A 49,669-nucleotide genomic window follows, 5' to 3' on the forward strand; every position below is an offset into this window, starting at 1 on the left:
GGTCGTGTGGGCTGTGTTCGCTGCCGCATCGGCTGTGGGACTCGGCGTTGTGCTCCGGTCGTCGCTCGGCGCGGGGCTGGCGGCGTTCGCGTTGTTGTTGGTGCCGGCTCTCGAACCGGTGTGGCGGACTCTCGCGTTCGGTCAGATCAACATCGTCCTCATGGCGTTGGTCGTGGTGGACGTGCTGCTGTTGCGCGGTCACAAGGCGTCCGGCGTTCTGGTGGGAGTCGCCGCCGCGATCAAGCTGACACCCCTGATCTTCATCGCGCACCTCTTCCTCACCGGGCGGCGGCAGGACGCCGTGCGGGCTCTGGTGACGTTCGCCTGCCTCAACTCGGCCGGTTTTCTGCTGCTGCCGCGGGACTCGATCACCTATGTTGCATCAGCGCTGGTCAAGGGCAACAACGCAACGGGAAACGGATGGATAACCAACCAATCCGTCGCGGGGGTCGTGCAACGGTTGTCCGGCGAGGCGGAGTGGGCGTTCTGGTTGTCGGCCTCGTTGTGCCTGCTGGTGACGGCTCTCGCCGTCGTGCTGGTCAGGTCGGCGCTTCGGCGTGATGACCAACTGGTCGCACTGCTCGTCACCGCTTTCGCGGGATTGCTGATCAGCCCGATCTCCTGGTCCCACCACTGGGTCTGGGTGGTCCCGCTCGTGGGCTGCCTGGTGGCGCGCCGGCGGATGATCGCCGCCGCCGGGGCGGCTGTGATCTTCGTCGTGGGGCACGGTCAGACCGGAATCCTGTGGCTCGACAACGCATACGTGCTCACCGCGTTGCTGCTGGCCGGTGGTGTTGTTGCCCGCCACCTCACGTTCTCGCCCAGGAGCCCGCTCCTTTGGTACGTTCCGTTCGCGGCTGGTGACAGGCCGTGGTCGGACCGGGGGGTTCGGCTTGCGCCGCACAGGCGCAACTGGTTGCTGGGGGTGACCGGAAATCGAGAAGCACAGCGTTCCTGTTCCGGAAGTCGCGCGGACTCCACATGAGTTCGTCGGTCTGTTCAGGGAGCTCAAGAAATGGTCAGGGCTGACCTATCGGCAGCTGGAGAGCCGCGCTGCCGCGCAGGGCTGCGAACTGCCGCGAAGCACGCTGGCGAGTGCGTTCAGCCGGAACGCGCTCCCGGCGGAACGCATCGTCGAGGCCATGCTCCGCGCGTGCGGGTGTGATCCAGCACCGTGGATCGCGGTGCGCCGACGGTTGACGACGGCATTGGACGGAGGCGTGAACCACGCGGCACGGCCGGTTCTGGACCGCCTGCTGCCCGCTGTTCCACTGAGCACTCCGCGGCTCGTCGGGAGATCAACCGAGATGCGCAGACTGCGTCAGTTGCTCGCGGCCGATCGACCGGCACCGGTGATCGTCCTCGAAGGCCCGGCTGGAAGCGGGAAGTCGGCGTTGGCGGCCCGTGTCGCCCACGACATCGCCGCGCACTACCCGGACGGGCAGTTCTACCTGGATCTCGACCACGAGGTGACAGAGCAGGTGCTCGCCATGGCGACGAGCGCGCTCGCGGAGCGCAGGGTGCTGGCGGTGCTGGACAACGCCTCTTCCGCCGGCTTGATCGAGCGGATGTGCCCGCCGTCAGGTCGTGGCGCGGCGCTGGTGACCTCGGCGGCACCGTTGGGACTCCGGCGCTCTGTCCGCAGTGTCTACGTAGGACCGCTGTCGGTGGAGCAGTCGGTCGCCCTGCTGGAGGACATCGTCGATCCGGAACGGCTGCGAGCCGAACCGGAAGCCGTGCGGCAACTCCTCGAACTGTGCGACCGTCTCCCGCTCGCGTTGCACATCGTCGCGCTGCGACTGGCTTCGAGACCCGCGTGGTCGATCGAGGCGTTGACGGTGATGCTGGCCGACGAACGACGTTGTCTGGACGAACTCAACTCCGCCGGGCTCGACATGCGGGCGAGCCTCGCCGCCAGTTACGAGGCATTGGTCGCTTTGCCGGACGTTCGTGCAAGGCACGCGGTGGGAGCGTTGCACGTCCTCACCCGTTCAACCTCGTCGGACGTGGACGTGCGCGCAGCGGAGGCGTTGCTCGGGCCCGATGCGGAGCGCATGATGGAGTCGCTTGTGGACAGTCGTCTCGTCGAGGGTCCGGCGCCGGGTCTCTACCGGGTGCCGAGGCTCGTGCGGCTGTTCGTCGCGGAGAAGACGGGCGAGATGGTGAGACGGTGCTGACGAGACTGCGGGAGGCGCTCGCCGGTGCAGGATTCGCGCTCTTGCACGGGGAGAGCCCGCGAGTCCCGCAGAAGCTGCGCCTGCTGACCATGGGGTCGGCTCTCCTGGGACTGGTTCTCAACGCCTTCCCGTCGAGGATGACGGCCGCGCACCCCGCGGCGATGGTCTGGTCGCTGGGCATCCTCTCCGTGCTTCCGGTCCTCCTGTGCTTCCACCGTCCGTTGCTGGCTTGGCGGTCGAGCACGATCCTGCTCGCGGTACTGCCGTTCCTCCAGCCGGGACTGGCGGCCAAATGGGGCTGGCCGTGGATGCCGGGACTCGTGCTCGCCGCCGCGGTCGTGCTGTACGTGGTGGCGGAGAGCAACGCACAACCCGTGTTGGTCTGGGTCTACCTGGTGACGCTCGGCGTGGTCGCGTTGCACGTGCGGGACTGGCGTGACTTCTCGCTGGCCGGCGCGATCGCGCTCGGCGTCCTGGTCCTGGGCAGCACCCGCAGGTCCCGCTACATCGCCGAGGCCGAGCGCGGCGAACAGGAACGCAGGCGGGTCCAGGAGGAGATCAGGGCGGCCACACTGGAGGAGCGGGCGCTCATCGCACGCGAGTTGCACGACGTCGTTGCTCACCACATGTCGGTGCTCGCGTTACGCGCCGATTCGGCCCGCTATCGATTCCCGGGTCTGTCCGAGCAACTGCGCGCGGAGTTCGTGGCGATGCAGGAGACCGCGCGTGAGGGGATGACCGAGATGCGCAGGCTGCTCGGCGTGCTCCGGGCCACGGACGGCTCGACGGAACGCGCCCCGCAACCCGGTGTCGGGCAGATCGAGGAACTGGCCGGGCGGCTGCGGGACGCGGGAGTGGACGTGGTGCTCGACGTCCGCCTCGGCGACACCCAGGTGCCCGCGGGCGTGGCGTTGTCGGCTTACCGCATCACGCAGGAGGCGCTCAGCAACGCGGTTCGCCATGCGGCAGGAGCCGCGGTGGACGTGTCGGTGCGAGCGTCGGCCGCCGAACTGCGCGTCCGGGTGCACAACACCCGAGGGGAAGAAACTCTCGCCGGGAACGACGACCGGGCGAGGCACGGTCTGCTCGGGATGCGAGAGCGGGTCACCGCGCTGGGGGGCATGATGATCGCCGCGCCGCAGGCCGACGGCGGGTTCCTCGTCGAAGTTTCCGTGCCGCTCAACAGTTCAGGAGTAGCCGAGTGAGCACCCGTGTGCTGATCGTCGACGACCAGACCATGGTCAGGCAGAGCTTCCGCGCGGTCCTCGACGCGCAACCCGACATCGACGTGGTCGGCGAGGCCTGCACCGGAACCGACGCCGTCGAACTGTGCGGCCGGCTGGGGCCCGACGTCGTGCTCATGGACGTCCGCATGCCGCAGATGGACGGGCTGGAGGCGACCAGGCGCATCATGGGGGATGCCGCAGCCGGGGACGAGCTCATCGCGACCACCAAGGTGCTGATGTTGACCACGTTCGACGCGGACGAGTACGTCTACGGCGCGTTGCAGGCGGGAGCCAGTGGGTTCCTCTTGAAGGACGGTCCGCTCGACGACCTGGTCAACGCCGTGCGGGTGATCGCGGCGGGGAACGCGCTGTTCGCCCCCGCCGTCACCAAGCGGCTGATCGCCGAGTTCGCCGTCAGGCGTCCCGTGCAGCACCACGGAGGGCGGTACGACCTCGACCGGCTCACCGAGCAGGAGACGAAGGTGCTGCGACTGGTGGCGCGCGGGATGTCGAACGCCGAGATCGCAGCCGTGCTCGTCATCGTGGAGCAGACCGCCAAGACGCATGTGAGCCGGATGTTCGCCAAACTCGGCGTCCGCGATCGTGCTCAGGCGGTGGTGGCCGCGTACGAGATGGGGCTAGTCGTTCCCGGAGAGTGACCGCGTGTCCGGAACAGGCCGGTTGTCCCGGACAGTTCGAGACTGATCATTTTGTTGTCGGACATCTCGATGTCGAATAGCTTTCGAGTGCGGGCAGATCAATGCTCGCGACATCGAGAAAGGTCTGGGAAATGACTGGAACCGCGGTCGCTGCGCGGCTGGCCACCGGCCACCTGCAGCAGCACCTGAACAACGAACCGACCGCCGTGGCGGAGAACTGCGTCCAGGTCGGCCTTCCGTGCCACTACGACGACGACTGCTGCCCCGGCCTGGTCTGCACCTGGTGGAGCTGCGTCTACGCGACCTGATCAGGTGATGAACCCCGCCGGGCACGCCCGGCGGGGTTCGTCGTGCGGGGGGAATGATGTTCGCATTGCTGAAATCCGCGCGTGCGGCCGAACAATTCCTGGTAACGGTGCGCCGGCCGGGAAGTAGTTTTGAGCTCGTAAAATGGCCTGCAAAGCGCAGAAGGCATCGGTTCGCTGTGCGTGTCGTCAGTAGTTCCGTGGTGAAGCTGCGAATTTTCCAGCGACTGAGGATGGGCTTTCTCGATCCTGTCGAAGATGCCTTGTTCCTCGCTGCCGCGTTGCACGGGCTCGGCTTCGCGTCCTCGTTCCACCTGGGACGCGAGTCGGTGCCCCGCAACGGCGTGGCCGGCTACTTCGCCTGGGTGGAGTGCGGTGGGCGGGTGGTCAGCACGACCATGCCCGTCACCGACGAGTACGTCGAGGTCTACCGGACGAGTGGGGGATGAGTGTCGTGTTGGGTGTCGTGGACACGAGCGAGGGCAGGGTGCGCTGCGGTCCGCTGGACGCGGTGGACCCCTATGGCGCGGTGATCACCTCGTCCCCGTCGTCGTTCGAGCTCAGCTGGGTGCGACCGAGTCCGCTTCCGCTGTACTACCGGGCCGGCCACGGGCGGTTGGAGGTCGGTGGCGACCTGCCAGCGTTCCTGGACGGGCGATCGCGTCCGGCGCCGGATCCGGGGATGCTCCTGACCTTCGTACAAGGGCACGTTCCACCACCGGACGCGAGCGCGCTGTCCGGCGTGCGCAGGCTGAGCCCCGGCACCGTGGTCCGTGTGGATCGCGCGGGTGTCACGGTCGGTCGGAGTGCACCTGCGCTGGTCGATCGGCGAAACGGCCTCCGCAACGCCGTTGCCGAGGTCCTCGCCGACGATCCGGAACCCGTCGTCGCCTACAGCGGTGGGCTTGCCTCGGCGTTCGTCGCGCTGAGTCTGCGCGCGCCGCGACTGGTGCACGCCGATCTCGGTCTGCCGCGCGCGCGTCCGCTTGCCGTGCTGCCCGGTCTGGAGGTGCGGCACGTGAAGATCGGTGTGGACGAGCTGCTCGACGTCACCGCGCACGTCTCCGGAGACGAACTGCACCCGCCGATGCCGGACATCGCGGTGCCCGCCCGGCTCGCGGCGGTGCTCGCCGCTGACGCGGGCAGGCCGCTCATCGGCGGCAGTCTGCTCAAGGACCTGGTGTCGGCCAAGCTGCCCGAGGTCGATCCGGGAACCAGGGGATGGCGACTGCTCACCTGCGAACCGTTCCACGTCGTGGGCACGCTCACGAACTTGACGCGGGCACGGGAGCTGCTGGGTGTGCGGACCGTGCACGCTCTACAAGGCAGGCCAGACCGGCAGGAGTTCGAGGGACCGCCTCCGGTCAAGCGCACCGGCGCCGACCCGTTGCCGTGGCTCACCGATCTGGGCAGAGCCGAGCTCGACACGACCAGTGGCGGCGTCCTCGCGGTGTGGCGGGAGCACGTCGACTTCCTGCCTCCCGTGCTCGGCAGGCTCGTGGCGGGGCTGGAAGAGCGCGGCACGTCGGGATTCCGCACGCCGGCCGTGGAGGCCGGTGTCCTGGGGGCGGCTGCCGGGGAGACCACCGGACGCATTCGCCGGGGCGGGTTCCAGAACCACCTGCCTATGTGGCGGGTGGTCGAGAAGGCCGGCGTGACGGGCGTGTGCACCTCTTCTCCCGGTCACTGGCTCCGGGTAGCGGCCGCGACCTACCTGCGGGCTCACCGCAGGACGCTCATGACCGGGATCGCGAGGCAGTGCGCGTTGGCCGACATGGGGCTGATCGATCCGGAGGTCGTGCTGCGGATGCTCGCGGACGGCCCGAACACGGCCGCGCACGCCATGCCGCTGCTGCGGTTGGTCTGGCTGGAGCGATGGCTGGGAGGTATCAGGTGAAAGCGGCTGGGAACGTCACGGTGACCATGCTTCCGTTCGGCGGCGCTGTGCTGGTCAACGGCACCACGCTGGCCGTCGCGGAGTGCACTGACGCGGAGGCTGAGGTGATCGCGCTGGTGCTCGGCGGTGAACCGGTGCCGGACCGCGCGGCGCCGTTCGTCGCGCAACTCGTCGAAGCCGGATGGTTCGTGGCGTCCGATCGGGAGGTCTGATGATGTCGGTCTGGTCCGACCTGGTGATCGCGCTGCTGGCGGGACCACTCGTGCTGGCGGGGATCGCGAAGCTGGCCACGGAATCCGGAAAGCTGCCGTGGCCTGTGCGGTCAGGGCCGCTGCGGGCGCCGTACGGGCCGAAAGCGGTCGGTGGCGCGGAAGTCGTCACCGCGATCCTCGTCGTGTTGCTGCAGGGCGCGCTCGCCGCGATCGTCGCAGCGGTGGCGTTCGGCGTGCTCACGGTCGTGGCGGCGGCACTGAGCGGCCAGAAGTGCGCGTGCTTCGGTCTCGCTCGGCTGGCTTCCGTCGGCAAGGCGCACATCGCCGGCAACGCGATCGCGGCCCTCGTCGCCGTTGCGATCGCCATCAGCGCACCACCCGGAGACGCACCCGTTCTCCGGGTGTGGACGTGTGTTCTCTCGGCGGGAGCATTGGGGGCGTTGTTGTTCCTGAGCGACCGCCGGCGGAAGGCCGCCGAGGAGATCCCCTCGGAGTGCGGCGAGATGCTCAGCGGAGTGCTCCTGTTCGTCTCCGACGACTGCCCGTCGTGCCGTTCGCTCAAGCAGTTGCTGGACGCTGCCGAGCCTGCCCGTCGTGCCGCCATCACGACCGTTGTGATCAAGCACGCTGACGACATCCCTGAGGACATGCGGAAGCTGGGCGTGCCCAGTGCCGTGGGCATCGACCGATTGGGAAGGCCCGTCTGCCTGCCGGTGGGCGGAACCGGCCCGGTGAAGGCACTCGTGGACACCATCACCATCGGGACTTCAGAGGTGGTCGGTGGACGCTGACCTCGGACGTCGAACAGAACACGGGCCGGACGGCGACGTCCGGGTGCGCTACACCGCACCCGCGTTGCCGTCCATCACCAGCCGCAACCCGCGAACGATCGCGTGGCGTGGCTTGCTGATCGATCCCGACCTCGCCGGGGCGCCTCCGCGTCGACCCGGCCCGGACGTGGTCGAGTTCGAACTCGGGGACGCGTGGTGGCGGCTGCCGATCACCGCGGTCGTGCCGGGTGGTCTCGCGTGGCACCCGGAGCTTTCCCTCGTCGCTGGACTGGCGGTGCTCGACAGGAAGGCGCATCCCTGGGTGGCCGACCTCCGTGAGAGGACCGTCCGGTTCTGGAGCGACGTCCGTGTGGCGGTCGGGCTCACCGAGTTGGGCGCACCGGGACGTCCGCCACTGGCCTGGAGCCAGGACGGACGGCTTGCCGTGCTCATACCGATCGAGGCACCCGCCCCTGATCGGGGATGGCGTCCGGTCGTGCATGAGGCCACCGGCCCCGGCTACGTCACGTTCGACAGCGAGCCGTCCGAGCTGGCACGGCTCGCGGCGACCACCATCGGCCTGCTCGACACGGCGTCCGGCGAGGTCACAGCAGTGGGGCCGCCGCTGCTGGTGCGCGACCTGCGGCCGGCCGCAGGCGGACGCGGCCTGCGCGTCGACCACGTCTCCGACTGCTCCGGTGACCGCGCCAGGTTCCACGGTCTGCGCTGGACGACGTCCGAAGTCGGGCTCGCAGGCGGTGTTCGACGCGTCGACGCGACGGACCCGCAGACCGCTCGCGCGCAGCCACCGCCCGCGCCCGCACCAGGAGTGCCTTCGACGATCATCGCTGGACCGGCGAACACCAGAGTCGCCTTCAGACCTGGGACCGGACCGTTGTTCTTGTGGCTGAGGGGATTCCTGATCGAGGAGGAGCTGCCCGCCGATCCTTTCGTCGACCTCGCGGTGGACGGGGTTCCGAGCGCCGTGCTGGACATCTCGTTTCGATGGCCGTCCGACGTGGACGCCGCCGAGGTGGACGCGCAGCTCGTGTCGGCGGTGTGCGGAGCGCTGGACGCGTTGCGGGGAAAGCACAACGGCCGAGTGGTCGTCGGTGGCCACAGCTTCGGGGCCACGCTCGCGCTGCGGTCACTGGCGAAGGTACCGGGGCTCTGCGCCGCGGTCGTGCACAGCGGTTGCTACAACCGCACCCTCACACCGACAGGGTTCCAGTTCGAGCGGCGATCGTTCTGGGAGGCACCATCGCTCTACGACTCCCTGAGCGCGTTGAGGTTCGCGGATCGGCTGAACCGTCCCGTGCTGATCGTTCACGGCGTCGCCGACCTCAACCCCGCGACGCCGCCCGATCAGGCCGTCGAGCTGTACCGGGGGATCGTAGCCACGGGAGGAACGGCGCGCCTCGTGTTGCTGCCGGACGAAGGACACAACTTGCGTCATCACGAGACCCGGAAGACTCTCGTCGCCGAACACCGGGAGTGGCTGTGCCGTTGGGGAGAGGACGAGCCTCATGGGACGGCGTGAGCTTCTCGAGTCGTTCGGCTTCGCCTTTCGGCTGGCATGGCGAGCGAACCGGTCGAGGCTGACGCAGGTGCTGGTGATCCAGTTCGTGATGGCGCTCGGCGCGAGTGGCGCACTGGTGGCGGGAAAGCACCTGCTGACGGCGACGATGCCCCCCACCGGATCATCGGCGTCGTTGGTCCCGGCGATCGCGGCGCTGATCTTGCTCGGCACAGTGGGAGGCGTGCTGCGTGCGGCAGGTGAGGCCAGGCAGCGGGTGCTGGTCGTCGAGGTCGACCGGTACGTGATCGCCAGAGTGCTCGCGTCCGCCGCACAGGCGGAGCTCGTCGCCTTCGAGGACGCCGAGTTCCACGATCGCTTGCACCGGGCGGTGTTCGCGTCGCGCAACCAGCCGGTTGCCGTGGTCACGATGATGATGACGACGATCCAGACGGTGCTCACGGTCGGCGCGGTCGCCGGCGCGTTCGCCGTGATGGCCTGGTGGCTGCTGCCGTTCGCTCTGCTCAGCGCACTTCCCGCCCTCCGCGCCGCGGCGGGGGAGCGCGAGTCGGGCTACCGCATGCACCACGACCTCGCGGAGGACCGGCGACACCGCTCCTACCTGGAGCGACTGCTCACGGGCAGGGATGAGGCCAAGGAGGTGCGCGCGCTCGGGCTCGGACCGGTGCTGCGGGATCGGTGGGAGTCCGGTTACGACCGCGAGATCCGCCAGACCGCGACGTTGTGCCACAAGTACATGTGGCGCAAGGTGGTTGCGCGCTGTACCGGTGATCTGGTGCTGCTCGGTGTCGTCGCGGTGGCCTGGTTCGGGTTGCGCGGCGATCCGGCGGACCTCCCGGCGTTGCTGACGGCGTTGCCGGCGCTGTGGTTGCTGTCGATCAGGATGCAGACGGTCGGTGCGATGGTGGGTGGTGTCAGCGAATCGTTGATGTACCTGCGCGATCTGCGAACTTTCGTCGACTGCCTGGTGGACGAGCACGACTCACCTCGATCGCCGCGTTTCAGCACCCTGTCAGCACGCGGAATCACGTTCGTCTACCCCGGTGCGGGAACACCGGCCCTGGACGGCATCGACATCACGCTGAAGGAGGGGGAGATCGTCGCGCTCGTGGGTGCGAACGGGTCGGGCAAGACAACGCTGGCGAAGGTCCTCGCCGGGCTGTACGAGCCCGACGCGGGCGTCCTGCAGGTCGACGGCTCGCCTGTCCGTGATCGCGGCGCTCTGCGCGATCAGACCGCGGTCGTGTTCCAGGACTACGTGCGGTACAAGCTGTCGGCTGAGGACAACATCGCATTCGGCCGGGCGGGTGCGCCGATCGATCACCAGCGGGTCGTCAGCGCCGCGGAGCAAGCTGACGCCCGCGTATTCGTCGAGAGGCTCTCGGACGGGTTCGGCACCGTCCTCAGCAAGGAGTTCACCGGTGGCGCGGACCTGTCGCTGGGGCAGTGGCAACGACTCGCGCTCGCGCGAGCGTTCTACCGGGACTCGCCGTTCGTGGTGCTCGACGAACCGACGGCATCGCTGGACCCGCAGGCGGAGGCGGACCTCTTCGCCCGGATCAGGGTGCTCTTCGCCGGTCGCACCGTCCTGCTGATCTCGCACCGGTTCGCCACGGTTCGCGATGCGGACAGGATCTACGTACTGGACAAGGGCAAGATCGTGGAACACGGCTCGCACGACACGTTGATGGCAGACGGCGGCGAGTACTCGCGGTTGTACGAGCTGCAGGCTCGGGCGTTCCGCGAGCCGAGCACGCGGTGAGCTGGGTGGGACGATGCTGCCACCGCGAACCGTTGCCCGTGCGCGAGGTCGAGGTCGAGGTGTTGCGATCGCACGCAGGCGGCGCTTTATGCCCAGTCGCACGGACTTGTGTAACGACGCGTCACGAAGGTCGCGATGTGGCGGCCATGACCGTTTTCAAGCAGCTGTCGAAGGCTGCCGCGATCGCGGCCGGTCTCCTGGTGGTGGTGTCCGCGTGCGGCACGCAGGAGCCCCCGGAGCTCGCGGCCGACGCCTCCACCTTGAGGACCACGGCCACCACGGCCGCCACCACCACGACGACCACGACGACCGCACCTCCGCCGGTGACCGTCGAGTCCATCGTGGATGGTCGGACCGTCGTGTTGTCGAACGGCACCAGGCTCCAGGTGGCCGGGCTCGCCCAGCCCGGTGAGTGCTGGGCCGCGTCGTCTGTCGAGTTCGCGACGAAGACGCTGGTTGGAAAGCCCGTTCAGGCCCTGGCGTCGAAACTGACGTTGGTCGGTGGCAAGGACTACGCGGTGCTCGCGGCTAGCCAGGGAGCTGCTCGCTCTGTCGATGGGGCAGACGCCGCGATCCAGACCGCGGAAGCGGCCGCCAAGCAGGCCGCGCTGGGCTTCTGGGGGCCGTCGTGCGGCGGACTCGACGTTAAGCCCGCACCGCAACCCGTTGTGCCGCAGCCGCAACCCAAGCCTCAGCCGGCGCCCGCGCCGCCTGCTCCGGCGCCCGCGTACTACTCGAACTGCGCCGCGGCGAAGGCGGCCGGGGCGGCACCGCTGTACCGGGGACAGGCCGGGTACCGCGCGGCCCTCGACCGGGACGGGGACGGCGTGGCCTGCGAGTGACGGCGGCTCCGCTGACAGATCGGTGGCCGCCGGTGTCAGCGGAATGTCAGCGGCTCTCGGGATTCTTCGGTCGTACCGAAGCTTCCCCTGCACAGGCCGGGGAGCCTGTGAGCGAAGAGGGTCAACAGTGCTGAAGAAGTTCACGTTTGTGGCATTGATGGGAGCGCTGGTCAGCGCTTCCTTCGGTGCGGGCGTCGCGAACGCGGCGGACCGCAACGGCTCGTGCGAGTCGGGTGAGTTCTGCCTCTACTACAACAGCGACAACGCCGGTTCGGTGTCGGACTTCGCCGGTTCGATCGCGGACTACGGTGACTCGCAGCCGAGTTGCTACGAGTTCAAGAGCGCGGGCAACGGGCAGGGCGTGTGCGTGAAGAACAACGCCGCGTCGGTCTGGAACCGCACCACGAAGGCCGTCACTGTCTTCTACAACAGCAACTACGGTGGCGCGAAGCAGACGTTCGCGGCCGGCGCCAAGGGCAACCTGAAGGCCGAGCTCAAGAACGAGAACGCCTCGCACCGCATCGGTGACGCCGGTGGCGACCCGGATCCGGCTCCGGGCACCTACCCCGCGCCGGAGACGAACCCGCACCCGGAGGCGACGGCGAAGGCGCCGAACGCGACCAAGCGCACGCAGTTCATCGACGACCAGATCGCCTCGAAGACCGGCGAGAAGCAGTGCTGGGTGGGCGACTACCGCAGCTACGAGTCGGCGACGAGCAACCACAACACGGGCAACGCGCTCGACTGCACGATCTCGAACGCGATCGGCACCTACCCGACCGAGTCGCAGAAGGCCCAGGGCTGGAAGCTGGCCTACTGGCTGCAGAAGCACGCGTCGAAGCTCGACGTCCGCTACGTGATCTGGCAGGGCAAGATCTGGAGCGTCGCGCGCGCGTCCGAGGGCTGGCGCAACTACACCGCGGGCAGCGGTGTCACCGGTGGTCACTACGACCACGTGCACGTCTCCGTGCAGAACCCGCACGGCGACTGATCTGAGCGAACCGACGATGGCGGGCGCACCTGGTGCGCTCGCCATCTTGGCGTGTCAGGACCTGAGGTCGTGCACGATCAACGACGCCGAGAGCAGCCGGATGTCGGTGGGGTCGGCGGGGTTGTAGCCGGTGAGCTCGGAGACGCGGCGCAGGCGGTAGTTCAGCGTGTTGCGGTGCAGGTGGAGCTCGTCGGCCGTGCGGTGGCGGTTGTGGTCGCTGTTGATGAACGTCCGCAGCGTGTGCAGCAGGTCGGGGTGCTCGGCCAGCCGGTCCATCACGCGGGCCAAGCGCTTGCGGCCGGGGCCTGGGCGGCAGAGCTGGTACTCCAGCAGCACGTCGTCGAGGACGTACGCGCCGGGCTGCCGGCCCAGGCGCTGGGCGAGTTCGGCGATGTCGGCGGCCTGGCGGGCGGCGGCAGGGATGTCCTCGCGGCTCTCCGCCGCCGCGATGCCGCCGGTCAGGCTCGTGCCGGCGGCGGTGAGGAGGTTGCGGACCAGTTCGGCGGCGCTCTCCAGCTCCTCGTCGACGCCTTCCGCGGTGGTCGGCAACAGCACTGTTCCGCCGTCGTGGTCCAACGCGGAGAGGGCGTGTTTCGGCAGTTCGGCTCGTAGGCGGCGCACGAGGCCATGAACGGCAAGGCGTGCGTCGGTGCCGTCGGCCACTGACGGTGCCTCGACGCGCACGGCGACCACGACGTGGTGGCCGGACAGCTCCAGCCCGATCCGTTCCGCGAGCGGTTCGGCCTCCCTGCCGGTGAGCAGGGCGGCGACCAGGGCGCGGCCGGCCTCGCGGCGTTCGGCGTGCAGGGCCTGCTGCTCGCCGAGGTACGACCCGGCCACCGCGGGCACGGCGACGCTCAGGTAGCGCAGCAGCGCCGGCACCGTCGCGAGCAGGTCGGGGATCTCCTCCGGTTCGGCGACCGCGGCCATCGCCTCCCAGCCGACGGTCGCGGCGACGTGGTAGGTGCTGAGCACGATGTCGAGCGGAACGCCCTGCTGTGCGCGGCGCACGGCCGTGGCGATCTGCATGTCGAGCTCCTCGGCCGCCGGTGGCCGTTGTTCCCGCAGCGCGCGCAGGAAGACCTGCAGGTGGCGGGTCACCGCCTCGGTGATCTCGCGGTCGACCAGCTGGTGGGGCAGCTGCCGGTACGTCGCGGATCTGGCGAAGAACGCCTCCAGCACCTTCTCGGCGATGCGGGGGATCTGGGTCGCGGCACGGTCGTAGAGCGGTGCTGCGGGGTCCGGGGCGGGGATGTCGACCACCGCCAGAGGCTTGCGCATCCGGGCGCTCGGGGCGATAGCCCGTTCCGGTGTGGTTGATTGCACGAAAGAGGGACACCTCCGTTGTGCACGTGCCTGAAACGTTTGACCCTATCGAGTGACGGCAGGTGGGCTGGGCACTTGCGTGCGGCGAGAATCGGATGTTGTGAGCAGCGTCGAAGAATGCATGAAATTGTTGCTGCGTCGCGGTTTCAGGCGAAGCGTCGTGCACGATCGATTCACCTGCGCCAACGCCGTGATGTTCCGGCGGGTCTGGCGCGGAACCAACGAGACCGTGCTCGCGCTCTCGGAGACCGAGGCGCTGGCGTACCGCGTGCGCGAGGGCGACGCGGATCCCGCGGACCCGTTCGTCGTCGATCCCGACCTGACGCTGTGGCAGTGCGGTGGCGAGTTCCTGGACGTCACGACCCAGCTGCTGGAGTTACCGGCCGCGCCTGGTCACTCGGTGTTCTAGAGGAAGTAGTAATCTCAGCTGGTGGGTGAGACCGTCCGGATCGGAGTGTTCTACGACGGCACGTGGTTCGCCTATCTGAGCGACTTCTACGCCACCGCACACCCCAGAAGCGCCCGCATCGCCTTGGACGGCCTGCACGACGCGGTGCGGTGGTACGTCCACACGGAGACGGGCCGCCCGCTCGACGAGTGCGTGGTCGCGGAGGCGCACTACGTCCGCGGTCGCATCGACACCCCCGCCGAGTCCTTCGACCGGGCACTGGCCGCCGCCGGCATCACGCGCCACGACCTGCCGCTGCACAACGGCAAGGAGAAGGGCGTCGACGTCCAGCTCGCCCTCGAGGCGTGGGACAGGGCGACGACCGTGCCGTTGCAGTGGGTCGTGCTGCTGACCGGCGACTCGGACTTCGCCCCACTGGCCTCCAGGCTGACCGCACGTGGTGTGCACGTGATCGTGCCGGTCGTCGACATCAAGACCGTGCAGGCACCTCCCGCCTGGACCCCGCGCACGGCCGCGCCACTGCGGGCCGCGACGCCGTTCACGCCCGGTTTCGACGCGCTGTTCGCACCCGGTGACCAGGCCGACTACCCGCTGCGGCGCGCGTTCGTGCGGTCGTCGCAGGCGGTGGCGTCGCCGGTGGGAGCGCCGCGCGGGCGTCGCAAGGGCACGGTGGCCAGCTGGAAGACCGGGCAGGCGCACGGGTTCATCACGGACACGCGCGGCGGTTCGTGGTTCGTCTCCCGCGACGAGCTGCCGTCGGGACTGACGTTGCTGCTGGCGGGCACACCCGTGTCGTTCACCGGGTCGCCCGCGCCGATCCCCGGCCGCAAGTACCCGAGGGCGCAGGCCGTCCGGCCCGAGTGACATTTGTAATCCGAACCTCGTGACTCCGGCTCACTACTGGTGAGAGCCCGTTCCGACCAGGCTTTCCCGCATGGAGACGGTGCTGGAAGTGCGAGGGGCGCGGCACGACTACGGTGCCACGCGGGCGTTGGACGGCGTCGATCTCGTCGTCGGCGCGGGGGAGTGCCTGGCCCTGCTCGGGCCGAACGGCGCGGGCAAGACGACGCTGGTGAACCAGGTGATCGGCCTGCTGCCCGCCAAGGACGGTTCGGTGCGCGTGTGCGGCGGGGACCCGCGCGTCGCGTCGACCCGCCGGCAGCTCGGCGTGGTGCAGCAGGCGCTCGGGTTCCCGAACACGCTGAAGGTGTCCGAGCTGGTCACGGGGGCCGCGGTGCGGGCGGGCAAGCCCCGTGCGGCGGCAGGGCCGGTGATGGCCGAGCTCGACCTGACCGACCTCGCCGGACGGCGTGCGTCGAAGCTCTCGGGCGGGCAGAAGCAACGACTGCAGCTCGCGATGGCGCTGGTCGGCGACCCGCGGCTGCTCGTCCTGGACGAACCGACCGCCGGTCTCGACGTGCCCGCCCGCAGGCGGTTCTGGCAGATCCTGGCCGAACGGCGCGAGCGCGGGACGGGCGTCCTGCTCACCACCCACATCATCGAGGAGTCCTCGGCCGTCGCCGACCGCGTCGTCGTGCTCGACCGCGGCCGGATCCTCGCCGAGGGCACGCCGGACGAACTGGTGGCGCGGCTGCCCGACCGCACGGTGATCGCCCGGACGGGGCTGGGCTTGGAGCGCCTCCAAGCACTGCCCGGTGTCGTGTCGCTGCGCAACGACGGCGAGCACGTCCACCTGGGAACGCGTGCTCCGGAGGCGTTGCTGCGGGTGCTGCTCGCGGAGGACCCCGGCCTGTCCGACCTGCGGGTCGAGGGTGCCGGGCTGGAAGAGGCAGTCGCCGGTCTGATCGAGAGGGGTGCGGCGTGAACACAAGGGTTTTCGGTGTCGAGGTCACGGACGAGCTGAGGGGTATCGTCCGCGAACCGGCCGCGTTGTTCTTCTCCATCGTCATGCCGGTGGCGTTCTTCGCGCTCTTCGTGTCGCTGTTCGGGAAGTTCAGCAGCGGCGGGTTGTCCGCGGGCACCACGATGATCGCCACCTTCGGAGCGTTCGGCGTGATCTCGGTCGTGCTGATGAACCCCGGCATCGGGGTGGCGTCCGACCGGGAACGGGGTTGGTTGCGCTCCAAGCAGGTGTCCGCCGTGCCGATCGGCGTCACGCTGGCGGCGAAGGTCGTGGCGGCGCTGCCGTACGCGGCGGGGGTGCTGATCGCGATGACGGCGACGGCGGCGCTGACCGGAGCGTTGAACGCGCCCCTGCCCGCGTTGCTGCGGGTGCTGGGAGTGCTGGTCGTCGGCGCGTTGCCGTTCGCGTTGCTGAGCCTCGCGGTCGGGTTCCAGGTCGGGGCGGGCGCGGGTGCCGCTCTGCTCAACGCGATCCTCATCCCGACGTCCGTCGTGTCCGGACTGTGGATGCCGCTCGACATCATGCCGGCGTTCTTCCGCGACATCGCGCCGTTCCTGCCGAACTACCACCTGTCCGAACTGGCCCGTGCGCAGCTGACCGGTGGGCCCGTGCTCACCCATGTGCTCGTGCTGCTGGGCTTCGCGATCGTGGCTGCGGTGCTCGCGGCCGTGTCGTATCGTCATGCGCGGTCATGAGAGAAAACGTGGGGGTCTCCCGCTGGTTCCACCTGATCTACCTGGGGAACCTGCTGTGGGCGCCGGTGTTCGACCCGGCGGCGGGCTGGGCGGACTGGGCGCTCGTCGCCGCCGTGGTCGTCGCCTTCGTCCCGATGTACGTGCTGTCGTGGCGGCGGCCGGAGATGGTCCGCCGCTGGTCCCTGGTCCCGGCGGTCGTGCTCGGCGCGCTCGCCACCCCGTTCAACGCCGGCGCCGCCGTGCTCTTCGTCTACGCGGCGGTGTTCGCGGGCCTGTCGGAGTCGCGGCGGGTGGCGATGCGGTGGTTCGTCGGACTGTCCGGGCTGATCTGCGTGTTCGGCGTGGTGTCGGTGGTCGAGATGCCGTACCGGGTGTGGGCCCTGCTGCCGTCGCTGGTCTTCCTGTGGGTCGTCGGTCTCGTGCAGGTCGAGTGGGCCGAACGCGAACGTGAGGGGTCCGACCTGCGCATCCGCACCGCGCGGGTCGAGCACCTCGCCACCCTCGCCGAACGGGAGCGCATCGCCCGCGACCTGCACGACCTGCTCGGCCACACGCTGACCGCGATCATCCTGCGCGCCCAGCTGGTCGCCGCGGATCCCGCGCGGGCGCAGGAGGAGGCGGCGGAGATCGAACGCACCGCCCGTGCGGCGCTGGGGGAGGTCCGCGACGCCGTCACCGGGTGGCGCAGCGCGTCGCTCGAGACCGAGCTGGAGGCGGCGCGGGCCGCCCTGTCGAGTCTCGGCGTGGAGGTGGTCGTGCGGCGTGACCCGGAACTGGTGATCGTCGGCTCGACCGAGCACGAACTGGCCCTGGCGTTGCGGGAGGCCGTGACCAACGTGGCCCGGCACGCGCGGGCGAAGACGTGCCACATCGGGATCGAGGCGCACGGCGGCGAACTGCGGCTGGTGATCGCCGACGACGGCGTGGGCGGGCACGCGCGGGAGGGCAACGGGTTGACGGGCATGAGGGAACGGATCGCCGCACTGGGCGGTGTGGTCGCGCGGACGGTCGCGGCGGGCACCACCGTCACGATCGCGGTTCCGCTGAAGGTGGCCACGTGATCAGGGTCGTGCTGGCGGAGGACCAGGCGATGGTGCGCGGCGCGTTCGCCCAGCTGCTCGACCTGCAGCCCGACGTCACGGTCGTCGCGACCGCCGGGGACGGCGACGAAGCCCTTGCGGCCGTGGCGGAACACCGGCCGGACGTGCTGCTGACCGACATCGAGATGCCGGGCCGCACGGGACTGGACGTCGCTCAGGAGCTCGCCCGCCGCGGCGACACCACCCGAGTCCTGATCTTCACGACGTTCGCCCGCAGCGGGTACCTGCGGCGCGCGATGGACTCCGGGGTGACGGGGTACGTGCTCAAGGACGCGCCGATCGCGGACCTGGTCTCGGCGCTGCGCCGCGTCCACGCGGGCGAACGCGTGGTGGCACCGGAACTCGCGATGGCCGCGTGGGACAGCGCCGACCCGCTGACACCGCGCGAACGCGAGCTGCTGCAGGAGGTCCTGACGGGCGCGAGCAACGCCGACATCGCGGCGCGGCTCAACCTCGCCGAGGGCACGGTGCGCAACTACCTGTCGACGGCGATGGCGAAACTGGGCGCGCGCAACCGTTCCGAGGCGGCGAACACCGCGAAGGAACGAGGGTGGCTCTAAGCCTTGCGCTTCACCATCTCGTTGATCCAGATCGGTGCGAACGGTGACGTGCAGCCCGGCGGTGTCGGGTAGTCCTTGAGGACCTCCAGGCGTTCGCCGATCTCCAGCGCACGGGCGCGCAACGAGGGGTGCTCGATCCCGATCTGCGCCAGGCAGTGGTTCTGCGCCCACTGCAGGCGTTGCGGGGCGTCCTTCATGTCCTTCTCGACGATGTCGAGCAGACCGTCGAGGTCCAGGCCCTCGGGCTTCTTCGCCACCCGGTCGACGGTCAGCGCCCAGCCCGCGCTCGCGACCACCGGGTCCGCGTCGCCGAACCACAGCACGCGCAGCGCTTCGACGTGCGGGCTCTTCTTCACTACGTAGTTCACGAGCCAGTCCTGCACCTTGGGGCGATCGGCCTGGCGCAGCATGGCGTCCAGCTCGTCGTGCGTGAACGCCTTGGGGCGGCAGATCAGCAGCGCCAGCAACCTGGCCGCGGTGTCCCCCGTCGCCCAGAGCTGCACGGCCAGGTCCTGCTGGGTCTTGAGGCGCTTCGCGATCGCGCGGAGCTTGCCGAGGTTCACGCCGTGGTCGTCGCCGTGCTTCTCGTTCACGGCACGTGCTTTCGGGTCCTCCAGGGCCGCCAGTTCGGCCATCAGCCCGGTCACCGTCTCCGCCACCGCTCGACCTCCCGTTCGCCACCGGTGCCCGACAGCCTACGAGCCGGAACGCGGGCCGTGCGCTGGGCACGGCCCGCGAGAGGGGGCGGTCAGCCGATGGTGAACTCCTGGGCGCGGTGGGTGATGCAGGTGTTCTGGTGCAGCTTCGACTTGTTGCTGGTGTTCTTGCCCTCGATCTCGAGGCAGAGGCCGCTGTGACGCGCCCGGAACTTCAGCGTGCCGGTCGCCGTGGTCTCGACCAGGAACTGCTGGTTCCACTTGGTGGCGCTGCAGGTGTACTGCGTGGCGTCCGCGGTCGGGTCCTGGCTCGAGTCCCAGATGTCGACGCACTTGGTGCTGTGCGCGACCTTCAGGCGCACGGCGCCACTGCCGTCGCCGACCTGCTCCAGCGTCCACTGCTGGTGGGACTTGGTCGCGTCGCAGGTGTACTGGACGATCGCCGTCTTGTTCTCACGGCTGCCGTCGGCGACGTCGAGGCACTTCGCGCTGTGCGCGTTCTGGATCAGGTCGTAGGTGACGGCCGCGGACGAGGTCCCCGCGCCGGTGAGCGCCATCGCGGCGGCGGCCAGCGCGATCACGGCGCTGGAGCGGCGAAGAGAAGTCCTGGACATTGGTGCCCTCCGAAGGTCTGCTGTCGATCTGTCATCGCAGACGGTGGACCCCGGGTGTTCGGCGGGGATTCGGTGATCGTGTGATCAGCAGGTCAGGCGTGGAGTTCCGACTGCTCGGCGACGTCGAGGTCCGCGTGGGCGGCGAGGTCGTGGACATCGGTCACGCGCGGCAGAGGTGCGTGCTGGCGGTGTTGCTGGTGGAGGTGAACAGGCTGGTGCCCGTCGACGTGCTCGTGGACCGGGTGTGGGGCGAGCACGTCCCGCAACGGGCGCGCAACGCCGTCGCCGGGTACGTGTCGCGGTTGCGGCAGGTGCTCCCGGACGAGGTGCGGATCGTCGGGCGGCAGGGCGGGTACGTGGTGTGCGCCGATCCGATGTCGGTGGACCTGCACCGGTTCCACGCCCTCGTGGAACGGGCGCGGGTGGAGCCGGGCGAGACCGTGCTGGGCGAGGCGCTCGGGTTGTGGCGCGGTGAGCCGTTCTCCACTGTGGACACACCGTGGCTGGCCGAGGTGCGGACGGCGTTGGAGTCGCGCCGGTTCGCGGCCCTGCTGGACCGCAACGACCTGCTGCTGGAACGGGGACGGCACGCGGAGCTGCTGGCGGAGCTGGAGGTGACGGCGGCGGCGTTCCCGCTCGACGAACGGCTGGCGGGGCAGCTGGTGCTGGCGTTGTACCGCAGCGGGCGGCAGGCGGACGCGTTGCTGCGCTACGAACAGGTCCGGGTGCGGCTGGCCCAGGAGCTCGGTGCCGATCCCGGGCCTGCTCTGCGGTCGCTGCACCAGAGAATCCTCAGGGCGGACGTGGCCGTGCCGCGGCAGTTGCCCGTGCCGCCGCGGTCGTTCGTGGGACGGGAACGCGAACTGGCCGCACTCGACGCCGCGCTGGCCGCCGGGCACCGGATCGTGGCGGTGACCGGTCCCGCGGGGGTGGGGAAGACGGCGCTCGCGCTGCACTGGGCACATCGCGCCGCCGACCGGTTCCCGGACGGGCAGGTGTACGTCGACCTGCGCCGCACGGCCGAGCCGGTGGTGGCCGGCAGGCGCTCGGTGGTCCTGCTGGACAACGCCCGTGACGCGGACCAGGTGCGGTCGCTGCTGCGCGCGGCCCCCGGATGCCTGGTCGTGGTCACCAGCCGGGATCGGCTCACCGGCCTGGTCGCGGTGGACGGCGCGCAGCCCGTTCCGGTCGACCTGATGTCCGCGGAGGACTCACGTGCCCTGCTCGCCGATCGGCTCGGGACCCGTGCCGACCCCGCGGCCGTGGCCGAGGTCGTCTCGCGCTGCGCGGGCCTGCCGCTCGCGCTGACCGTCGTGGCCGCGCGGGTCGCCTGCACCGGCTTCGGGCTGGAGGAGATCGCCGCCGAACTGCGCGACGGGCTCGACGCGTTCGACGGCGGTGACCCGGCCACGGACCTCCGCACGGTGTTCTCCTGGTCGTACCGCGCGCTGGGACCGGAGGCCGCCCGGCTGTTCCGGTTGCTCGGCCTGCACCCCGGCCAGGAGATCTCCGTGGAGAACGCCGCCGCGCTGCTCGGAACGCGGCACGTCCGGCCGGTGCTGGCGGAGCTGACCCGCGCGAACCTGCTCGCCGAACGCCGCCCCGGCCGGTACTTCCTGCACGGCCTCCTGCACGCCTACGCCGCCGAACTCAGTCGCTCAGCGCCGCGACCACCGGGCACTGCTCCCGCACGCCGTTCTCCGCGACGTCGAGCAACGCGAGGCGCACCCGGTCCAGGTCGCGCATCCGCTGCTCGATCTCGGCGACCTTGCCGGTGACGACCTCGCCCACGTCGGGCTTGGCGGAAGCGGTGAGGAGCTGCTCTACCTCGGTGAGCGTGAAGCCGAGCCGTGCGGCGCGGCGGATGAACTTCAACCGCCGCAACGCCTCGTGGTCGTAGTGGCGGTAGCCGCCGCGGGTGCGGGCCGTGGGCACGACGAGGCCGCGGCGCTCGTAGAACCGCACGGTGCTGATGCCCACCCCGGCGGCCCGGGCCAGTTCGGATATGCGCACCACCGGAAGCTACCTCCGCAGCAACGCGCGCAGCTGTGCCGCGCCCCAGAACAGCTCCAGGGCGAGGAACCCGGCGAGCGCGGGGGTGTGGCCCTGCCACAGCGCCCACGTGAACCAGCCGCAGAAGAGGGCCCGCCCGATGGTGTCGGCGGTGATCAGCAGTCGTTCGGGGCGCAGCCAGCGCACGATCGACCACATCACCACGACCGTGCCGAACAGGGTGGAGAACAGGAGGGTGTGCGAGGTGTGGGGCGTGCCGAGCACGTCCAGGGCCAGTGCGCCGGTCCAGGGCGTGACGAACACGATGCTCGCCACCAGGTCGTACAGCGCTCCGGCGCGGCCCCAGCGGGCCACGTGATCTTGGGTCATGGCGACCACGATGGGCTCTGCACCACGGTGCAGGGTCAAGTCCCCGCTACCGTTGCCGGGAACTTCGCCGAGCCGAGGGAGACGAGTGACCGGCCAGATCGTGCGCCACGCCGGCCAGGTCGAGGCCGTGCGCGTGCGGTTCGCGGCCGTGCACGAGGCCAGCGCTGTCGTCGTCGGCGACGAGACGGTCTACGGGCGGCTGTGCCGGTGGATCATCGACACCGTTCTCGAGAAGCACGCCCGGCAGGACGAGCTCGTGTCCTACGTCGAGGAGAACCTGCGCCTGATCGTGGCAGGCCTGCACGACCTCTACGGGGTGCGGCGGCCCGCGCCGGATCCCGTGCGGGAGGCGGCGCTGCCGTCGCTGGTCGCGCCGGTCGAGCACTCGGCGCGGGCGGCGATGGAGCGGATCGGGCCGCTGCGGGACGTGCTCGACGACCTCACCGGACTGCCGGACGTCATCGCCGCGCACGCCAGGACCTGGTACACCATCGCGGCCGAGCAGCAGGCCATGGCCGACGAGCTGGAAGCGTTCCTGGAGCAGGACCCGCCCGAGTGGACCGGCGCCGCCGAGCACGTGCGGTTGATGGGGCACAACGTCGAGGCGATCCGGGGACTCGGGTCGGTGTCGGCGGCGTTCGGGGAGATCACCGAGAGCGTCGGGGTGCTCGTCGCGCAGACCCGGAGGCTCGTGCGGGAGCTGGTGATCAGCCTGGCCGTGGCGCCGACGGACGCGACGCTGTGGCGGCTGGCGTGCCGGATCGCGGTGTACGGGGTGGCGCTGAACGCCACCCTCACGCACCTGGAGGACCGGCTCGCCTAGGCGGCGGCGCGGCGGGCCGCCTTGCGGCGGGCGATCTGCGGCAGGAACCACATGTAGACGCCCGTTCCCATCAGGACGAACAACGGCAGCAGCGGCACGTACGACACCCACACCATTTCCGCGTTGACCGTGAGCGCGACGGCCGTGAACACCACGGTGGCCATGAAGACCATGCTCACCACGCGGTGGAACTGGCGGATTCCCTTGCTGCCGGTCATGTTCGTCCTCCTGGGGTCGGTGGTGGGGACAACGGTAGGAGCAGGTGCTCAGCCGTGCTTCTCGATTCCTGACCGGCTAGTACCCTCGGGCGCCATGCGGTCCCCGGTGCTGGTCGGTCGTGACGAGGAGACCTCGGCGCTGCGGGCCGCGGTCACCCAGGCCGAGCATGGTCGCGGTGGCGCGGTGTTCCTGGTCGGGGAACCGGGAATCGGCAAGTCCCGGCTGGCGTCCGAGGTGACCGGCCATGCCGCGCAACGCGGATTCCGGGTGCTCAAAGGACGAGCGAGTCGCGCGGTTCCGATGAGGGCGTTGTGCGAAGCGGTCCTGTCCGCGTTCCGCAAGGCCGGCGCACCGGACGAGAAGCAGCTCGGCGCGTACCTGCCCGTGCTGCTGCGGATGACACCGGACGCGCCGGCGAGCGTGCCGGACCCGGCCGTGGTCAGGGCCGAGGCCGTGCTGCGGTTGCTCACGGCCGAGAAAACCGTTCTGCTGCTGGAAGATCTCCATGAAGCGGACGGCGAGACGCTGGCCGTCGTCGACTACCTGCTCGACAACCTCGCGGACGAGCCCGTCCTGGTGCTGGCCACGGCGCGGCCGCATCCCGATGGCGCGCAACGACTCGCGGACGAGGCCACCGCCCGCCGCACGGCGACGACGCTGCGGTTGGGCGGACTGGACGCCGGCGAGGTCGCCGAGCTCGCCCGCCACTGCCTGGGCGAGCCCGCGCCGGACGACGTGCTCCGGCACCTCGCAGAGGTGTCCGACGGTGTGCCGTTCGTCGTGGAGGAGCTGGTCAACGGAGACCTGCGGGCCGTGCCGCCCACGGTCGCGGCGGCCACGGTGCGGCGGGTCGACGCGCTCGGGGCCGAGTGCGCGGAGGTGCTCGAAGCCGCCGCGATCTTCGGCCGGACGTTCCCGCTCGACGTCGTCACTGCCCTCGCCAACAGCGCGGACGTGCCGATGTTGTTGCAGGAGGCCGAATGCGCGCAGCTCGTGCACGGCCACCAGTTCCGGCACGCGCTGACCGCCGACGCGATCACCGGCCGGATGACGCCGGCGGCGCGTGCGGCGCTCGCTCGCAGGGCCGCCGGTGCCGCGGAGGCGTTGCGGCCCGGCGAACTGGAGTTGATCGCCGAGCTGTGGGAGGCGGGCGGCGAGACGGCGAAGGCCGTGGGGTGCCTGGTGCGGGCCGGAAGGCACGCCGCCGCGCTCGGCCGGTTCGGCACCGCCGTCGAGCTGCTCGAACGCGGCCAGGCGCTGACGGCCGATCCGGACCTCACCGCGGACCTGCTCGGCGCGCTCGCCGCCGTCCTGCCGCTGGCCGCGGTCGTCGTCCCCGCCGACAACGGGGCGAGGGCCTTCGCGCTGGGAGAACGGCTCCAGCAGGCGCTGACGGCATCGCACGCCGCGCCGGAACGCCGGGCGGCCGTGCGGCTCGCGCAGGCCAGGGTCGCCGCCGTCGCGGGGCAGTGGGAGCGCGGCCTCGACCTGCTCGCGACGGCCAAGGAGACGTGCGCGGAGGCCGACGTCGTCAAAGCGGCTCTGCTGCTGGGCCTCAACCAGCTCGACCTGTTGCCCAAGGCCCGTGCGCTCGCCGAACGCGCTGCCGCCACGGGCACCCCGGAGATCGTCTGCGAAGCCCTCGAAGTGCTCACCCGCTGCACGCGAGGGCAGGACCTCGCCGAGGCGCGCCAGCACATCCAGCGCTGGTTGCACACGGCCGAACAGCACGGGCTCGCGGCGTGGCGGCTGCGGGCGTTGCTGGAACTGGGCATCACCGACAAGTACCTGACCGCCGGCGTCGACACGCTGCTGGCCGCCCGCCAGGCCGCGCTCGACAGCGGCGCGATCGTCATCCTGATCGCCGCCGACCTGCACCTGGGCGGGACGTACCTGGTGCGCGGCGAGTACGAGGAGTCCGCGCGGTACGGCGCGAGCGCGGGGGAGGCCGCCGAGAAGCTGGGCCTGCACGCGCTGAAGTCGCTGGCCGTCGCGATCGAGGCGGGCATCGCGGCCATGCACGGTGACCGGAAGGCGACCGACAAGGCCTTGGCGCGGCTGCGCGACCACGGCGGGTCCGAGGAGATCTGGTCGTACAGCTCGGCGGTCTGCGCGGTGATGGAGGAGCGGTACGACCGCGCGCTGGCCGAGTTCGACGAGGTGGAGAAGGCCGTCGCGGAACCGCGCATCCTGCGCGGCACCTTCTACCAGGGCCCGCGGCTGCTGGTGCGGGTCGCGCTCGGCCTCGCGGGCAGGCCGGAGTTCGACCGGCTCGCCGAGTCGCACCTCTCGCAGGTCCGGCTGCACCGCACGTACTTCGCGTGGAGCCGCGCGATCCTGCTGGGCCGCGAGGGCCAGGTGGCCCTGGCGAACGCGGCGGCGGCCGAGGCGCTGGAGCTGAGCACCGGTCTCGGCCTGCCCCGCCACCTCGGCCTGAGGCTCGCCGGACCGAGAGCGCTGGCGGACGGCTGGGGCGAGCCGCTGGAGTGGCTGCGCGAGGCGGAGGAGCACTACCACCAGGCAGGCGTGCCCGCCGTGGCCGCCGCCTGCCGGGCCGTGCTGCGCGAGGCCGGCGCCCCGAGGCAACGACGCCGCCGCGACCACGAGACCGTGCCGCCCGCACTGCGCAGGGCGGGCGTCACCGTCCGCGAGTACGAGGTGCTGCGCCTGGTCGTGGAGCGGTTCGGCAACGCCGAGATCGCCGAACGGCTGTTCCTGTCCCCGCGCACGGTCGAACGCCACGTCGCGAGCCTCAAGGCCCGCACCGGCCGCCAGAGCCGTGCCGACCTGATCACGCACGCCCGCCCGTTAATTGGGGGCTCCGCCCCCATGTGAGCGGCCTGACCACGAGGAAGACTCACCGAGCAGCCGGCGGCGCTGAACTCGGAGGGGTGTTCAGCGCCGCCGGGACTCATGACGGAAACTTCCTCAGCGCGAGATGTCGATTCCCGTCATCTCCGTTCGACGCACTGATGACAGCAAGCGCGAACACCGAGGAGAACCAGATGCGCACCCTGATCGCCACCGCCTTCGTCTCTCTCGACGGCGTCGTCGAGGCCCCCGGCGGCGAGCCCGGTCACCGCAGCGCCGGCTGGACCTTCCAGGACATCGAGTTCGACGAGGCCGCCTACGAGATCAAGGGTCGTGAGCAGGAAGAAGCCGCGGCGATGATGATGGGCCGCGTCAGCTACGAGGCCTTCGCCCCGGTGTGGCCGACGCTCGACTACTTCCCGCAGTACAACGCGATGCCGAAGTTCGTCGTCTCCAGCACGTTGAAGGAGGACCAGCTCGTCGACAACTGGGGCGACATCACGATCCTCCGGTCGCTCGACGACGTGGCCGCGCTGAAGGAGACCGAGGGCGGCCCGATCTCCATCCACGGCAGCGCGACGCTCAACCGCAACCTGTCCGACGCGGGCCTGATCGACCGCTACCACCTGCTGGTGTTCCCGGTGCTGCTCGGCGCGGGCAAGCGCCTGTTCAGCCAGACCGACAAGGACAAGCAGCAGCTGAAGGTCGTCGAGAGCGAGTCGTACTCCAACGGCATTCAGAAGCTGGTCTACGACGTCGTGCGCTGAACCGCGGCCACGGCGCCGGCGAACGAGTCGACGAGCCAGGTGGGCCCGGCGCTGAGCAACTGGTCGGCGCCGTGCACTCCGTAGGTCACGCCGACGGACGCCATCCCGGCCGCGTTCGCCATGTCGACGTCGTACGTGGTGTCGCCGACCATCACGGCGTTGCGCGGCGCCACACCGAGCCTGCGCAGCACGAGGAGCCCGGATCCGGGGTCGGGCTTGGGTTTCGGCACCTGGTCCGCGCCGACCACGACGGGGAACTCCTCGCGCAGGCCGGCCGCGACCAGCACCTCCTCGGCGTTCGCGATGAACCTGTTCGTCGCGACGGCGAGCAGAAAACCGTTCTCCCGCAACACCTGCAGCCCGTCGTACACGCCGGGGAACACGAGCTGTGGGGCCACCGGCAGCACGATCTTGCGAAACGTCGGCCGGTAGAGCTCGACGCACCTCGTGACCACCGGGTCGTCCTCGGGCACCCCGAGGACCTTCGCGAACGCGGCGGACAGGCCCAGCCCGATCGTGCCGCGGATCGTCGGTGAGTCCGCGGTCGGCAGGTCGAGCTGGGCCAGCACGGCGGCGAACGTCGTGACGATCCCGCGCGGGGTGTCGACGAGGGTGCCGTCGAGGTCGAAGATCGCGCAGCGTCTCATCGGGACATCTCCTCCGCCGTCGGCGACCTCAGTAGTTGGGGATCTTGCGCAGGAGTTCCTTGCGCTCCACGATCTCCGGCGCGTAGACCTGCTCCTGCCACGCCTGCGGGTCGACCGGTTCCAGGGCGATCGACACGACACCCTCGTCGCAGCCGAACGCCCGCGTGACGGCCTCGGTGATGGACGCGACCAGCTCGGACGCCTGCTCCTCGGTGAGCGGCGCGGGGAAGTGCTTGACGTTCACGTGCGGCATGCCGGGCTCCTCATGACTGGGCTCCTCATGACTGGCCTCCCGTGATGGCGAGGGTGACGGCCTTGGTGACGGCCGCGATCAGCTCGGCCATCTGTGCGTCGGACAACAGCACCGGCACCTGGGCGATCTCCCGCCGCACGGTGTCGCGCCGCCGCATCGACGCCAGCAACTCGTCGACGTCGGGCTCGCGAAGAAGGCTGTAGTGGTCGGCCTCCAGCTCGACGACGACCGGGTCGGTGACCGAGAAGCCCTCGCTGCCCTCGATGAACGAGTAGTCGTCGCCCTGCGCCTTGAAGATCGTGAGCGGTGCCGAGATGGTGCGCTCGGCCAGTTCGCTGAAGGTGTACTTGAAGGAGAACGTCTCGGTGACGATCTGGATGATCCGCCGCACCAGCTCCCGGTCGAGGTCGCGGAACTCCTCGCTGACGAACGCCGAGAAGCTGTACTCGTCCTTCGCGACCTCCAGGCACCGGGCCAGGCGCGGGTCGGTGATGCTGCCCGCGAACACCGAGAACAGGATCGTCACGAACGCGCTGTTGTCGAACGAGGCCTCGTCGCCGGCCCGCTCCGAGCGCACCTTCGGTGATCCCGGCGCGATCAGGTACAGGTTCGCGATCTCCTCGCCCGCCTGCTCCAGCTGGTAGGCCGTCTCGAACGCGACCCGCGCGCCGAAGGAGTAGCCCCACAACGTGTACGGGCCCTCGGGCTGGATCTTCTTGATCGCCTCGATGTCGGCGGCGGCCATCTCGCGGATCGTGCTGTACGGCGTCTCGCCCTCGTTGATGCCGTACGCCTGCACGCCGTAGAACGGGCGCTCCGAACGACTTGCGAGCGTGCGCAGGTTCATCGGGTAGCCACCGAGACCGGGCCAGCAGAACACCGGTGCCCCGTCGCCGTTGGGCTGCAACGGGACCAGCCGGGAGATCGGGCCCTCGTGCAGGCCGTCGACCCGGCGGGAGAGCTGCTCGATCGTCGGCGACTCGAAGAGGACCTGCAGCGGCAGGGTGGTGCCGAACTCCTTGTTGATGCGGTTGACCAGGCCGACCGCGATCAGCGAGTTGCCGCCGGTCTCGAAGAAGTCGTCGTGCGTCGAGACTGTCTCGCGCTTCATCAGCTTCTTCCACATCTCGCTGACGCGGCGCTCGGTCGTGGTGCGCGGCGCGACGAACGGCCGGTCCTGGTCGTCGACGTCGGTCCGGTCCGACGCCTCCAGGGCCTTGACGTCGATCTTGCCGTTCGCGGTGACGGGCAGCCGGTCCAGCACCACGACCTTGTTCGGGATCATGTAGTCCGGCAGGAAGTTGACCAGGTCGTCGCGGATGAGCTCGGCCGGGCCCTTCATGTGGACGACGTCCTCCTTCATGCCGGGGCTGCGGCGCTGGGCGTAGGAGACCTTGCCGCCCAGGAAGAAGTACGACGGTCCGGGCTCCTCGCCGATGTCGGCCAGGATCGCGTTGATCCGCCTGGCCGACGGCAGGTCGTTGTCCGACTTCGAGCTGTAGCCCGACGACATGAAGCCGAGGTCGACGTCGTTGGCGGACAACCGGTGCATCGCCCGGCCGAGGTCGACGTACCGTCTCCAGTCCTCTGTGGACCTGCTGATCGCGGTGACGCCGAAGCTCGCGCGCTCGTACACCGCCTGGTTGATGGCGATGACGTGCTTGCGCAGCACCAGTTCGTCGGACACGCGCTCGAACTCGCCACCGGTGTACCGGTACTGGCCGCCGGGCAGATTCGCGACGCGGCCGGGGTGAGTCTGGACGTAGAGGTCGACGTCGTCCTCGCGGACACCGGTGTAGGCGCACAGCTCGAACGTGCCGAGGTAGTAGTCCTCGTCGGAGACCTCCAGCAGGTCCTTGGTCTCCGGCGTGTGCGCGGACGCCACGACGTCGAGGCCGTACCCCGGCAGGACCTCCTCGAAGAGCCCGACCATGTGACCGGTCTCGATCTCGAGCACTTCCTGGATGTTGTTGAGGTACACCGACTCGATCGCGGCCTTGCGCCCGATGAAGTGCAGCTTCGCCTGCGCCTCCGCGTTCTCGGGCACGGACGAGATCAGCACGAGCTGGTGGCGCAGCGGGTGGTAGTAGTACAACCCGGCCGGCAGGTTCGCGATGTGGTGCAGCTCCAGGTAGAGCTGGGTCGCGTAGAGCGAACCCGGTGAGGCGTACCCGTACTTCGGCAGCAGGCGCTGGTCGCTGAAGTGCGCGCCGAAGTAGCGCAGGATCTCGCCCAGCTCGACGACGTGGACGCCGCGCGGGGACTTGGAGCCAGCCCCGGAGGGCTTGCGCTCCAGCAACCGCAGCAGGTCGGCGTCGGTGACCTGGCCGCCTTCGTAGAAGCGGTAGGACTTGCGCGAGAAGACGACCTTGCGCTGCAGGCAGGACGCTTCCTCGCCGGGCAGGTCGACGGTGTGCCGCCCGCCGAGGTCGTCGCGCACACCGGGGTTCGAGAGCTGCGCGCGGACCTGCAGGCGGCTGGCCTTCGACTGGTGGTGCGAGCCGGAGTTGCCCTGGTCCATCAGGGCTGCTTCCTTGGGGTTCAGCTCGACGCACGCGATCAGGTTCTGGAACCCGGTGCGGTCGTCCTCCTTCACGATGACCGCGGCGTTGCGGACCCAGTCGTGCGTCTCGATCGCCAGCCGGATCTCGTCCAGCTCCACGCGGTATCCGCGCAGCTTGACCTGGCTGTCCGCGCGTCCGGCGAACTGCACGGTGCCGTCGAGGTTCTGCGTCACCAGGTCGCCGGTGCGGAACATGCCGTCCACGAACCGTTCCCGCGTCAGTTCGGGCTGGTGCAGGTAACCGCGGGCGACCTGGACGCCGCCGATGTAGAGCTCACCGATCTCGCCGGGGGTGACCATGTCCCGGTTCTCGTCGAGCACCAGGTAGGTCGTGTTCGCGGCGGGAACGCCGATGGAGATGGACTTCGGCGCCTCCGCGAGTTCGGCCGGGTCGACCACGTGCGACGACGAGTTGATCGTCGTCTCCGTCGGGCCGTAGAGGTTGACGAGCGCGACGCCCGGCATGTCCGCGACGAACGCCTGGGCCAGCGTGCGCGACAACGCCTCGCCTCCGCTGAAGACCTGCTCCAGCGAGCTGACGGTGGCGAACTCCTCCGTGTCGATCAGCGCCTGGAGCAGCGTCGGCACGCACTGCAGCGTCGTGACGCCGTGCTCGCGCATGGTCTCGATCAGCATCTCCGGGTCGCGGTAGATGCCGGGACGGCCCATGACCACGGTCGCGCCGATGGCGGGGGCGAGGATCTCCCACTGCGCGGCGTCGAAGCTCATGGGAGTCTTCTGCACCACGCGCTTCGTGTCGTCGATGGCGTGGAAGTCGTGCAACCACTGCATCTGGTTGACGACGCTGCGGTGCTCGATCATCACGCCCTTGGGCCGGCCGGTGCTGCCCGAGGTGTAGATGATGTACGCGAGGCTCTCGTGCGAGGGGGAGAAGCCGTCGTCGAACGCCTCGTCGCAGTCGGCGAGCGTGACGATCCTCGTGGTGCTGGGCGCGAGTTCGGTCAGGCGTTGCTTCAGGGCGGGCTGCGTGACGACGACCTTGGTGCGCGAGTCCTCGATCATGTACCGGAGGCGCTCCTCGGGGTACTCCGGGCTCAGCGGCAGGTAGGCGCCGCCGCCGCAGAGGATCCCCCACGCGCCGACCACGAGGTCGAGCGACGGTTCGACGAAGATGCCGACGCAGTCGTCCTCGCTGATGCCGAGCCGTCTCAGGTGTGTGGCCAGCGCGGAGCTCTGCTCGAAGAGTTCGCCGTAGGTGATGGTCTCTTCGCCGAAGACGACGGCTGTGCGATCAGGGTGTTCCTCCACCTGCTTGCGCAGCAGGTCGGGAAGGCAGCCGCCGTCCACTTCAGCTTCGTGCGACATCTCAGAAATCCCCCAAGCGGTCAGCATGAGCGGGGTGCGAGCGCGTTCTTGGATATTTGCGGAACGTATGGGCTCCGACTCGAAACCGGCTGGAGTGATCAGCCCTTGTGCGCAGCCGCAGAGGTCTACCGGAACGGGCTCGAGCACCGCCGGACTCCCACCCGCTGGGACGGTGGTTCGGTGGCGAATGGTTGCCCCACTGTCCACAATGGTGTTGGGTTGACGCCAACTTCGAGGGCGGGGCCACGAGGATGAATGTGCTCGAGTACGTAGCCGATCGCTGGGATCGGCTGTCTTTGCAAGCGTTCCTGCACGTCAGCGCCGTTGTGCAGTGCACGGTCCTGGCCGCGCTGCTGGGGGTGGCGATCGGGGTCGCGGTCTACCGCAGTCCGGCCGGATCCGCGCTGGCCACGGCGTTGGCGAGCACGATCCTCACCATTCCGTCGTTCGCTCTGCTGGCGTTGCTGATCCCGGTGTTCGGCCTGGGCGCGGACACGACGGTGATCGCCCTGGTGCTGTACGCGCTGCTGCCGATCGTGCGCAACACGATCGTCGGACTGGGCGGGGTGGATCCGGCGGTGAGCGATGCCGCGAGAGGGATCGGGATGAGCCGGTTCGGGGTGCTCACGAGAGTGGAGCTGAGACTGGCGTGGCCCGCGATCCTGGCGGGGATGCGCGTCGCGACGCAGATGCTCATGGGGATCGCGGTGATCGCGGCCTACGCGAAGGGACCGGGGCTGGGATCAGAGGTGTTCTCCGGCCTCGCGAACGCGGGCAGTGCGAACTCCATGAACCAGGCCCTCACCGGGACGATCGGCGTGGTGGTTCTCGCCCTGCTGCTCGACGGCGTCTACGTGCTGGTCAACCGTTTCACCGTGTCGAGGGGCGTCCGTGGCTGAAAAAGGCATTGAGATCAGGCTCGACCACGTGACCAAGCGGTACGCGGGGCAGAAGGCCGCGGCGGTCGACGACTTCTCGATGGTCGTGCCCGCCGGGCAGGTCGTCGTGTTCGTCGGGCCGTCCGGGTGCGGCAAGACCACGACCATGCGGATGATCAACCGGTTGATCGAACCGACGTCGGGCACGATCACGATCGGCGGCGAGGACGCGCTCAAGATCGACCCGGACGACCTGCGGCGGCGCGTCGGCTACGCGATCCAGCAGGCGGGGTTGTTCCCGCACTTCACGGTGGCGCAGAACATCGGGATCGTGCCGGGGCTGCTGGGCTGGGACAAGAAGAGGACCGCTGATCGCGTCGACGAGATGATGGACCTCGTCGGGCTCGACCCCGGCGAGTTCGCCGGCCGCTTCCCCCGCCAGCTCTCGGGCGGCCAGCAGCAACGGGTCGGTGTCGCGAGGGCTCTGGCCGCCGATCCGCCGGTGCTGCTGATGGACGAGCCGTTCGGCGCGGTCGACCCGATCACCCGCGGGCACCTGCAGGACGAGTTGCTGAGACTGCAGAACGAGCTCCGCAAGACGATCGTGTTCGTCACGCACGACTTCGACGAGGCCGTGAAGCTCGGCGACAAGATCGCGGTGCTCGGCGACCGTTCCACGATCCTGCAGTACGCCACGCCCGACGCGATCCTCGCGAACCCGGCGGACGACACGGTGGCCGGGTTCGTCGGCGCCGGCGCGTCGCTGAAGGCGTTGACGCTGACGAGGGTTCGTGACGTCGAACTCGGCCACGCGGTCACGGCCCGCGCCGACGCCGATCCGTCCACTGTGGACCTCGGTGCCGAGAAGTGGCTGCTGGTGCTCGACCGCCGCGACAGGCCGGTGCGCTGGGCGACTCAGAACGAGCTGCGGCGCGCTTCCTCGCTGGCCTCGATCGGACGTCCGGTGCAGGACTCCGTGACGCTGCAGTCGACGTTGCGGGACGCGCTGGAGGCGATGGTCAACGAGGGCGGCCGGGCGGTCGTCACGGGCAGCCGCGGCGAGTACGTCGGCACCCTCGACCTCACGACCGTGACCGATGTCGTACAACAGCTGCGAGCGAACTCGTGACGGCCGGGCGGATCCAGTTCTGGGCGCAACCCGCCGCGGTGCTGCTGATCGTCGGCGGCGTGCTGGTGTGGGTGTTCAGCGGCGAGCTCACGGCGACCGAGAGGAGCACGCTGAACGCGACGTCGCTGCTCACGGCGTTGAAGGACCACCTGCTGATGACGGTCGTGGTGACCGCGATCGTCGTGGCCGTCGCGGTGCCGGCGGGCATCGTCGCGACCAGGCCGTGGGCGCGCTTCCTCGCGCCGGTGTTCCTGGCGGTCGCGAACGTCGGCCAGGCGGCGCCCGCGCTGGGCGTGCTGGTGCTGTGGTTCCTGATCACCGGCGCGTCCGGCGGGCTGTGGGTGGCCGCGCTGCCGCTCGCGTTCTACTCGCTGCTCCCGGTGCTGCGCAACACGATCGTCGGCATCCATCAGGTCGATCCGTCCCTTGTGGACGCCGGGCGCGGCATCGGCATGTCGGCGTCGGGCGTGCTGTGGCGCGTCGAGCTCCCGCTGGCGGTACCGCTGATCCTCGCCGGTCTGCGCACGTCACTGGTGCTCGCGGTGGGCACGGCGACGTTCGGCCTGTTCGTCAACGCGGGCGGGTTCGGGTTGCTGATCGACACCGGCTACAAGCTGAACCTGATGAAGGTCCTGGTGACCGGCTCGGCGCTGGCGGCGGGACTCGCGCTGCTGGTCGACTGGGCGGGCGCCGTGATGGAACACCGGTTCGGCCCCAAGGGGGTCAGGTGAGGAAGCTCGCGCTCGTCCTCGTGCTGTGCCTGGCCGGGTGCGGCCTGGACGTCAACAGTGCGCTGCCCTACAAGGTCCTCCCGGGCTCGATCCAGCCGGAGCAGTCGCTGCGGGGCGTCGAGATCACCGTGGGGTCCAAGGACTTCACCGAGAACATCCTGCTCGGCTACCTGGCCGAGATGGCGCTGTCCGCGGCCGGTGCCGACGTCGTCGACCTGACCGACCTGAAGGGCTCGCAGACCGCACGGCAGGCGCTGCTCAACGGCGAGGTCGACGTCACCTGGGAGTACACCGGCACCGGCTGGATCAACTACCAGGGCAACGAGCTCCCGGTCACCGGCGGGGAACAGGCCCAGTACGACGCCACGAAGAAGGCCGACCTGGAGAGGTTCGGCGTCGAGTGGCTCGCCTACTCGCCGCTCAACGACCAGTACGCGTTCGCCGTCACCGAGGCCTACGGCGAGCAGCACGGGCTCAGGACGACGTCCGACCTGGCGGCGTTCTTGACGCAGAACCCGGACGAGGCGGTGTTCTGCCTCGAGACCGAGTTCACCAGCCGCCAGGACGGTTTCCCGGCGGCGCAACGGACCTACGGCTTCCCGACGACCGAGGTGAAGAACTTCGGCATCGGCACGATCTACTCGGCCGTCGCGGGCGGCACGTGCCCGATCGGTGAGGTGTTCACGACCGACGGCCGCATCGCCGCGCAGAAGCTCCGCGTGCTGGAGGACGACAAGAAGGCCTTCCCGCAGTACAACGTGGCGCCGACCGTGCGCGCCGAGTTCCTGGCGCGGTACCCGCAGGTCCGCGGCCCGCTGGAGAAGATCAGCGCCGCGCTCACCAACGACCAGATGATCGAGCTGTGCCGTCAGGTCGACGTGGAGGGCAGGGACGCGGGCGAGGTCGCGAGGGACTGGATGGTGTCGAAGGGGTTCATCAGGACGGACTGATCAGCGCATCGCCCGTCCGACCGGCGGCAGCACCGACACCATCGACGCGGCCAGCCACAGCATCAACGCCACGCCCGGCACGATGATGAACGTGCCGGCGTGGTCGACGGTGAGCCGGACGATGGCGAACACGTAGTAGGTGACCACGAGGAACCCGAGCCCCGCGAGCACCCACCGCGCGAACCCGAGCCGCGCGATCACCAGCGCGGCGAGCAGGAGCACCACGCCACCCGCGACGTAGGTGGCGACGATCGCCGGGTCGCCGTTGGCGATGACACCGCGCCCGAAAGCCAGTCCCAGCAACGCGACGGCGGCCTCCGGGGTCTGCCGCACGCCCAGGCCGTCGGCGGAGTTCAGCCCGGCCAGCACGAAGCACAGCACGGCGACCGCGAGCCACAGCCCGCCCGCGACGAACGCGGGCGCGGTGCTCGGCCGCAACGGCTGGCCCCAGCCGGGCGCCGGGCCGTAACCCGGACCGTGCGCCTGCGGTTGCTGCAGCTGCCAGCCCTGGTTCGGATGCACGGCGCCACGATACGAGCCGTCAGTCCGCGCCGCAGCGAATTCGCTGGTCTGCGGTACAACGAACATGTGCACAACGAGGTGAGCGGAGACGTCCACGGAACCGTGGTGCAGGCACGCGACGTCTACCTGCAATCACCTGCCCCGACCGCGCTCGACGGGCTGCCGCCGGTCGCCGCCGAGTTCACCGGCAGATCCGCCGACCTGACCGCCGTCGCCGAGGCGCTGGGCGGCTCGCAACCGGTCGTGGTGTCGACAGGCCTCGCGGGCGTCGGCAAGACGACCCTCGCGGTCAAGGCGGCCCACGACGCCGCCGACCGATTTCCCGGCGGCGTGCTGTTCGTCGACCTGCAGGGGTACTCGGCGCCCGTCGAACCGCTGACCGCGCTCGGAGCGTTCCTCGGCGCCCTCGGTGTCGTGCGGGTGCCCGAGTCGCAGGCCGAACGCGAGTCGCTCTACCGCTCCCGGCTCGCGAAGCGGCAGCCGACGCTGGTGGTGCTGGACAACGCCTCCTCGTCCGGCCAGGTCCGCCCGCTGCTGCCGCCGGGGGACCAGCACCGCGTCCTGGTGACCAGCCGGCACACGTTGGCCGATCTCCAGGGCGCCCGGCGTCTGTCGCTGGACGTGCTGCCGGCCGGGGAGTCGGTGGCGATGCTGGAGAACCTGGTCGGGGCCGCCGATCCCGCGGACGAACGGATCACGTCCGCGCCGGGGACCGCGCACGAGATCGCCGGCCTGTGCGGAGGGCTGCCGCTCGCGCTCGGCATCGTCGCGGCCCTGCTGTCCGACGACCCCGGCCTGCCGCTCGCCGACCTCGCGGAGTTGTTGCGGGAAGCCAGGCTCACCGAACTGAGCTACGACGACGACGTGGCCGTGCGCGCGGCCTTCGACCTCTCCCACGAACGGCTCGACCCGGCCGAGCGGCGGCTGTTCCGGTTGCTGTCGCTCAACCCCGGCCGCCAGGTCAGCTCTGCGGCCGCCGCAGCTCTTGCCGGGCAACCGTTGCGGGACACGCAGAAGCTGCTGACGGGCCTCCGCCGTGCGCACATGATCGAGAGCGGTGAGCCGCACGGCTGGTTCCGGTTCCACGACCTCCTGCGCCTGTACGCGGCGGAACGCGCGGAGGACGACGTCGAGGAAGCCGCGCTCCGCCGCCTGATCGACTACTACGCCGAGGCGGCGGAGCGGCTGGAACGGACCGAGCGGTCCAACATCGTCGCCGCGGTCGAACTCGCGCACGGGCTGGGTCGTCACGAGCAGGTGCTGCGCATGGCCTTCGCACTGGGCACCTTCCGGTTCTACGGCCATCGCAACAGCGCGGACGGCTTTCGCACCTACGAGCTGGCGCTCGATGCCGCGTTGCGTCTCGGTGACCGGGACGGCGAGGCCAAGGCGCTGCGCGGGCTCGGGTGGATCCACCGCGAGACGGGCCACAACCCGGCTGCCTACGAGCGGTTCCGCCAGGCAGCCGCGTTGAGCGGGGAACTGGGGGACCTCGGTGGTCTGGCCAGGGCACTGCACAGCCTGGGCTCACTCGCCCGGCGCCAGGAGGACTTCCCGCTGGCGTGGCAGCACTACCGCGAGGCGCTGACCGCCTACCACGATGCCGGGGAACCGGGCGGCGAGGCGCACATCCGGTACAACATGGGCATTCTCGCCGACGACGAGTTCCAGCCGGACCTCGCCGTCTCCCACTTCAAGGCCTGCACCGAGATGGCCGAGGTCGCCGGCCGTCTTGCTCTGGTCGGACGTGCGCACAAGAGGCTCGCGCTGATCGCGTCGGACTCCGGTCACCAGGAAAAGACGCAGCAACACCTGCAAGCCGCGCACGCCGCCTACCTCGCGGGAGGCCACGAGAAGTGGGCGAAACTGCTCTGGCAGCAGTTCAGGAAGGCCCGGCGCAGCAGGCGTTCGCGCGACTGACCTCAGCCCTCAGTTCTTGCGATCGGTGTGGCCCAGCGACCGTTCCGGCGCCACCCTGTCGCGCACCAGCTGCTTGAGCACGGCGAGGTCCGGAAACCCCTCCTGCTCCTTGCGCGACCACAGCGTCTCGCCGTCGAGCCGCACGTCGAACACGCCACCCGTGCCGGGGATCAGCGCGACCTCGCCCAGCTCCGCGGTGAACGTGGTCAGCAGCTCCTGCGCGGTCCACCCGGCGCGCAGCAGCCACCGGCACTGGGTGCAGTACTCGATCTCCAGACGCGGTGTTCTCACGCCTTAGTAGTAACAGAGTGCGAGGCGTCCGCGCCCCAGCTGGCCAGCAGCTGCAGGCCCTCGGCGGACGGGGTGCCGGGCTCGGCGTGGTAGGTGGTGAGGAACAGGCCGGGCTCGCTGGGCATCCGCAGCGTCTCGTACGACAGCGTCAGCTCGCCCACGAGCGGGTGGCGCAGCACCTTGGTGCCGAAGCTCTTCTCCTTGACCTCGTGCGCGGCCCAGAGCTGCCGGAACAACTCGCTCTTGAGCGAGAGCTCGCCGATCAGCGCGGCCAGTTCGGGGTCGTCGGAGCAGCAGCCCGCGTCGAGCCGCAGGAACGCCACGATGTCCGCGGCCTTGTTCTCCCAGTTGACGAACAGGTTCTGGTACTCGGGCCGCAGGAAGATCATGCGCGCCCAGTTGCGGTCGCGCGGGTCGAGCCTGCTCCAGTCGCCGAACAACGCCGCGGCCATCGGGTTCCACGCGAGGACGTCCGCGCGCCGCCCGCCGATGTACGCGGGCACGGCGATGCCGTCGAGCAGGTGCCGCAACGCCGGTCGCAGCGGCGAGCGCGGCTCTTTCTTCTTCTTGTGCGGCTTGCTGCGCGTCAGGTTGCCGAGGTGTTCGCGTTCGGCGTCGTTGAGCCGCAACGCGCGGGCGATCGAGTCGAGCACCTCGGCCGAGACGTTGCGTCCGTTGCCCTGTTCGAGACGCGTGTAGTACGCGACGGAGACGCCCGCGAGCTGCGCCAGCTCCTCGCGGCGCAGGCCGGGCACGCGACGGGCACGGCCGTACTGGGGCAGGCCGACGTCGTCGGGGGACAGCCGGGCACGACGGCTGCGCAGGAAGTCGCTCAGCTCGGCACGCGGGTCGACGGTCATGGGCCCGAGTATCCCCGCCACCGCGGGAACGTGCCTGCTACTGCTGGTGGTAGGCACGGCAGTCGTACGAAAACCAGGTGCCTGGGCAGGTCCGTCGAAGAGGCGCAGTGTCGTCACCGACACGACGAACCGAGGAGAGACCCTGATGAGCACCGTCGCTGCCTACGCCGCTCCCGCACCCAAGGCACCGCTGGAGCGCACCACCATCGAGCGTCGCGCGGTCGGCGCGCACGACGTCCTGATCGACATCAAGTTCGCGGGCATCTGCCACTCCGACATCCACCAGGTCAACGAGGGCTGGGGCGAGTCGATCTTCCCGATGGTCCCCGGTCACGAGATCGCGGGCGTCGTCGCCGAGGTCGGTTCCGAGGTGACGCGGTACGCCGTCGGTGACCGCGTCGGCGTCGGCTGCTTCGTGGACTCGTGCCGCGAGTGCGACCACTGCCTGCGCGGCCTGGAGCAGTACTGCGCCAAGGGCCAGGTCGGGACCTACAACGCGGTCGGCTACGACGGCGAGGTCACCTACGGCGGTTACTCGAAGCAGCTCGTGGTCGACGAGAACTACGCCGTGCGCATCCCGGACGCGCTTCCGCTGGACGTGGCCGCGCCGCTGCTGTGCGCCGGCATCACGCTGTACTCGCCGTTGAGGCACTGGAACGTCGGCCCCGGCACCAAGGTCGCGATCGTCGGCCTGGGCGGTCTCGGCCACATGGGCGTCAAGATCGCCGTCGCGCTCGGCGCCGAGGTCACCGTGCTGTCGCAGTCGTTGCGCAAGAAGGACGACGGGCTCAAGCTCGGCGCCCACGACTACCGCGCGACCAACGACCCGGCGACGTTCGCGGAGCTCGCCGGCAAGTTCGACGTGATCGTCTCGACGGTGTCCGCGCCACTGGACTTCGGCGCCTACCTGAGCCTGCTCAGGACCGACGGCGCCCTTGTCAACGTGGGTGCGCCCGAGGAGCCGATCTCGCTGAACCTGTTCAGCCTGATCGGCCGGCGCAAGACGCTCGCCGGTTCGATGATCGGCGGCATCGCGGAGACCCAGGAGATGCTGGACTTCTGCGCCGAGCACGGCCTGGGCGCGGAGATCGAGCTGATCAGCGCGGACGAGATCAACACCGCTTACGAGCGCGTGCTCTCGAGCGACGTGCGGTACCGGTTCGTGATCGACACGGCCACGATCTGAGGGTTCCTCATTGGGGCGGGCACGGCTTTCCGGTCGCGTAGGCCTCGGTCGCGCCTGCGATCACCCTGTCGAGCTGCAGGAGGGTCTCCTGCAGCTCTTCGATCTGCTTCACCACCGACGAGCGGTGCCCGATCAGCTTGGTCATGACCTGCGGCGCCGCCACCCCCGTCACCACGCACGGCAGCATCTCGAGGATCGACGCACTGGAGATCCCGGCAGCGTAGAGCTGCTGGATCAGCCGCACCCTGCCGATGGCGTTCTCCTCGTACCGCCGTTGCCCGCTCTCACTGCGTTGCGAGGCAAGAAGGCCCTGCTCTTCGTAGTAGCGCAACGCGCGCACGCTCACGCCTGTGCGTTCCGCCAACTCGCCGATGCGCATGAGACCTCCGCCACAAAACCTACCTCTGACGTTAATGTCAGGTTCCTAGCCTAGCTCTCATGCTGCTCACTAGCTACCGACTCGGAAACCTGACCCTGCCGAACCGCCTCGTCATGGCGCCGATGACCCGCGCACGGGCTGTTGACGGCGCACCGACGGCGGAGACGGCCACCTACTACGCCCAGCGCGCCACGGCCGGGCTCATCGTCACCGAAGGCGTGCACCCGAACGCCGTCGGCCAGGCCGGTCCGGCCATGCCCGGCATCCACACCGACGAGCAGGTCGAGGCCTGGCGCGCGGTCACCGACGCCGTGCACGCCAACGGCGGCCGCATCTTCGCCCAGCTCATGCACGGTGGCCGGATCGGCCACGCCGAGGTCGCCGGGCACCACCCCGTCGGACCGTCGGCGATCGCGGCCGGCACCGAGATCTTCACCCCGACCGGGCCGGCGCCCGCGCCCGTGCCGCGCGCACTGGAGACCGCCGAGGTGGCCGAGCAGGCCCAGGCGTTCGGCGACGCGGCACGGCGGGCCGTCGAGGCCGGGTTCGACGGCGTGGAACTGCACGGCGCGAACGGGTACCTGATCCAGCAGTTCCTGTCCTCCAGCGCCAACGAGCGCACCGACGGCTACGGCGGCTCGATCGCCGGACGCGTCCGGTTCGCCGTCGAGGCGGTCGAAGCGGCCGTGGACGCCATCGGAGCCGACCGCGTCGGCATCCGGCTCTCACCCGGCGGCGAGATCCAGGGCATCGTCGAACAGGACGTGCCCGCGCTCTACGGCGAGCTGCTGAAGGCGTTGCCGGACATGGCCTACATCCACGTCCTGACCACTGTGGACGACGAGCTGCTGATGGGGTTGCGCAAGGCGTGGCCGAGCGCGTTCATCCTCAACCCCGGCGGCCAGATCGGCCCGGTCGAGGGCACCCAGGAGCAGGGGGAGCGCTGGCTCGCCAACGGCGCCGACCTGATCAGCTACGGCCGCGCCTACATCGGCAACCCCGACCTGGTCGAACGCTTCCGGCTCGGTCTGCCGCTCGCGAGCACCGAGCGCGAGACCTGGTTCGGCACGCCGAACGGGTACGTCGACTACCCGAGCTATCAGCACTGAAGCGCGCGCAGCAGGTGGTCGGTGAGTCGTTCGAGGTAGTCGGGCTCGACCTCTGCCCGGCGGACGGACAGCCGCCAGTAGACCGGTGCCGCCACCAGGTCCAGGGCGATCTCGAGGTCGAAGCCGGCGGGTAGCTCGCCCCGGTCGACCGCTCGTTGCAGCGTCACGGCGCCGAGTGCCCGCCGGGGTTCGCCGATCGTCGCCGCGATCGCCTCGGACAGCGCCGGGGTGCGGACGGCCTCGGCGGTGAGGTCGGGCAGGATCGTGGCGAACCGGGGGTGCGTGAGCCAGTCGTGCACGGCCGTGACGGTGGCCAGCAGATCACCGCGCAACGACCCGGTGTCCGGAACCTCGGCCAGTGGCACGGAGAACTCCGACAGAGCCGCGACCACCATGTCCTGCTTGGACGGCCACCGCCGGTACAGCGCGCTCTTGCCGACCTCCGCGCGCTTGGCGACGGCCTCCATCGACAGCCGGCCGTAGCCGTGCAGGGCGAGCTCGTCGAGCACGGCGTCGGTGATCGCCTGCGTCACCTGGGGCTGCAGCACGGCGGCGCCGGTCGGGGTGCGCTTGGTCATGACGCACATCATAGGACTGGACGAGACGGTCCCGTTCCGCCTAACGTGGTGGACGGGACGATACCGTCTCGTCCATTTCTGTGAGGAGCTTCCGTGGACCTCATCCCGAGGGCGCTGCAACTGCTGCTGGACAAGGACATGATGGGTTTCGCCGGCCTGTGGGCCGAGGACGGCGTGGCGGAGTTCCCGTTCGCCCCGCCCGGCTGGCCCGCGAGGCTGGAAGGCCGTGCGGCGGTCGAGGACTACCTGCGCGACTACCCGAAGATGCTCGACATCCGGAGCTTCCCGAAGCAGGTCGTGCACCAGACGACCGATCCGGACGTGCTCATCGCCGAGTTCGACGCCGAGGGCGTCGTGGTCGCGACCGGCAAGCCGTACCGGGCCTCCTACATCGCCGTCGTCACGACCCGCGAGGGCGAGATCGTGAGCTACCGCGACTACTGGAACCCGTTGCTGGTGCAGGAGATGGCATGACCACGCTGATCATCGGCGGCACCGGCACGACCGGCAGCCGGCTGGCCGCACTGCTGCCCGGCGCCCGTGTCGGCACCAGGAAACCCCTGCGGGACGACCACGTCCGGTTCGACTGGGACGTGCCCGCGACGTTCGGCAACGCGCTGGAAGGGGTGAGCAGCGTCTACCTGATGCCCCCGATCGGAGTCGTCGACCCCGTTCCGGTGGTCGAGTCGCTGCTCGCCCGAGCGCGGCTCGTGCGGCGAGTCGTCCTGCTCAGCTCGTCCGCGGTGCCGGAGAGCGCCACGGGGATGGGCGCGCTCCCGGCACTCGTGCGCGCCCTTCCGGAGTGGGCGGTGCTGCGGCCGTCGTGGTTCATGCAGAACTTCACCGGCGACCACCTCGTCGCGGCCGGTGTCCGCGACGGCGAGATCGTCACGGCGACCGGGGACGGCCGGGTCGGGTTCGTCGACGCCGCCGACATCGCCGCGGTGGCCGCCCGTGCGCTGACGGATCCGTTGCCGCACAACACCGATCACCTGATCACCGGGCCGGAGGCGCTCAGCTACGCGGACGCCGCCGCGATCATCACCGAGGTCACCGGGAAGCCTGTCCGGCACCGTTCGGTCGGCACGGCGGAGATGACCGAGCGCATCGCCACCGCGGTGCCCCGCGAGTTCGCCGCCCTCCTGGCCGGGCTCGACGAGGACATCCGGGGTGGTGCGGAGGACCGGGTCACCACGACCGTTCAGGAGGTGACGGGCAGGCCACCGGTTTCGTTCCGCGACTTCGTCAGGCGCACGTTCACCGCGTCTTAGCGCACCAGTTCGCACGGGACGAGGAAGAACCAGTCCTGAGGCTCGTGCTCCAGCCGTGCGAACTCGTGCGTCGTCGCGCACTCCGCACGGGCGTTGGCCAGGCTCTCGTCCCACGGGACGCCGGTCAGCACCGCGCCGGGTTCGCGGAAGTGGGCGAAGACGCTGACCACCACGAGGATCCCGATCAGGTAGCGGCTTCCCGCCCGCACCACGCGTTCCCCGGTGCTGCGCGGGGCCGCGTCGAGGCCGACGAAGATCGCGGTGAACAGGAACAGACACGGTGCGATGCTGTAGCGCTGGGCGGCCATCACGACGCCCGGCGCCTGCACCTGCAGGACCTGCGCCCAGTTCAGGACCAGACACGCGACGATGAGGACCACGCCGTAGGCCCCGGCGACCAGCGCGAGCGTTCGTCCCGGCCGGTCGGCGAACCGCAGCCCCATCACGATCGGCACCGCGGCGACCAGCACCGCCGCGAGGATCACCAGGTTGCCGTTCGCCGGGTAGAACGCGCTGACCCGCTCGGAGCCCGTGAACGCCACCACGGGCACCCGCAGGAGGCTCGCCAGCAGCACCTGCACCGGGTCGACCTCGTCGTGCGAGTACGCCGTGCGCGAGGCGAAGACCATCGTCAGGCCCTGCACTACCAGCGCGGCGAGGAACGCGACCGGCACCTCCTTGCGCGGCTGGAAGAGCCGCACGAGCGCGATGGGCGCCAGGATGAAGATCAGCGGGCTGGTCAGGGCGGAGAGGACCACGAACAACGCGACCGGCACGCGCGGAGCGTTGCGCCACAACAACGCCCAGAAGGTCCCGTAGAGCAGGAACCAGTGCAGGTTCGTCATGTTGTTCAACGTCTCGGAGTTGCCGGCGGGCAACACGACGACCAGCGACGCCAGCGCGAACCGCATCGGCGTCGACTTCAGGTACGCCTTCGAACCCGCGAACGTGATCAGCGCGACGAGCGCGCGCAGCACCGCAGCGAAGACCGCGAACCCCGCGGCGGCCCACTCGATCGGCAGCAACGCCACCAGTTCGGCGACCAGGCGCGGCAGCGCGTGCAGGTAGCCGCCGTAGGGATCGGTCAGGTTCGACAGCGCGGGGGAGAGCATCGCGTCGACCAGGAACCGGGCGCCGTCCTCGGCCCACAGGTGGTCGAGCCTCGACCAGCCCGCCGGGACGAGCAGCAGGAACGCCACCGAGGCGACGAACGCGCCCGCGTTGCCCAGCCACGCCAGCTCGTGCCGCGGCTCGTCGGGCACAGGTAAGACGCTGCCCGCGAGTTTTTCTGGCCGTTTCGCCGTTGATGTAACCATTCGTGCCCCCATGTCCGATTCCGAACCTGGGAGAACGTAGCCGGTCAGCGCCTGGTGAGATCCGGCAGGCGCTCGTACCTGGCCCACTGCTCCGCGGTCACCTGGGTGATCGGCGACGAGTTCAGTGTCGCGACCTCGGCCGATTCGACAACCCACAGCTTCTCGCCGAGCAGCAGTGCGACCTGACCCGCCGGGTTGCTCACGGCAGGCGCGCCCGCCGGGACGCTGACCGCGAGCTTGAGCGCGTCGACGCCCTGCGGACGGGTGCCGAGCACGGCGCGTGAGAACTTCTCGGCCACCGAACGGCGCTCGAAGCGCATCACGCTGTCGCCCACGACGACGTCGAGCGTGCGTTCCGGCGACGGCACCGCGAAGCCGTTGAGCACCTTCGTCTCCGTCTCGGTGGCGCACCCCTTGAGGCCGACCGCGTCGATGCCGAAGTGGGCGATGTTCGTCGGTCCGGCAGGGCCTTCGATGGTGCCCCTCAGCACGTCGATCGCCACGCGACCGCACGGGTCCTTGGCGTCGACCAGCGCGTGGCCCTCCGGCGTGCGCAGCAGGCCGGGGCCTTCCTTCCAGGGACCGGGGATCACCACGGGCTCGAACGGGTGGCGGGTGAAGTCCCTGTTCCAGAACGTGATGGTGGTACCGGCGTCGGTCTCGTGGGCGATGGCGAACGAGGCCACCGCCTCGATCCACATCCAGTCGGCGCTGAACGCCTCGACCACCGACCGCGTGCGCGGGGTGTTGTTCGACGCCACCGGCTTGAAGCCCTGCGTGCCGAGCGCCTCGACGCCCTTGACGAACGTCGGGTCCTGCGAGCGCAGCACGTACTGGCCCGCGCCGTTCTGGTGCGAGGCGAGGCCGGTGGTGTCGGTGAACATCAGGTACACCCAGCCGTCGAGGTGCACGGCCGACTGCTGACCGGCGCCGTAGGTGTTCTCGCGGATGTTGTCACCGGCGGGTCCGGCGAGCGACTGGCCGCCGTTCTCCCGCGTCCAGGTGATGCCGTCCTTGCTGGAGGCGACGCCGATCGAGCTTCCGTTCGCGTGGTTGTCCCTGGCCGCGCCCGTGTAATACATGTAGTAGGTGTCGCCGATCTTGATCAGCGACGGGTCGCACGTGTGCATCGCGTCGAAGCTGCCGCCGCTGCCGGAGAACACCGGTACCGCCGTCGAGAACGGTCCGCCGACGCCGGGACCCTCGCTGTAGAGGATGTCGTCGCCACCGGGCGGTGCCGCGCTCAGCTGGCTGCACCACCACGCGCGCACGCGGCCGTTGTCGACCATCACCGCGGGCGCGTAGTTGTACGGCGCGTCCCCGGCCCCCGCGAGCACCGTTCCACCGCTCTGCCGGCCGTTCTCCACGCCGAGGGTGATCTTGTTCCTGGGCGGTGCCGCCGGGGGTGCCTTCTTCGTTGACGTGGGCTTCTGCGACTCGACCGCCACACCGATCGGGTCGCCGACCGCCGCGTTGGTGCACGCCGTGACCGCACTGAGCAGCGTGAGCGCAGCGAGTAACGCGACAGGTGGGCGACTCAGGGGCACTCACCCATCATAGTGATCAGGTCCTCCGGACGGGTGAAGTGCGCCGTCGCAGCCCGTTCGGAGGCGTTGAGCAGGAGGAACGCGGCAGGTCTGCGAACCGTTGCGGGACTGGGGAAGCCTGATCGCGTCCGCCGGTGGCCTGAGCAGTTCGCCCGTCAGCTGCCCAGGTAGCGGACGACGGCCATCACGCGGCGGCTCAGGCCGGTCGAGCCGGAGAGGCCGAGCTTGTCGAAGATCGCGTTGATGTGCTTTTCGGCGGCGCTCTGCGAGATGTGCAGCTGAGCGGAGATGCGGGCGTTCGTGAGGCCCTGGGCCATCAGTTCCAGCACGGCCTTCTCGCGCGCGGTCAGCGTTTCGAGCGGGTCGACGTGGGTCGTCCTGGTCAGCAGCCTGCGCACGACCTCCGGGTCGAACGCCGCGCCGCCCGCCGCGACCCTGTCGAGGGCCTCGAGGAACTCGTCGACCTGCGCCACCCTGTCCTTGAGCAGGTAACCGACCTTGCCGCCGGTGCTGGTGATCAGCTCGGTGGCGTAGCGGTTCTCGACGTACTGGGAGAGCACGAGAACGCTGACCTCCGGCCACCGCTCGCGGATCTCGAGGGCGGCGCGCATGCCGTCGTCCTTGTGGTCCGGTGGCATCCGGACGTCGGTGACGACCACGTCCGGCCGGTGCTCCTCGGTCGCCTTGATCAGCTCCGGTGCGGTGCCGACGGCGGCCACCACGTCGTGGCCCTCCTCGGCGAGCAGCCGGATCAGCCCCTCGCGCAGCAGCGTCGAGTCCTCGGCCAGGATCACTCGCACGGCACCCTCGCGTAGATCGTGGTGGGACCGCCTCGCGGACTGGTCACCTCGAACTCCCCGTCCACCGCCTTGACCCTCCTGGCCAGCCCGGACAGGCCGGTGCCGGTGGGATCCGCGCCACCGTCGCCGTCGTCCCACACCATGACCGTGATGCCCGTCGGGTCCGGCCACACGGAGATCTCGACGACCGACGGATCCGCGTGCTTGGCCGCGTTGTTGACCGCCTCGGACACCACGAAGTAGATCACCGTCTCCAGCGCGGTGCCCGGCGACGCCTTGAGCTCGTTGCTGATCTCGACGCGCACGCTCGACCGCTCGGCCAGCACCTCCAGCGCCGCGTCCAGCCCCGAGTCGTCGAGCACGGCGGGGTAGACCCTGGTCGCGACCTCGCGCAGCTCGTCGAGCGTCTCGCCCGCCGTGAAGTGCGCCTGCTGCAACAAGTCCTGCAACTGCTCCTCTCCCTTCACCCGCCGGGCCCTGCCGATCAGCATGCCGAGCGCCACGAGCCGCTGCTGGACACCGTCGTGCAGGTCGCGCTCGATGCGCCGCCGCTCGTCGTCGATCGCCTCGATCACCTCGGCCCGCGTGCTGGTGAGCTCGGCGACCCGCTGGCGCAGCAACGCCTGCTGACTGGTCCCGAGCATCCCGGTGGCGAGCCACCTGTCCAGCGCCGCCACCCCCACCACGCCCGCCGTGGTCACGAAGATGACCAGCGCGCCCGGCACCGCCACCATCGCGAGCAACTTCACCGTCACGCCGTCGCCGTCCTGCACGAGCCCCCAGCCGCCGTCGAACAGCCACGCCGTCACCATCGACAGCGCGACGACGTACCAGAACGCCAGCATGCAGATCACGCCGGCACCGAGCCCGCCGACCAGCCACCGCGCCGCCAGATACCGGCGGCATCCCTTGCGCGTCAACGGATTCGTGTGCACGGCCCGGTCGAACCGCGCGATCCGGCCCAACTCGTACCCGGTCTGCCGCACCACACCCACACCGCTGATCGCGGCGACGAGCCCCAGCAGCCCCGTCACCGACCCGATCGTGAGCCCGACGAGCATCCGGAACCAGCCCCGCACCAGCGAACCCGCACTGAGCTGCCCTTCCTGATGCACGTTCGCCACCGTACCGACCGGCCCAGCCCCCGGCATTGCGGTTTACCGCAATATCGACCTGCGGTTTCCCCCACGATTCCCAACGGACAACCTCATGGCCCATCCCCCACCCCATTCCTAACGTTGACCCCGACCGACCAACCCATTCCCGAGGGGAAATCCAATGCTGGCTGACTGGGCCGTCTCACTGATGGAGTCACTGGGAGGCGTGGGCGCCGCCGTGGTCGTGGGCCTCGACAACCTGTTCCCGCCGATCCCGAGCGAACTGGTGCTGCCCCTCGCCGGCTTCTCCGCGAGCAAAGGCGTGTTCAGCCTGCCCGCGGCCCTGTTCTGGACCACCCTCGGCTCGGTGGCCGGAGCCGTCGTCGTCTACTACGCGGGCCTGCTCCTGGGCCGCACCAGAACCCGCAACCTGGTGGCCCGGATCCCACTCGTCCGCGTCACCGACTTCGACAGAACAGAAGCGTGGTTCACCCGCCACGGCACCAAAGCCGTGTTCTTCGGCCGAATGGTGCCGCTGTTCCGCAGCTTCATCTCCTTACCCGCGGGCGTGGAACGAATGAACCTCCCGAAATTCCTGATCCTCACCACGCTGGGCAGCCTGATCTGGAACACCCTCTTCGTGGGCGCGGGCTACCTGCTGGGCGAGAACTGGCACCGGGTCGAGTCCTACGCCGGCGTCTTCCAGAAGCTCGTGATCGTCACCGTCTGCGCCGCCGTCCTGCTCTTCGTCGCGACCCGCCTGCGCCAGCGCTCGAAGGGCGACCCGGAGGCGACCGCGGTCTTACCGCGCGTCAAGCGCTGACGCCGCCGCCCGCCGTGGCCGGCCGGGCCTGAGCCGGCACGGGAACGAGACAGCGGGTACGTCAGCCGACTTCGTTGTCACGCAACAGGATCCGGAGGGGGCGTGCCGCGTGCGACGAGTGTTCGTCCCGGCCTCCGTGCCGTTGGTGCTCGGTGCCGCCGCCCTTGTTCGCACGTCCGTGCACTCCAGCTGTCTGTGTCGTTCGCGCACAACCCGACGCACCCCTGACACGTGTCCCAGAGCAGCCCAAACCACGCGTCAGGCAACAACCTTGCCGCGCAACACGATCCGGGCAGGCCGCGTCAACACCGACGGGTCCTCGACGGGATCCGCGTCGTAGGCCACGACGTCCGCGTACCCGCCGTCCACCAGGCCGGGCAGCCCCAGCCACTCCCGCGCGGTCCACGACCCGGCCCCGATCGCCGCCTCCACCGGCATCCCGGCCTCGATCAGCCACGCGATCTCGCCCGCCACCGCACCGCAGGGCTTGTGATCGGTGCCGGCCAGCACGGTCACACCGGCCTCGTGCGCGGCCCGGACGGTGGAGAACGCGTGGTCCCAACCGCCGAGCAGCCAGTCCCGCAGCCGCGGGTCACGGGCGTCCGGCAGACCTGAAGCCGCAGCTTCGGCGAACGCCGAGAAGGTCGGCACCAGGGCCGTCCCCCGAGCAGCCATCCGAGGAAGGAGGGAGTGGTCGAGATGCAGGCCGTGTTCGAGACTGTCCACGCCGGCGAGCACGGCGTTGCGGCTGCCCTCCGCTGTCTGGCAGTGCACGGCCACGCGGCCGCCGACGGAGTGCACCGCGGAGACCACCTCGCTCAGGAGGTCTAGCTTGAGTTTTAACCTCTGAGCGGCTGGGTGAGACCCTGGTTGATCATGAGTGAAGCCC

51 protein-coding genes and 1 pseudogene (1 of these 52 cut by a window edge) are annotated in these 49,669 nt (G+C 69.9%); 33 read left to right on the top strand and 19 right to left on the bottom strand.

Annotation, left to right across the window (positions count from 1 at the left end; genetic code table 11):
• The 13 genes from IE307_RS43110 to IE307_RS43170 form a co-directional block, all read left to right on the top strand.
• Positions 1-985: the 3' portion of a glycosyltransferase 87 family protein gene (locus IE307_RS43110; protein ID WP_191305282.1), read on the top strand. Its footprint begins 278 nt before the window's first position; the window shows 985 of its 1,263 coding nt (coding positions 279-1,263); its start codon lies off the left edge, out of view; it ends in the stop codon at positions 983-985.
• 157 nt (positions 986-1,142) lie between these two features.
• Complete coding sequence (locus IE307_RS43115) at positions 1,143-2,177, top strand: AAA family ATPase (protein ID WP_268250478.1); 1,035 nt, start codon at positions 1,143-1,145, stop codon at positions 2,175-2,177.
• Entirely contained in the window at positions 2,171-3,382 is a 1,212-nt protein-coding gene (locus IE307_RS43120) for a sensor histidine kinase (protein ID WP_191305284.1), read from the top strand. The genes IE307_RS43115 and IE307_RS43120 overlap by 7 nt, the downstream gene beginning before the upstream one ends.
• The gene (locus IE307_RS43125; RefSeq protein WP_191305285.1) at positions 3,379-4,062 is read left to right on the top strand and encodes a response regulator; all 684 of its coding nucleotides are present in this window, start codon (positions 3,379-3,381) and stop codon (positions 4,060-4,062) included. Before IE307_RS43120 ends, IE307_RS43125 begins: the two co-directional genes overlap by 4 nt.
• Positions 4,063-4,193: 131 nt before the next feature.
• Complete coding sequence (locus IE307_RS43130) at positions 4,194-4,370, top strand: Dickkopf N-terminal cysteine-rich domain-containing protein (protein ID WP_191305286.1); 177 nt, start codon at positions 4,194-4,196, stop codon at positions 4,368-4,370.
• A gap of 260 nt (positions 4,371-4,630) precedes the next feature.
• Complete coding sequence (locus IE307_RS43135) at positions 4,631-4,816, top strand: hypothetical protein (protein WP_191305287.1); 186 nt, start codon at positions 4,631-4,633, stop codon at positions 4,814-4,816.
• Complete coding sequence (locus tag IE307_RS43140) at positions 4,813-6,264, top strand: hypothetical protein (RefSeq protein ID WP_191305288.1); 1,452 nt, start codon at positions 4,813-4,815, stop codon at positions 6,262-6,264. The genes IE307_RS43135 and IE307_RS43140 overlap by 4 nt, the downstream gene beginning before the upstream one ends.
• On the top strand, positions 6,243-6,476 hold the full coding sequence (adfB, locus tag IE307_RS43145) for an actinodefensin-associated protein B (RefSeq protein WP_268250479.1): 234 nt from the start codon (positions 6,243-6,245) through the stop codon (positions 6,474-6,476). Before IE307_RS43140 ends, adfB begins: the two co-directional genes overlap by 22 nt.
• Before the next feature lie 2 nt (positions 6,477-6,478).
• On the top strand, positions 6,479-7,267 hold the full coding sequence (locus IE307_RS43150) for a hypothetical protein (RefSeq protein ID WP_191305290.1): 789 nt from the start codon (positions 6,479-6,481) through the stop codon (positions 7,265-7,267).
• The gene (locus IE307_RS43155; protein ID WP_191305291.1) at positions 7,257-8,786 is read left to right on the top strand and encodes an alpha/beta hydrolase family protein; all 1,530 of its coding nucleotides are present in this window, start codon (positions 7,257-7,259) and stop codon (positions 8,784-8,786) included. Before IE307_RS43150 ends, IE307_RS43155 begins: the two co-directional genes overlap by 11 nt.
• Positions 8,773-10,545 carry an ABC transporter ATP-binding protein gene (locus IE307_RS43160; protein ID WP_191305292.1) on the top strand — a complete coding sequence of 591 codons (1,773 nt, stop codon included), beginning with the start codon at positions 8,773-8,775 and terminating at the stop codon, positions 10,543-10,545. The genes IE307_RS43155 and IE307_RS43160 overlap by 14 nt, the downstream gene beginning before the upstream one ends.
• Before the next feature lie 146 nt (positions 10,546-10,691).
• Positions 10,692-11,387 carry an excalibur calcium-binding domain-containing protein gene (locus IE307_RS43165; RefSeq protein WP_191305293.1) on the top strand — a complete coding sequence of 232 codons (696 nt, stop codon included), beginning with the start codon at positions 10,692-10,694 and terminating at the stop codon, positions 11,385-11,387.
• A 127-nt stretch (positions 11,388-11,514) separates the two neighbouring features.
• The gene (locus tag IE307_RS43170; protein ID WP_229905602.1) at positions 11,515-12,378 is read left to right on the top strand and encodes a peptidase inhibitor family I36 protein; all 864 of its coding nucleotides are present in this window, start codon (positions 11,515-11,517) and stop codon (positions 12,376-12,378) included.
• A gap of 54 nt (positions 12,379-12,432) precedes the next feature.
• On the opposite strand, the gene IE307_RS43175 is transcribed toward IE307_RS43170, so the two are convergent.
• A complete protein-coding gene (locus IE307_RS43175) occupies positions 12,433-13,659 on the bottom strand; it encodes a PucR family transcriptional regulator (protein WP_191305294.1) in 1,227 nt (408 codons plus the stop codon).
• 205 nt (positions 13,660-13,864) lie between these two features.
• On the opposite strand from IE307_RS43175, the gene IE307_RS43180 reads away from it, so the two are divergent.
• The 6 genes from IE307_RS43180 (at position 13,865) to IE307_RS43205 (ending at position 18,332) form a co-directional block, all read left to right on the top strand.
• Entirely contained in the window at positions 13,865-14,113 is a 249-nt protein-coding gene (locus tag IE307_RS43180; RefSeq protein ID WP_191305295.1) for a hypothetical protein, read from the top strand.
• A 21-nt stretch (positions 14,114-14,134) separates the two neighbouring features.
• Positions 14,135-14,977 (top strand): NYN domain-containing protein, encoded by an 843-nt coding sequence (locus IE307_RS43185; protein ID WP_191305296.1) that lies wholly within the window; start codon positions 14,135-14,137, stop codon positions 14,975-14,977.
• 70 nt (positions 14,978-15,047) lie between these two features.
• Positions 15,048-15,938, top strand: a complete 891-nt coding sequence (locus tag IE307_RS43190) for an ABC transporter ATP-binding protein (RefSeq protein WP_191305297.1) — start codon at positions 15,048-15,050, stop codon at positions 15,936-15,938.
• Positions 15,935-16,672, top strand: coding sequence for an ABC transporter permease (locus IE307_RS43195; protein ID WP_191305298.1), 738 nt, complete (start codon positions 15,935-15,937; stop codon positions 16,670-16,672). Before IE307_RS43190 ends, IE307_RS43195 begins: the two co-directional genes overlap by 4 nt.
• Positions 16,669-17,733, top strand: a complete 1,065-nt coding sequence (locus tag IE307_RS43200) for a sensor histidine kinase (protein ID WP_191305299.1) — start codon at positions 16,669-16,671, stop codon at positions 17,731-17,733. The genes IE307_RS43195 and IE307_RS43200 overlap by 4 nt, the downstream gene beginning before the upstream one ends.
• Complete coding sequence (locus tag IE307_RS43205) at positions 17,730-18,332, top strand: response regulator transcription factor (RefSeq protein ID WP_191305300.1); 603 nt, start codon at positions 17,730-17,732, stop codon at positions 18,330-18,332. The genes IE307_RS43200 and IE307_RS43205 overlap by 4 nt, the downstream gene beginning before the upstream one ends.
• Here the strand turns inward: IE307_RS43205 and IE307_RS43210 are convergent.
• Positions 18,329-18,967, bottom strand: a complete 639-nt coding sequence (locus IE307_RS43210) for a DNA alkylation repair protein (RefSeq protein ID WP_191305333.1) — start codon at positions 18,965-18,967, stop codon at positions 18,329-18,331. The two genes, IE307_RS43205 and IE307_RS43210, sit on opposite strands and share 4 nt — an antisense overlap.
• 113 nt (positions 18,968-19,080) lie before the next feature.
• Positions 19,081-19,602 carry an RICIN domain-containing protein gene (locus IE307_RS43215; protein ID WP_191305301.1) on the bottom strand — a complete coding sequence of 174 codons (522 nt, stop codon included), beginning with the start codon at positions 19,600-19,602 and terminating at the stop codon, positions 19,081-19,083.
• Positions 19,603-19,781: 179 nt separating this feature from the next.
• On the opposite strand from IE307_RS43215, the pseudogene IE307_RS47175 reads away from it, so the two are divergent.
• Positions 19,782-20,573, top strand: a pseudogene (locus IE307_RS47175) (AfsR/SARP family transcriptional regulator); the annotation flags it as partial.
• 679 nt (positions 20,574-21,252) lie between these two features.
• Here IE307_RS47175 and IE307_RS47180 read toward each other — a convergent pair.
• On the bottom strand, positions 21,253-21,615 hold the full coding sequence (locus IE307_RS47180; RefSeq protein WP_229905603.1) for a MerR family transcriptional regulator: 363 nt from the start codon (positions 21,613-21,615) through the stop codon (positions 21,253-21,255).
• Between the two features lie 9 nt (positions 21,616-21,624).
• Entirely contained in the window at positions 21,625-21,984 is a 360-nt protein-coding gene (locus IE307_RS43225) for a hypothetical protein (protein WP_191305303.1), read from the bottom strand.
• An 85-nt stretch (positions 21,985-22,069) separates the two neighbouring features.
• Between IE307_RS43225 and IE307_RS43230 the strand changes: the two genes are divergently transcribed.
• Positions 22,070-22,807, top strand: coding sequence for a hypothetical protein (locus tag IE307_RS43230; RefSeq protein WP_191305304.1), 738 nt, complete (start codon positions 22,070-22,072; stop codon positions 22,805-22,807).
• On the opposite strand, the gene IE307_RS43235 is transcribed toward IE307_RS43230, so the two are convergent.
• The gene (locus IE307_RS43235) at positions 22,804-23,025 is read right to left on the bottom strand and encodes a hypothetical protein (protein WP_191305305.1); all 222 of its coding nucleotides are present in this window, start codon (positions 23,023-23,025) and stop codon (positions 22,804-22,806) included. The genes IE307_RS43230 and IE307_RS43235 overlap by 4 nt on opposite strands.
• Positions 23,026-23,119: 94 nt before the next feature.
• Here IE307_RS43235 and IE307_RS43240 point away from each other — a divergent pair, with 94 nt between their 5' ends.
• On the top strand, positions 23,120-25,861 hold the full coding sequence (locus IE307_RS43240) for an ATP-binding protein (protein WP_191305306.1): 2,742 nt from the start codon (positions 23,120-23,122) through the stop codon (positions 25,859-25,861).
• 170 nt (positions 25,862-26,031) lie between these two features.
• Entirely contained in the window at positions 26,032-26,604 is a 573-nt protein-coding gene (locus IE307_RS43245) for a dihydrofolate reductase family protein (RefSeq protein ID WP_191305307.1), read from the top strand.
• On the opposite strand, the gene IE307_RS43250 is transcribed toward IE307_RS43245, so the two are convergent.
• The 3 genes from IE307_RS43250 to IE307_RS43260 are packed head-to-tail and all read right to left on the bottom strand — an operon-like array spanning position 26,586 to position 31,393.
• Complete coding sequence (locus IE307_RS43250) at positions 26,586-27,251, bottom strand: HAD family hydrolase (RefSeq protein WP_191305308.1); 666 nt, start codon at positions 27,249-27,251, stop codon at positions 26,586-26,588. The genes IE307_RS43245 and IE307_RS43250 overlap by 19 nt on opposite strands.
• Positions 27,252-27,279: 28 nt before the next feature.
• Complete coding sequence (locus tag IE307_RS43255; protein WP_191305309.1) at positions 27,280-27,504, bottom strand: tautomerase family protein; 225 nt, start codon at positions 27,502-27,504, stop codon at positions 27,280-27,282.
• A gap of 25 nt (positions 27,505-27,529) precedes the next feature.
• On the bottom strand, positions 27,530-31,393 hold the full coding sequence (locus IE307_RS43260; RefSeq protein WP_229905604.1) for an amino acid adenylation domain-containing protein: 3,864 nt from the start codon (positions 31,391-31,393) through the stop codon (positions 27,530-27,532).
• Positions 31,394-31,644: 251 nt separating this feature from the next.
• Between IE307_RS43260 and IE307_RS43265 the strand changes: the two genes are divergently transcribed.
• The 4 genes from IE307_RS43265 to IE307_RS43280 are packed head-to-tail and all read left to right on the top strand — an operon-like array spanning position 31,645 to position 35,081.
• Complete coding sequence (locus tag IE307_RS43265; protein WP_191305311.1) at positions 31,645-32,292, top strand: ABC transporter permease; 648 nt, start codon at positions 31,645-31,647, stop codon at positions 32,290-32,292.
• A complete protein-coding gene (locus IE307_RS43270) occupies positions 32,285-33,400 on the top strand; it encodes an ABC transporter ATP-binding protein (RefSeq protein WP_229905605.1) in 1,116 nt (371 codons plus the stop codon). Before IE307_RS43265 ends, IE307_RS43270 begins: the two co-directional genes overlap by 8 nt.
• Positions 33,397-34,131: an ABC transporter permease gene (locus IE307_RS43275; protein WP_191305312.1), complete on the top strand. Its 735-nt coding sequence runs from the start codon at positions 33,397-33,399 to the stop codon at positions 34,129-34,131. Before IE307_RS43270 ends, IE307_RS43275 begins: the two co-directional genes overlap by 4 nt.
• Positions 34,128-35,081: a glycine betaine ABC transporter substrate-binding protein gene (locus IE307_RS43280; RefSeq protein WP_191305313.1), complete on the top strand. Its 954-nt coding sequence runs from the start codon at positions 34,128-34,130 to the stop codon at positions 35,079-35,081. Before IE307_RS43275 ends, IE307_RS43280 begins: the two co-directional genes overlap by 4 nt.
• On the opposite strand, the gene IE307_RS43285 is transcribed toward IE307_RS43280, so the two are convergent.
• Positions 35,082-35,603 carry a hypothetical protein gene (locus IE307_RS43285; protein WP_191305314.1) on the bottom strand — a complete coding sequence of 174 codons (522 nt, stop codon included), beginning with the start codon at positions 35,601-35,603 and terminating at the stop codon, positions 35,082-35,084.
• A 66-nt stretch (positions 35,604-35,669) separates the two neighbouring features.
• Between IE307_RS43285 and IE307_RS43290 the strand changes: the two genes are divergently transcribed.
• The gene (locus IE307_RS43290) at positions 35,670-37,523 is read left to right on the top strand and encodes an ATP-binding protein (protein WP_191305315.1); all 1,854 of its coding nucleotides are present in this window, start codon (positions 35,670-35,672) and stop codon (positions 37,521-37,523) included.
• 9 nt (positions 37,524-37,532) lie between these two features.
• Here IE307_RS43290 and IE307_RS43295 read toward each other — a convergent pair whose 3' ends face one another.
• Positions 37,533-37,814 (bottom strand): Rdx family protein, encoded by a 282-nt coding sequence (locus IE307_RS43295; protein WP_191305316.1) that lies wholly within the window; start codon positions 37,812-37,814, stop codon positions 37,533-37,535.
• The gene (locus IE307_RS43300) at positions 37,811-38,674 is read right to left on the bottom strand and encodes a helix-turn-helix domain-containing protein (RefSeq protein WP_191305317.1); all 864 of its coding nucleotides are present in this window, start codon (positions 38,672-38,674) and stop codon (positions 37,811-37,813) included. The genes IE307_RS43295 and IE307_RS43300 overlap by 4 nt, the downstream gene beginning before the upstream one ends.
• Before the next feature lie 145 nt (positions 38,675-38,819).
• Here IE307_RS43300 and IE307_RS43305 point away from each other — a divergent pair, with 145 nt between their 5' ends.
• A complete protein-coding gene (locus tag IE307_RS43305; protein ID WP_191305318.1) occupies positions 38,820-39,860 on the top strand; it encodes an NAD(P)-dependent alcohol dehydrogenase in 1,041 nt (346 codons plus the stop codon).
• A 7-nt stretch (positions 39,861-39,867) separates the two neighbouring features.
• Here the strand turns inward: IE307_RS43305 and IE307_RS43310 are convergent, their stop codons facing one another.
• Entirely contained in the window at positions 39,868-40,239 is a 372-nt protein-coding gene (locus IE307_RS43310) for a MerR family transcriptional regulator (protein WP_191305319.1), read from the bottom strand.
• A gap of 59 nt (positions 40,240-40,298) precedes the next feature.
• Between IE307_RS43310 and IE307_RS43315 the strand changes: the two genes are divergently transcribed.
• Positions 40,299-41,348 (top strand): alkene reductase, encoded by a 1,050-nt coding sequence (locus IE307_RS43315; RefSeq protein ID WP_191305320.1) that lies wholly within the window; start codon positions 40,299-40,301, stop codon positions 41,346-41,348.
• Here the strand turns inward: IE307_RS43315 and IE307_RS43320 are convergent.
• Positions 41,339-41,926, bottom strand: a complete 588-nt coding sequence (locus IE307_RS43320) for a TetR/AcrR family transcriptional regulator (RefSeq protein ID WP_229905606.1) — start codon at positions 41,924-41,926, stop codon at positions 41,339-41,341. The two genes, IE307_RS43315 and IE307_RS43320, sit on opposite strands and share 10 nt — an antisense overlap.
• Positions 41,927-42,019: 93 nt before the next feature.
• On the opposite strand from IE307_RS43320, the gene IE307_RS43325 reads away from it, so the two are divergent.
• Together IE307_RS43325 and IE307_RS43330 are read left to right on the top strand one after the other, a co-directional pair.
• Positions 42,020-42,400, top strand: coding sequence for a nuclear transport factor 2 family protein (locus tag IE307_RS43325; protein ID WP_268250480.1), 381 nt, complete (start codon positions 42,020-42,022; stop codon positions 42,398-42,400).
• Entirely contained in the window at positions 42,397-43,197 is an 801-nt protein-coding gene (locus IE307_RS43330; RefSeq protein ID WP_191305322.1) for a Rossmann-fold NAD(P)-binding domain-containing protein, read from the top strand. The genes IE307_RS43325 and IE307_RS43330 overlap by 4 nt, the downstream gene beginning before the upstream one ends.
• Here the strand turns inward: IE307_RS43330 and IE307_RS43335 are convergent.
• The 4 genes from IE307_RS43335 to IE307_RS43350 all read right to left on the bottom strand — a co-directional run bounded on the left by IE307_RS43335 (position 43,194) and on the right by IE307_RS43350 (position 47,975).
• Positions 43,194-44,459 (bottom strand): hypothetical protein, encoded by a 1,266-nt coding sequence (locus IE307_RS43335; RefSeq protein ID WP_191305323.1) that lies wholly within the window; start codon positions 44,457-44,459, stop codon positions 43,194-43,196. The genes IE307_RS43330 and IE307_RS43335 overlap by 4 nt on opposite strands.
• 98 nt (positions 44,460-44,557) lie before the next feature.
• Entirely contained in the window at positions 44,558-46,060 is a 1,503-nt protein-coding gene (locus IE307_RS43340) for a glycoside hydrolase family protein (protein ID WP_191305324.1), read from the bottom strand.
• A gap of 155 nt (positions 46,061-46,215) precedes the next feature.
• Positions 46,216-46,860: a response regulator transcription factor gene (locus IE307_RS43345; protein WP_191305325.1), complete on the bottom strand. Its 645-nt coding sequence runs from the start codon at positions 46,858-46,860 to the stop codon at positions 46,216-46,218.
• Entirely contained in the window at positions 46,851-47,975 is a 1,125-nt protein-coding gene (locus IE307_RS43350) for a sensor histidine kinase (protein ID WP_229905607.1), read from the bottom strand. Before IE307_RS43350 ends, IE307_RS43345 begins: the two co-directional genes overlap by 10 nt.
• Before the next feature lie 163 nt (positions 47,976-48,138).
• On the opposite strand from IE307_RS43350, the gene IE307_RS43355 reads away from it, so the two are divergent.
• Positions 48,139-48,780, top strand: coding sequence for a DedA family protein (locus IE307_RS43355; RefSeq protein WP_191305327.1), 642 nt, complete (start codon positions 48,139-48,141; stop codon positions 48,778-48,780).
• Between the two features lie 258 nt (positions 48,781-49,038).
• On the opposite strand, the gene IE307_RS43360 is transcribed toward IE307_RS43355, so the two are convergent.
• Entirely contained in the window at positions 49,039-49,602 is a 564-nt protein-coding gene (locus IE307_RS43360) for an amidohydrolase family protein (protein ID WP_268250482.1), read from the bottom strand.
• Positions 49,603-49,669: the final 67 nt, after the last annotated feature.

Origin of the sequence: Lentzea cavernae (assembly GCF_014653695.1) — a bacterium.
Lineage (GTDB): Bacteria > Actinomycetota > Actinomycetes > Mycobacteriales > Pseudonocardiaceae > Lentzea > Lentzea cavernae.

Bases quoted from the DNA above. Each gene is read 5' to 3' on its own strand.
- IE307_RS43330 (WP_191305322.1), top strand. From the start codon at position 42,397: ATGACCACGCTGATCATCGGCGGCACCGGCACGACCGGCAGCCGGCTG.
- IE307_RS43200 (WP_191305299.1), top strand. From the start codon at position 16,669: ATGAGAGAAAACGTGGGGGTCTCCCGCTGGTTCCACCTGATCTACCTG.
- IE307_RS43265 (WP_191305311.1), top strand. From the start codon at position 31,645: ATGAATGTGCTCGAGTACGTAGCCGATCGCTGGGATCGGCTGTCTTTG.
- IE307_RS43215 (WP_191305301.1), bottom strand. From the start codon at position 19,602: ATGTCCAGGACTTCTCTTCGCCGCTCCAGCGCCGTGATCGCGCTGGCC.
- IE307_RS43250 (WP_191305308.1), bottom strand. From the start codon at position 27,251: ATGAGACGCTGCGCGATCTTCGACCTCGACGGCACCCTCGTCGACACC.
- IE307_RS43190 (WP_191305297.1), top strand. From the start codon at position 15,048: ATGGAGACGGTGCTGGAAGTGCGAGGGGCGCGGCACGACTACGGTGCC.
- IE307_RS43150 (WP_191305290.1), top strand. From the start codon at position 6,479: ATGTCGGTCTGGTCCGACCTGGTGATCGCGCTGCTGGCGGGACCACTC.
- IE307_RS43175 (WP_191305294.1), bottom strand. From the start codon at position 13,659: ATGCGCAAGCCTCTGGCGGTGGTCGACATCCCCGCCCCGGACCCCGCA.
- adfB (WP_268250479.1), top strand. From the start codon at position 6,243: ATGGCTGGGAGGTATCAGGTGAAAGCGGCTGGGAACGTCACGGTGACC.
- IE307_RS43300 (WP_191305317.1), bottom strand. From the start codon at position 38,674: ATGACCGTCGACCCGCGTGCCGAGCTGAGCGACTTCCTGCGCAGCCGT.
- IE307_RS43160 (WP_191305292.1), top strand. From the start codon at position 8,773: ATGGGACGGCGTGAGCTTCTCGAGTCGTTCGGCTTCGCCTTTCGGCTG.
- IE307_RS43225 (WP_191305303.1), bottom strand. From the start codon at position 21,984: ATGACCCAAGATCACGTGGCCCGCTGGGGCCGCGCCGGAGCGCTGTAC.
- IE307_RS43310 (WP_191305319.1), bottom strand. From the start codon at position 40,239: ATGCGCATCGGCGAGTTGGCGGAACGCACAGGCGTGAGCGTGCGCGCG.
- IE307_RS43245 (WP_191305307.1), top strand. From the start codon at position 26,032: ATGCGCACCCTGATCGCCACCGCCTTCGTCTCTCTCGACGGCGTCGTC.
- IE307_RS43305 (WP_191305318.1), top strand. From the start codon at position 38,820: ATGAGCACCGTCGCTGCCTACGCCGCTCCCGCACCCAAGGCACCGCTG.
- IE307_RS43235 (WP_191305305.1), bottom strand. From the start codon at position 23,025: ATGACCGGCAGCAAGGGAATCCGCCAGTTCCACCGCGTGGTGAGCATG.
- IE307_RS43115 (WP_268250478.1), top strand. From the start codon at position 1,143: ATGCTCCGCGCGTGCGGGTGTGATCCAGCACCGTGGATCGCGGTGCGC.
- IE307_RS43315 (WP_191305320.1), top strand. From the start codon at position 40,299: ATGCTGCTCACTAGCTACCGACTCGGAAACCTGACCCTGCCGAACCGC.
- IE307_RS43210 (WP_191305333.1), bottom strand. From the start codon at position 18,967: ATGGCCGAACTGGCGGCCCTGGAGGACCCGAAAGCACGTGCCGTGAAC.
- IE307_RS43255 (WP_191305309.1), bottom strand. From the start codon at position 27,504: ATGCCGCACGTGAACGTCAAGCACTTCCCCGCGCCGCTCACCGAGGAG.
- IE307_RS43240 (WP_191305306.1), top strand. From the start codon at position 23,120: ATGCGGTCCCCGGTGCTGGTCGGTCGTGACGAGGAGACCTCGGCGCTG.
- IE307_RS43130 (WP_191305286.1), top strand. From the start codon at position 4,194: ATGACTGGAACCGCGGTCGCTGCGCGGCTGGCCACCGGCCACCTGCAG.
- IE307_RS43320 (WP_229905606.1), bottom strand. From the start codon at position 41,926: ATGACCAAGCGCACCCCGACCGGCGCCGCCGTGCTGCAGCCCCAGGTG.
- IE307_RS43165 (WP_191305293.1), top strand. From the start codon at position 10,692: ATGACCGTTTTCAAGCAGCTGTCGAAGGCTGCCGCGATCGCGGCCGGT.
- IE307_RS43355 (WP_191305327.1), top strand. From the start codon at position 48,139: ATGCTGGCTGACTGGGCCGTCTCACTGATGGAGTCACTGGGAGGCGTG.
- IE307_RS43140 (WP_191305288.1), top strand. From the start codon at position 4,813: ATGAGTGTCGTGTTGGGTGTCGTGGACACGAGCGAGGGCAGGGTGCGC.
- IE307_RS43260 (WP_229905604.1), bottom strand. From the start codon at position 31,393: ATGTCGCACGAAGCTGAAGTGGACGGCGGCTGCCTTCCCGACCTGCTG.